This window comes from Gemmiger formicilis (genome assembly GCF_018784445.1).
Lineage (GTDB): Bacteria > Bacillota > Clostridia > Oscillospirales > Ruminococcaceae > Gemmiger.
Map to the genome: position 1 here is coordinate 1 of NZ_WQOH01000019.1, position 51,547 is coordinate 51,547.

Here is a 51,547-nt window from a genome sequence, read left to right on the forward strand (position 1 = left end):
CGGGGTCGCGGCGGGCGTCGCCGTCGGCGCGGGGGTCGGGGTCGCGGCGGGCGTCGCCGTCGGCGTAGGGGTCGGGGTCGCGGCAGCCGCGCCGTCCGGGGCGGTCTTGTCCTCGTCGGTCTGCTCACCCGGCAGGGTTTCGGCGGTGGGGTCGTTCCCTTGCTGCATCATTTCCACATTCTGCGCAGAAAGGGCGTCGTCGGTGCCCTCCGCGCAGACGGGCAGAGCCAAACCCGCCAGCAGGCACAGAGCGGCCAGCAATGCCGCCGCGCGCTGCAGTACAGAAAATTTCTTTGTCATCAGCCTGCCCTCCCTTGCCTGACAGAACTTATTATTCCACAGCCTGCTGTGGAATAGGAAAGGGACCGGCCCCTTTCCCGTTGCGCAACCGCTGGTGCGCAACCTCGTTAAAAATACGCAGCAGCCTTTTTTGCCGCTGCCTATCTGGTTTTTACATTTCTTATATAAAAATATAGCACTCTTGTTGCGAAATCGCAATATATCCAGCTTGATTTGCTTAATTTCGGCATTTTGCGAAAAGAGTCAGTCATATTTTTGTACACTTCGTCGGTTGGTCTTGTACAACTCGTGTCGAATCAGTTGCGCAGTTAGGCAAACTTGGCAGGTTTTGTCAGATTTATTGCGCGTTTGTTGCGCGAATGTTGCGCAAAATTTGTTTCGTGGCGGCTATCGGCGGGGAAAGCGGGCAAGTCAGGCACGGCGGCAAAGCCCCCTTCGGCCTTCGTTTTGCCTGGGATACGCAAAAAAGCGTGGGCGTTCTGATGGACAGAACCCCCACGCACTATAAACTATGGATTTACGCCTTCGTCGGCTTGACCTTCTCGGCAATAACGCAAATTGCCACGGTCAGCAGCATATCGGGCAGGGTGTAGCCTACCGGGGTGTCAACGCCCATCAGCAGGCGGTAGGCGATGAAGCCCACCAGCCAGATGACCAGATTGCGCGCGTCGGCGGCCACGGCAAAGCGATCGCGCTTTAAGATAAAGTGGTCGGCGATCTGCACCGCGATCATCGGCGCAAAGACCGAGCCGATCAGGTACAAAAAGCCCGTGATATCGTCCATCGGGAACAGAATGGCCCCCAGCGTGCCGATGACCGTCACGACGATGGCCGTTTTTTTGCCGTCCAGCTTGGCAGACAGGCTCTCGGCGGAAATGCCCGCGCTCCACGCATCCAAAAATGTCGTGGTAACGGTGGAAAACACCAGAATGACCAGCGCGGCAATGCCCAGCCCCGCCTTGACCATGATGACGGCAATGTCATACTCGCCGGTAAAAATCGCCGCACCCATGCCGATGACGTACATCCAGCAGGACACCGCGCCGTAGACCAGCACGCTGACCCAGGTGGCCTGGGTGGGCTTTTCGGCGTCGCGGGTGTAGTCGCTGATAAGCGGCAGCCAGGACAGCGGCATCGCCACGGCCAGCTCCACCGCCGCGCCGAAGGTCAGGCTCTCGCCGCCGACGCCGACCATGGCGTTGCCGGAGAAGAAGATGACCTTGCACAAAACCAGCGTCAAAATAAACAAAGCGGCCATCGTAATTTTGTTGATCCAGCCCAAATCGGTGATGCCTACGGCGATCCACAGCACGATCAGCGCCCCGATGACCAGGCACCACACCCAGCGGCCGATCGCAAAAATGCCGCCGACCGCCAGTGCGCCGTCGTAAATCATGATGGCCGTCCAGCCGACGAGCTGCAGGACGTTCAGGAACGCGAACAGCAGGCCGCCCTTCTGGCCGAAGCTCATCTTGACGGTCTCCATGGCGCTGCGGCCGGTGCGGCCGCCGATGAGGCCCGCCAGCAGCATCATGGCACAGCCGATGATGTGGCCGATGAGGATAGCCGCAAAGCCCTTTGCCATGCCCAGCGGTGCAAAGGACGTACCTGTGAGGATTTCTGCCAGCGAGACGCCCGCGCCGAACCAAATCAGGCCGTTTTGGAAAGTGGAAGTCTTTTTCATTCGGTGAACTCCCCTTTCAGCGCAAACATATGGTCCATCGGGCCGGAGCCGCGGCCCAGGTCCAGCATGGCAGCCAGTGCGCCGGAGATATAGGCCTTTGCGCGCTCGACCGAAGCGTCGAGGTCATAGCCTTTTGCCAGGTTGGACGCAATGGCGCTGGACAACGTGCAGCCGGTGCCGTGGGTGTTGGGGTTATCGATGCGCTTGCCGCGGAACCATTTGCCCGCGCCGCCGCGCCACAGCAGGTCGTCGGCGTCGTTGATCTGGTGGCCGCCCTTGCAGAGCACCGCACAGCCGTATTTTTCGCTGATGGTCTGCGCGGCCTTTTCCATATCGGCGGCGTTTTTGATCGGCATATCGGCCAGGATCTCGGCTTCGGGGATGTTGGGCGTCAGGACCTCAGCCATCGGCAGCAGGTTTGCGCACAGGGCGCTGACGGCGTCGTCCCGCAGGAGTTTGGAACCGGACGTTGCGACCATGACGGGGTCCACGACGATATGCTTTGCGCCGTACTGTTTCAGCTTGGCGGCGATCGTCTCGATGAGCTCCGCCGAGGAGACCATCCCGATCTTGACGGCGTCGGGGGTGATATCGGTGAACACCGCGTCGAGCTGTTCCGCCAGAAAATGCGGGGTCGATTCAAGGATGTCCGTCACGCCGGTAGTGTTCTGGGCGGTCAGGGCCGTGATCGCACTCATGGCGTAAACGCCGTTGGCGGTCATGGTCTTGATGTCTGCCTGGATACCGGCGCCTCCGCAGGAATCACTGCCTGCAATGGTCAATGCTGTTTTCATAATGATACTTCCTTCCTATATATACAGCAATGTTTTATTGCGCGATACAAGGTGGTGCCCCCGGTGTACCGCGTTTTTGTTAGGTGGCAGGGCGAGTTTACGAGGCCGAGAGGCTTTACCACCTCCCGGCAGCCTCCCCCAGCTCCTTCACATACAAATCTGCCGCAGCTTTCAGCCCGGCCTGGTCGCTTTCGCCGTCGGCGTCATAGACACCGACCGTGTAAAACCCTGCGGCTTTGGCGGTTTTCAGCGCGTAGAGGCTGTCCTCAAACACGGTCGTCTCCCCCGGTGCGCTGCCCAGGGCCTGCGCGGCCAGCAGGTAAATCGTCGGCTCGTGCTTGCTGACGCCGACCTCACCGGTGGTGAAGATCTGCGCAAAATAGCCGAGCAGCCCCAGCCGCTGCAAAGCGTGGGTCACATGCCCGCGCGGGCTGGAGGTCGCCGCCGCCATCGGGATGCCCTTTGCCGCCAGCGCGGCCAGCAGCGCCGCCGCGCCGGGTTTGGCGGGGACCTCGTTGTAGTAAAAATCGCGCAGCATCGTCTCAATGCCGGCTTCAATTTCGGCGGCGGACTGGGCCAGCGGGTAGTGGGTGTGCAGGTATTCCGCGCCCTGCTCCATGCTCATCGAGAACAAAATCTCGTTGAGGCCCGGCTCGGGCATCAGGCCCCGGCTGCGCAGATACCGCGCACCCAGGTCGTTCCAGATGCCCATGGAGTCGAGCAGCACGCCGTCCAAATCAAAAATTGCGCCCTTAGTCATGCAGCATTTTCTCCGTGGCAGCTTTCAGATCCTTCGATGCCTGCCCGATGTTTTTGGCCGCGTAGATGGCGCTGATGACCGCCACGCCGCAGATGCCGCTGCCCGCCAGCTTTTCAACGTTCTGCTGTGTAATACCGCCGATGGCAACGACTGGGATGGAGACAGCTTGGCAGATGGCTTTCAGCGTGTCGTAGCTCACGTCGTCGGCATCGTCCTTGGAGCCGGTCGGGAACACCGCGCCGACGCCAAGGTAGTCCGCGCCGTGCTTTTCGGCCAGGACGGCCTGTTCAACAGTCTGCGCAGACACGCCGAGGATCTTGTCGGGGCCGAGAATGGCGCGGACGTCCAGTGCCTCCATATCGCTCTGGCCGACGTGGACGCCGTCGGCGTTCATCTCGCGGGCAATTTCCACGTTGTCATTCACAAGGAACGGCACGCCGCGTTCGCGGCAAAGCGCCTGCAATTCCTTCGCTTCTTCGAGGAATTTTTCCTCTTCCAGCGTTTTCTCCCGCAGCTGCACCATCGTCACGCCGCCGTCCAGGCTCTCGCGCACAACATTGATGAGCCTGCGGCCGTCCAGCCAATGGCGGTCGGTGACGGCGTAGAGCAGCAGGTCCTTTTTATCGCAGTTCATACTTTGCGCCCCCGTCCAGCGTTGCGCCGTCCATGTTGTAGATGGCGTCGATAATGCGGTTGCGGTAGGTGGAGTTGCCGTCGCCGTCCTGCATACGGCTCCAGCCGATCTCGCCCGCCAGGCCCATGGCGCAGACGGCAGCGGCGGCGGCCTCAAGCCGGTTGTCGGGGTTGGCGACGACGAAAGCCGTCATCATGCCGGAGAGCTGGCAGCCCGTGCCGGTGATCTTGCCCATCTCGGGGCGGCCATTGCGGATGACATAGCAGGTCTTGCCGTCGCTGACCAGGTCGATTGCCCCGGTCACAGCAACGATGGCCCCGCTCTTGGCGGCGAAATCCTTGACAAATGCAACGGCATTGTCCAGGTTTGCATCGGTCACAGCGTCGGCCACGTCGGCGTCCACGCCCTTGGTCGTGCCGCTGCCCAGCGCCAGCGTCTTGATCTCGGAAATATTCCCGCGGATAACGGTGAACTTGACCTTTTCCATCAGCTCCACAGCCGTGTTGGTGCGCAGAGCCGACGCGCCCGCACCGACGGGATCCAGCAGCACGACATGGCCCAGGGCGTTGGCCTTGGCCCCGGCGCGGAACATCCCCGCGATGCTGCGCTGGTTCAGCGTGCCGATGTTGATGTTCAGCCCGCCGCAGATGGTGGTGATATCCTCGACATCCTCCGGCTCGTCGGACATGATGGGGCTGCCGCCGCAGGCCAGCAGGATATTCGCCACATCATTGACGGTGACATAATTCGTGATGTTATGCACCAATGGCACGTTCTTCCGTACATTTTCAATACAGGTACCCAGCATACAAAAAACACTCCTTGCAAGTAAAATGCGGATACGCCTGCAAAGACATATCCGCATAAAAACTCACAAAGAGTGGTCGTGCGCGTATCTCCCTACGTTGGCATTATCCAAATCAGGTTACGGGTCAGGGCGATACAGCCCACTCTCAGCCCGCTTGACGCAAGCTCCCCTTTTGTACAAAAATAGCATAGCACATTCCGCCGCACTTTGCAAGGGCCGTGCCTGTAAAAATAACGCGAGCCGCCCGCTGCGCATGGCAGCAGGCGGCCCGCTTGGGTTCACACTGCGGTTACACCTTCCGCAGTGCCGCTGAAATCGGGGTCGGGGTGTTCCTCATGGCTGCACAGAGCCAGGGTCGCACCGCCGGGGCGCAGCTTTAGCTGCAAACTCAGGCTGCCCAGTCGCTCGCCCAGCAGATGCACCCGGAAAAGGAGGGAGTCCGGAGCACGCCAGCCGGCGGCGATAACACAGGGCAGCGCGGGGTCGTCCCACAGATGGCTTTGCACCAATGCCCCCGTCCGGAAAGGCAGCGTGCAGGTCTTGCCGCCGTAGTGCAGCACCAGTGCGTTTTCTTGCAGCTGCAGGGCCGTCAGGCCGGGAGCGTTGAGGCCCATCTGCACCGTCGCACAGCAAAGCTCGGTGTCGGGGGCTGCCAAGTTTTCCACAATCGGCAGCTGCATGGTGGATAACTTTTTCGTCAGTTCGGCATAAGCCGCAGGGTTTGCGGGCAGCGCAGCATCGGCCACGCCGGGCAGCAAGCAGTTCCAGAAGGCATCCAGAATCGTCTGCACACCGCCCGCCAGGGGCTGGGTATCGGCCGTCGTCACAAGGAGCATATCCTGATCCGGCAGGCAGATGGCCAGCTGGCCGCCCATACCATACATAGACCATGCGTTATGGGTCAGCCGCCAGAACTGGTAGCCGTAGCCTTGGGCAAAATCCCAGCCGCCGCTGCCGCCGTTCTCGGCATTGTCGATTTGCCAGGCTGTGGCAGCCTGCAAATAGTCTTGGGGTAAAAGCTGTTGGCCATCCCACTGCCCACCCTGCGCAACAAGGCGGAGCAGCGCCAGCATATCCCGGGGGGTAGCCATCAGGCCGGACCCGCCCTGGCTTATGCCCATGGGATCCCGGATGCAATAGCTTTGCTCTGAAAAGCCGATGGCATCCAGTGCCTCACGGCGCAGCACATCCAGTAGGGGGCGGCCCATCCGCTTTTCCACCAGGGCGCACAACGTATGGCTGCTGCTGGTATCATAGCAGAAGAAACTGCCCGGCTCGTGGTCGGTCCGCGCGGTGAAGAACGACCCCACCCAATCCTGAGTGGGCCGCCGTTTGTAGGTTGTGCCGTTGTACGGCGTTGCCATGCGCAGCATATCCCGGATGGTCAGCCGTGCCAGCTCGGGGCTAGGGCCGCCCAGGGGGAGCTTTTCGGCAAAGTGATCCACGATATGGTCGTCCAAATCGAGATACCCTTTGGCGCACATAACGCCGACAGCCAGCGACACAAGGCTTTTCGTCTCGCTGTACATACGATGCAGCGTATCTTTTGTGAATGGTGCCGCGTACCCTTCGCAGATCAGCGCGTCATGCCGCATGACCAGCAGGCTGTGCAGCGCCACCCGACGCTGAGCCAGATAATCAAGCGTTTGGCTGAGGGCCGCACTGGACACGCCAACTTCCTCCGGCTTTGCTATGGAAAACTGCATACAGCTCACCCTGTTTTGCCCACACGGTTCTTCTCAAAGGCGATAAACGCCGGGTCGCCGGGCATGATGGGGTCGTATCCCTTGTTGAAAATCTCCACTTTGGGGAAGTCGTCGGTCAGCGCACCGGCCTGTTTGGCCTGCAGATACTCGGCATAGGCCATCATGCAGACGCCGACGCCCTTCTGCTCGTCGTGGACCACATCCTCGGACAGGTAGTATTCCACGGTGCCGTTTCGGCGCAGGTTGCCCGCCGGGCCCAAGCCCGCACCCTTGCAGATGCCGTGCAGCTCGACCTTACCGTCGTGGACGGTGAACTGCCGCAGCTCGATGCCGACCAAAATCTTCTCCCCTGCCGTACGGTATTTCGGCTCGGCCAGCACGCCTAGGCGCGCGCCCTTCAGCAGGCTGTACGCCACCATCAGGGAACCGCTGGTCTCCAGGTAGTTTCCCTTCACATCGGGCAGGGCAGGCAGCTGGTAGAACAGGCCACTGTCCGGCTCCTGCCAGCGCAGCATGCCGTCGATGGCCTCTTTCCAGAGGGCGGCCAGCTCCTTTTGCAGGTCGGCGCGGCTGTCGGGCAGCATGGCGTAGATATCCGCCATCGCCATCAAATACCAGCCGATGGCCCGTGTCCAGAAATTTTGGGACAGGCCGGTCTTGGGGTCAGCCCAGAACACATCCTTTGTCTCGTTCCAGGCGTGGTAGTATAGACCCGTCTTTCCGTCGTAGAGATACTTGCGTGCGTTGCGGAATTGCAGCATGATGTCATCCAGCGTGGCCGCATCGCCAAACCGCAGGGCGTAAGCCGCATGGAACGGCAGACCCATGTACAGACCATCGAGCCAGACCTGGTTGGGGTAGATGCCCTTGTGCCAGAAACTGCCGCAGGGGGTGCGCGGTTGGTGGCGCAGCTGTTCTTCCAGCGTTTCAATGGCCTTGCGGTAGCGCGACTCGCCGGTCTCGTCATACAGGGTATACAGCGCGCAGCCCGCCGGGATGTAGTCCAGGTTGTATTCCTCGGCCACATAGCGGCGAATGGTACCGTCCGGCTCGATGTATCGCTCCATAAAGCTGTTCAGCACATCAAAGTAAAACGCATCACCGGTCGCCTGGTACAGCGCACGCAGGCCGATCAGCACGCAGCCATCCTCGTAGTTCCACATATTCCGGTCTGTCTTGCGGAATTGCTCTGCGTAGGCCCGCAGGTATCGTTCGTATAACATAGTAGGCTCCTAAGTAGAAGTAATATCAATCCCCGGCCTTGTCCCAGTGCGCAAAGGAGAACTCGCCCCGGTAGTTGGAGGCACTGTACTCGGGGTATTTTTCCGGGTGATAGACCGGCCCATCGGGTGCGGGGCGGTCCTGGGTATAAATGTACATCTTGTGGGCATCCCACAGGATGATTTCATCCCGCGGGTCGCCGGTCAGGTTCAGCACCTCGGCGCACTGGTCGGGGTGGCCGTCGTCGGGGAAGAGCACGACCCGGTCGCCGTCACCGTCCAGCATGCCGCCGTACTTGACGTTGCCGTTGAGCAAAATCAGCTCGGTACCGTCGCCCTTCCAGTTGACAGGCGCCACAACATTGCCGTTGGAGGAAGGCTCCATGTGCCAAATCTCATGGCCCTTGCAGTCGTACAGGTAGATGATGCCCTGGTTTTCCCAGTAGGTGGTGGTGGCAATCTGCAGACCGCGCATATTCGGGCAGTAGTTGGCTACGCTGATGCGCTGGCCGTGGCCGTTGATATCCCGGGCCAGGATGTGACCGTGCTTGTCCACGATCATGAAACCCTCCCAGCCGGAGACAATAGCCAGCAGCTCCTCATCGATATCAGGGTCAAACTTGCCAATGACGATTTCATCCGTGTGATCGGTGTCGATGGGCAGCTCCCACTGCAATTTGCCGTCGCTGCTGATCATGTTGTAGCAGCTGAAAATTTCATCCTTGCCGTCGCCGTTGAAGTCGTAGGCATAGGGGAAGTGGCCGGTGTTGTTGTGGGTGAACTTCCACAGCAGGTTGAAGTTCTCGTCGTACACCCACAGGCGGGCGTAACGGTCCTTGATGAGGATATCGCTGGCATGCTCCTTGCCGGAGACGTTCACAATGCGGATAGCATCAACGTTCAGCCGGTCAAATGCGTGCTTCTGGAACTCGATGCCCAGAATCTCATCCGCCGGGTCGTCGTTGTAGGGCGTATCCATGCTGCGCAGCAGCTTACCGGTGCGGCCGTCCAGGATCATGACCTTGAAATCTCGGGCAAAAATGACCTCGTCGTAGCCATCATTGTTGATATCGTAGATTTGGAACGGCAGGTCGCAGGTCGTGTCCTGGTTCACCGCCAGGGTCGAAGGCTCACCCACCTGCCACAGCACCTCGCCGGTCTCGACATTGACGGCTGTCAGGCAGCTGATGTTGCAGTAGCGCTCCTTGAACACGCGCTTCTGGTGTTGTGCCATGACGAAGTACCAGTCGTCGCCGCCCATCAGATGGCCGAAGCGAATCTGTCGCGACGCTCCGAAGTCCTTGAGGTCGATGACCTTGTACAGCTTGGGGCGGGGGTAGTGGCTGCGCTTTTCGGCCAGGCGGGCCTGCTCGGCATCCTCGCACTCGACGATGCGGGCGGCCTCCTCCGGCGTGGTGGTGATGAGCACGTTCGTGTACTGGGTGGGCATAAAGGCCGCCAGCGCCACCTTGCCGTAGGTGTAGCGGTCGTCCTGCACAGTCAGCAGCTTTTCGCCGTTGATGGATCCGGTGAAGGTATTGCCCTTACAGGTCACGCGCATCGTGTAGTACTGGTCGCAGTTGTACTCGTAGGGGGCCTCGGCCAGCATCGTGCGCTCTTTTTTCTCGATGCGCCAGAACTGCACCTTGTTGTCATTCATAAAGAAGGCGTAGTGCATCAGCGACGTCTGGTAGCGGAACAGCACACCGGCTTCCTCGTCGCTGCAAAGGGTGCGCAGTGTGACAGTGAAGGTGTAGTCCTGCCAGCGCTCCTCGCCGGTAGCCAGCACCGGGCAGACGCCGTGGGTCAGCGGATTGCGCACGCGGGTCTGCTCCATGTAGTGTACGCCGTCGGTGGCGGTGACGAGCCAGCTGGGGCCGCGATAGTTGCAGTTTGCGATGGGGTCATACCACTGCCCTCGGTAACCTGGCAGCGGGCTGTAATGATACTCACCCATTGCGGAATGTTCGCGGTCAAAGGGCAGCGGACCGATCGGGAAAGACTGGAAATCATCCTGGAATAAAATAACGGTATCTGCCATGGCAACCTCCCTATTGATTTTCTCTAAAAAAGCCGCAAATAAAGGCTTTTTCATGCTCCTTTACTTGCGGCTGATGTTCAATTATGCCTGTGCTTCGTAGGCAGCCTGATACTCGTCGATCTTGGCGGCCCAACCGGAGACGCAATCCTGAGCGGTCATGTTGCCCATCAGAACGGCCTGGAAGTCAGCGGTCATATCGTCGGAGATGAAGGTGGAGAACTCAGTCAGCCAGTACGGGTTCTGGATCTGCTTGTAGTTTTCGTCCTCCAGGTAGCTGGCGTACAGCATCATCTCGGGGTCATTCTTGTACCAATCCTGCTCTTCAACGTCCTTGTTGCAGGGCACACGGCCGATAGCCTGGCACATGCCGCCCTCGCACTCGGCGTCCAGCAGCACGTTCATCAGCCAAACAGCACCGGAGTAGTCGTGGTCGTCGCCCTGGTTGGTGATGCAATAGACGTTGGGCTGCAGACCGGAAGCGAAGTAGTGGCCCTCATCGTTGGCCAGCACGCGGGCGGCTGCGAAGTTGCCCTCACCCAAGTTGGTCAGGTGGGTAGACTCGGAAGAAGAGTTGTGGATGATGTACATGGAGACGCCGGAACCGAACTCTGCAACGATCTGGGAGAAGTTGTTGTTGATGGAGTCGCCGGAGACTTCGTTGTTCTTGTAGAGGTTGGCGTAGGTGTCCAGGGCTTCGGCGAACTTGGCGTCGCCCAGGATGCACTTGCCGTTCTCGTCGAACCAGGAGCCGTCATAGCCCAGGCCGTCGGTGTAGGTCCACAGCCAGGCAACCAGGCTGTCGTAAGGACGCACGCCGCGCAGAGAGTAGAAGTAAGAGGAGTTTGCGGGGTCAGCATACTTCTCGCAGTCCTCCAGGAACTCCTTCTGGGTAGCGGGCGGAGCATCGATGCCCTTCTCCTTGAACTTGGCGGTATTGTACCAGGCAACCTCCTGGTTGTATGCATAGGGGATGCCGTACAGCGTGCCGCCGCCGATGTTGCGCATACTGTCTACCATGCTGCTGTCGATTTTGTCGAGGGTCTCGATCTGGTCGAGGTAATCATCCAGCGGCAGCAGGGAATCCTGTGCGGTGAAGGTCGCCACGTTGGAGAAGCCCAGGCTGACGACGTCGGGCATCGTATCGGTGGAGACAGCCATCTGGAACTTCTCCTGGAAGTCGGCGAAGGAGAAGCTGGTGTACTTGATCTCGTACTGGTCCTGCTCAGCGTTGATTTTGTCGAAATAATCCTCAAAATAAGCGTCGGTCACAGGGTCAGCGGAGTGATACCAATACTCCAGGGTCTGTTTCTCGCCGGTGGGGGCAGCCGCAGCGGTAGAGGTGCTTTCGGCAGTGCTCTCAGTCGAGGTCGAGGCGGCGGTGCTGGTGGCGGAGCTTCCGCCGCAGCCGGCCAGCAGGGTAGCGGCCATGGCAGCGCTCAGGACCGCAGCGGTGGTACGGGTTGCTTTCATTTGTGTTTTCCTCCTATAAATGAAATCTAATTCTACGCCTTATCCCTTGACCGCACCGGAGGTCGCGCCGCCGGAGAGGTGCTTCTGGATGAAGGCAAAAATTACAACAACGGGGATCAGTGCGATGACGCATCCGGCGGCGAGCTTGCCGTAGTCGGTGCCGTATTCGCCCTGGAAGACATTCAGCGCCAGGGGCAGGGTGTACTTGGCTTTATCGGTGATGAACGCGGTGGCGTAGACGTAAACGTTCCACGCATTGATGAATGCGTATGCACCGGTGGCGACGATGCTGGGCAGCATGACCGGGATCAGGACGCGGAACACCGCCCCCAGCAGGGTGCAGCCGTCCACTTGGGCGGCCTCTTCCAGTTCACGCGGGACTGAGCTGTAATAACCCATCATCATGAACATACAGAAGGGAAGGTTCGTGCAGGTGCAGATCAGCACCAGGCTCCACAGGCTGTTGATGAGGTGCAGCTTGACCATCGTCTGGAACAGGGGGATCATCAGGACGACGGCGGGCAGCATTTGGGTCGCCAGCATCAGCACGTAGATGAAGGTTTTGCCGTAGAAGCGGTAGCGGCTCATCGCGTAACCGGAGAGCAGGCTCAGCAGCGTGACCAGAACCGTGGTCAGTGCGGCGACGAAGGCGGTGTTGGCAACGTTGTTGCCAAAGCCCATCTTCTCAAACAGGTAGGAGTAGTTGCTCAGCGTGGGATTGTCGGGCCAGTATTTGATGGGCAGGCTCAAAACCTCAACGCTGTCTTTCAGAGAGGTGTTGACGATCCAGTAGAAGGGGAACAGCGTCCCGATCAGGAAGAGGATCAGCGGCAGATACAAAGTCAGGCAACGCCAACCCAGATCTTTTGCTTCACGTTTTGTCATGGGTTTGCCTCCTTAGTTGTCAGTCTGGCCCATTTTGCCAAATCGGATGTAGACGAACGCAACGACCATCATGATCAGCGTGGAGATAACTGCCAGCGCCGAGGCGTAGCCGTAATCATAGCTGCCGGTGAAGGTATTCATAATGTACAGCGCCAGCGTGGTGGTGCCGCGGTTCGGGCCGCCGTCCGTCAGGGAGACGATCAGGTCAACAGCGTTGAAGGTCCAAATCGCACGCAGCAGCGTGGTAAAGATGATGGTGTCTTTAATCATCGGCAGCGTAATGCGGAACAACGTGACCGCCGAGTTGGCACCGTCGATCTTGGCGGACTCGTACAGATCATCGGAGATACCGGACAGCGCCGACATATAGCTGATGGTGAAGAAGGGGATGCCGCGCCAGATGTTGGCAATGACGGCCGCGAGCATGGCGCTGCTGCCGTTGGAGAACCAGGAAATGTTCATTTCAATGATGCCCGCGCGGCGCAGCAGGTCATTGATGACGCCGTAGGTCTGGCCCAGCATCAGGTTCCAGATGATACCGACCATCAAACCGGCAACGGCCCAGGGCACCAGAGCCAGTGCGCGGATAACACCGCGGCCCTTGAACTTGCGGGTCAGCAGCCATGCCAGCCAGAAACCCAGCACGGTCTGGAACACGACGCTCAGAATCACGTAGACGGCGGTGTTGCCCAGCGTCTTTAAGAAGATCTGGTCTTTGGTGAAGACGGTCACAAAGTTTTCCAGGCCGATAAAGTGGCGGTCGTTGGGTTTCGTGACCTTGTAGGACTCTGTACTCATCATAAACACGTTGATGATGGGCCAGATCATAAAGCACATTACAAACGCCAGCATGGGTGCCAGCAGCAGGTACGGTGTTACCAAGCGCCGATAGTGCATCATTGAACCTTTTTTGCTCAACTGCAATTCCGCTCCGTTGTTTTTGCTCATGGCTTTCTCCTTAGTGTTATTCAGCCGCTTTCAGCACGACCTTCATCAGGTTGCCGCTGTTGTGGCGCAGGGCCTCAAAGGCCTCGCCCGCCTGGTCCAGCGGGTATTCGGCGCTGACCAGTGCCTCCACATCGACCTTGCCGCTTGCCAGGATGTCAATGACCTGCTCAAAGTCAGAGTTGTAAGCGTTGCGGCTGCCGAAAACGTTCAGTTCCTTTTTCAATAAGATAGAATGCACAAAGGTCGTCTCGCGCTTGCCGTTACCGATCAGGATGATCTTGCCGGCGAAGGCGGCCTGGTCGATGCAGGTCAGGAAGGTTTCGGGTGCGCCGCAGCACTCCACGCAGACGTCGAAACCGTCACCGTTCGTGACCTTCTGGTTCAGGTCCTTCAATGCCTCGGGGTCCTTGCCGTTGGCCACGCCGTCCGCGCCCATCTGGGTCGCTTTTTCCAGGCGGCCGTCCAGCAGGTCGGTCATGTAGACCTCGGCGCCGATGGCCTTGGCGCTGAGCATCGCAAACATACCGATAGGACCTGCGCCGACGATGAGGACTTTATCGCCCTTTTGCACATTACCGCGGGTGATGCCGTGGTGGCCGATGCAGAACGGCTCTACCAGCGCCAGCTGGCGTGCGGTCAGACCTTTGCCGGAGAAGATACGCTGAACCGGCATCGTGATGTACTCCTGGAAGGAGCCGTCGCGCTGGACGCCCATCGTTTGGTTGTCCGTACAGCAGTTTACGAAACCGCGACGGCAGGAGTAGCACTTGCCGCAGTTGAAGTAGGGGTTGCAGGTGACGATATCACCGGGCTTGAGGCCCTTGTCATTTTCGGGGATATCCACGATGCGGGCGCTGAACTCATGGCCCGGCACACGGGGGTAGGTGGTGAACGGCTGGTTTCCGGTGTAGCTTGCCAGGTCAGCGCCGCAGATACCGCAATACATAACCTGCAGCAGGGCCTCACCTACCTTGGGGGTGGGAACCTCTGCGTCCTGGCGTACACGAACCTTGAACGGCTCTTCAATCAATACCTGTTTCATATGGATTAGAACCTCCTCCACACTATTCACAGAAGTTGTTCTGCTTTGCCGATTTATTTTGTGCTTTTATCATATCAGCCTTTTTTGCGAAGTTCCAATACCAAAGCAGATATTGCCCCATAATGTCAATGTTATGGATTTTCTTGATTCTCTTTACAACGTCATTTTTTTATGTTACCATATTGTCATTCCACAAACTTTTGGGGGCTTTTTTGGTGAAAAATACCTTATCTGACCGTTTGAACTACTTAACTACCCTGGCCGAGGAGCAGAGTATTACCCGCGCGGCAGCGCGTCTGTTTATCTCCCAGCCTGCCCTGACGGCGTTTTTGAACCGCACCGAGGAGGAACTGGGCGTACGTCTGTTTGACCGCTCCACCACGCCCATCCGCATCACCAAGGCCGGGGCCTACTACCTGTCCGAGCTGGAAAAGATTTGTGTCATGCAGGACCGGCTGCACCAGGAGCTTTCGGATTTTTCCTCCCATGATCCGGAACTGCGGATCAACATCGGCATCGGGCGCAACCGCGGCAGCATCTGGCTTTCCTCTGTCATGCCGGAGTTGAACCGCCTCTACCCTGATATGCGGCTGACCATCTTTGAGGACCGCGACATCAATATGTTGGACAAGGTGCTCAACGGTGTGCTGGACATCGCCATCGTCGAGAGCTACGCCTACCATTCCTCGTTGCACTATCTGCGGCTGCCATCCGAGCAGTATATGTTCATCACCAGCTGCGAAAACCCACGGATGGCCGCCTACAGGGACGCCGTCTGCAGCCCGGAAGCGCCGCTGGATATCGACGCCGACTGGCTGGCGGACGATCTGTTCATCTGCCCCAGCGTCAAAGGCCGCATGAACCGCCAGACCCAGTGGATGTGCTCAACCTACAATTTCCAGCCCAAGCGCACGCTGTTTTTGGCCAGCGGCATGACCGCCTACCGCATGGCCGTGAGCGGCATGGGGCTGACCTTCCAGAATGCCGCCTACTCAACCTTTGTCAAGACGAAGGAGCGGCCGCTGTTTATCATGCCGGGCGGCAAGGCGACCCAGCACCACGTTTTTGCACTGTTCAAGGGTGAGCCAAGGCCCGGCCTGCAGCAAGATTTCATGCGGCTGCTGCACGACCGCATGAGCACCGCCATCTACGGCGAAGTCACCCCGATGGAGTATATGTAAGGTAAAATTTTGAACACATCCACCATCATTATATAAATTTTTCAGTAACAATTCAAAAGATTGCAAAAGAACTCCTCATTTTCAAGCCCGGGGACACCGGGTCAAAAATGGGGAGTTTTAATGATTTTTCCTTATGTCAGTGCTTATCCCGCAGGCAGAGCAACCCGGTCAGCGCCAGCATCCCGGCGTAAGGCAGGATATCGGCGGCCATACCGGCCGCCCAACCTCGCAGCGGTCAGGATGCCACTGTCCTTAAAATAGGTCACCAGCCAGCCGGTCACACTGTTTTCGGCGGCGTTCCGGCAGAAGAGCAGCGCCGTGAAGAACGCCCCCAAAAACAGGACGATACGTTCCTTCAGGGTCATATGCCGTTGGAAAAAGTTCATGCGGGGCGCTCCTTTCCGGTGAAATTTTCATGATTTTATTGCATCGCCTTGGCGAAATCTTGGCAAGACCGGTCAAAGCTTTTGCCGAAATACGCTTGCACCCTGCCACGCACCGTGCTATGATGGGGGAAAGTGCAACGCGCGAAAGGGAAATTCGTGCAGGAAAAGCTGCCCGCCGAAAAGCAGCACACCGCAAAATAAAGGAGCGAAGTATCCATGGAGAAAAAGCATGAAAATACCGTATGGGTCCCCCATGCCGAGACCCTGCCCGAGCCTGCAGGCCCCGGCGTGACCCGCCGCGTGCTGGCCTATAACAAAGGCCTGATGTGCGTGGAAAACACCTTTGAAAAAGGCGCAGTGGGTGCGCTGCACAGCCATCCCCACACCCAGATCACCTATGTCGTGTCGGGCCGTTTCCGCTTTACCATCGGCGACGAAGTGCGCGAAGTGACCGCCGGGGACACGATGCTGAAAACCGACGGCATCATCCACGGCTGCGAGGCCCTGGAGCCCGGCGTCCTGCTGGACATCTTCACCCCCATGCGGGAGGATTTCGTCTGACCACCCGCAAAAGTCAGCCAAAAAATAAAGGCCCAATCAAAACCGGGCATCTGACAGTAAAGCAGGAAATTTTCTAAGGCATCGCCTCGCTTTGTTGACGTGCGTGCCGCTGACAGGATATATCCTCCGACAAAGGGACCGCCAAGGCGGTCCCTTTGTCATTGGTGCTGCCATGGAACGATATAGGAAAACACCAACACCCCCAACGGGCTTTAGCTGCTCGTTGGGGGTGTTGATTCAGGTGGTTTTGGGTGTTGTTTTCAGGCAGAGCACTACTGCCAGCAAGCCGCTTAAAAGGCGGCCTGCCATCATCGGCAGTGCGTGTGCAGGGCTGAATTGCAGGGTAAATGCCAGAAAATCGCCGACGCTGTAAGCAGCTACCACGGCATAGGCCGTGTTCAGTGTGATGCCGCGTTCCTCCAACGTATCAAGGCTCAGCAATGTGGGGATGCAGTTGGCGGAGGTCACGACCAGACCGGTGATGGAGGCAGGCTCCAGCTGCAGCCGTGCGGCCAGCTTGGCCAGCGGTGCGGTCAACAGACGCTGCACAAAGGCGAAAAACGGCAGGATCCCGGCAAGAAACGCACCGATACTGCATATGACCGGGTAGATTTCCGCCAAGGGGGTCAACCCCTCCAGCAGCACAATACCGGTCGTTTCCTGCAAAACGGAGATGCAGAAGCCGAACAGGGTCAGACCGCGCACGGCCAGAGAGATGCCGTTGAAGATCGGACCGATCGCACTGCTGCCGGATTTGAAAAGCAGCAGCAACAGGGCTGCTACTGCCAGTACAGGCCAGGTGTTGTGCAGCAGAACTGACAGGGGGATGCCGCACAGCGCCCCGGTGAGCAGGCAGCCCACCGGCAGGACCAGAAAGCCGAGAAACAATCCGCGAACGGCGGCGGCTCGTTTGGTGCCTGTCAGCTGACCCAGCGCCAGCGGAATCGTACCGTTGATCGTGGAACCGAGAAAGGCCGCCACGATCAAACCGTTGTACAGCCCGGCAGCCGGTTCCTGTGCGATTTGTGCGGCCAGCACGGCACCGCCTGCATCGCAGCTCAAAAACAGCGAGGCAAACAGAGAAGGGTCACAGCCCACGGCGGAAAACACCGGCGTGATAACCGGGGCCAGATGGGTCCCCAGCCACGGTGCCAGCGCCATAAAGCCGGTCATAAGCAGCAGCAGATCCACAACAGCGGCAAAGCCCTGCCGGAAGGCGCTGCCTAACCCCAGCCGATCACCCAACAAGGTGTCCGCAGCACCCAGACAGAAAAATACAGCAGATATCCACGCCATCGCTCTTACGCGCGGCCCGGCGTGTCTTCACTGAAGGGGCTGTTGACATAGTTGGCGCTCTTGGAGGAAACGAACTTCTCCATCGCGCGCTGCAGCGGGTGCTTGTTCCAGCGGTCCAGGTCATTCGTCAGCTGGCAGGCGGTCATCTGGAAGAAGGGCAGCCAGCACAGCGGGGTGATTTCCTCTGGCACATCCATAGGCACATACATAACATTGTGCTCGTCCTTGTAGTCGGCGCAGCGCGTCAGCAGGAAAACATTATCCGTCACGATCTGGGTACCCTCAAAGATGCGGTGGATGCGCTCCGTGCCCTCGCCGCCGTCGATCAGAAATACGCTGTAACGGGGGGTCATCTGGATGTTGGGACCGTGGATGTACTCCTCGACCTCGTAGACGGCGGTGGGGATGCTGACGGTCTCACCGAATTTCAGCGCACCCTCGCTTGCGGTGCCAAGGTTGGCACCCACGCCGCAGACATAGGCGTTGGTCATGCCGGACAGCTGACGGTAATGCTCTTTAATAAAGGAAGGGGTCTGTGCCTGTACGGCGGCATTGATGTCTGCGGCCTTCAGCAGCTGCTGCTTGACAGCCTCGCCTTCGGCAGCGGTCTTGATGCCCAGGCGGACAGCAGCCTCCACGGCAAACAGCATAAAGAAGAGTGCCAGCGTGGTGACGCCGCGGGTGACATAGGCGACCGTTTCGCGCCCGACACCGTAGTTGGCGACAACATCGCACACCTTGCCCAGATCGCTGTTGACGTCGCCGGTCAGGCCGATGCAGCGGCGGCCCTTTGCCTCGATGACCTTGATGGCGTCCAGCGCGTTCAGGCTGTAGCCGCTTTGGCTGACAACAACGACCATATCCGTCTCGCCGAAATCATTCTCGCTGGATACAAAATGAAACGGGGTGACGATCTTGACCTCGCACTTCAGGTGGCGGCGGATAAACTGCCGTGCGCAGAGTGAGCCGTTGGAGGAAGAACCGCACGCAACGATCCAGATGTTCTTGTAGCCGCCGTTTACATACTCATCCACAAGGGGCTTTGTCAGTGCGGCGCTGTCGGCGACATTGTTGCGGATAAACTCCGGGCAGTCGGCAATGTAGTCCAGCATAGTCTTTTTGTGTTCCATAAAGCAGTCTCCTTCACATTTTGTCTAAATTTTTAACGCTCACTTTGTGTAAAACGTTAAAATCTTCGGGAAGTCCCCGAACTCTATTGACATTATACCACAATTTTGGTATATTGTCATTACAATATTACAAAGATTTTAGAAAAAATTTCTAAAAATTAAGAAAAAAATCTAAAAATCTTTGCAGCATATTACAAGGAGGAAAAACTTATGCCTGACATTTTGATGACAAGAATCGATAATCGCTTAGTACACGGGCAGGTCGGCGTGGCGTGGACCACCGCTTTACCGGGCGTCAACCTTATTGTTGTGGCAGATGATCTGGCTGCTGCCGACCCGCTGCAGCAAAGCCTGATGACCGCCACCGCGAAAAGTTCCGGCTGCGGCATCCGGTTCTTTACGCTGGACAAGACCATTGCAGTCATTCACAAGGCATCCGCCAGCCAGCACATCTTCCTGGTCGTGCGCAACCCGCAGAGCGCCCGTAAGCTGGTGGAGGGCGGCGTTCCCATTGATAAGCTGTGCATCGGCAATATGCATGTCGGCCCCGGCAAGGAAGTGACCGGCGATGTGCACGTTTATATGGATGAGAAGGATAAGGAAGACCTTCGCGCCATCCGTGCCAAGGGTGTGGATGTCTACATCCAGATCGCACCCGGCGACCACAAGCTGGACTTCGATAAGTAACCCATGGTTCCGGCTCTGCAGGCGGTCTGCAGAGCAAAAAATATATTTTATAAAGAGGAGAGAACATCTATGCAAATCACACTCGTGCAAGGTTTGCTGATTGCGCTGCTCGTTTTCATCTGCGCATTCGACAAACACATGGAAACCTTTATGTGGTTCCGCCCGCTGGTCGTAGCGTTCTTCACCGGCATCATCCTCGGTGATGTACAGCTCGGTATGCAGGCAGGTGCCGTTGCGGAGCTTTCCTACCTGGGTCTGCTGACCGTTGGCGGCACCGTGCCGCCGGATCCCCTGTTTGCCGGTCTGATGACCACCGTGCTGGCGTACACCACCGGCTGCGATGTCAACACTGCACTGGGTCTTGCGGTTCCGTTCGCGCTGATCGGCCAGTGGATCAACACCGGCACCAACACCTTCTACGCCGGCTTCCTGCCGAAGGTTGACAAATGCGCTGCCGCCGGTGACGAAAAAGGCATTGCCAAGGTAATGTATACCGGCTGGATCCTGTATGCCGCCATGTTTGCCCTTGCCGCGTTCCTGTCCACCTACGCATTGCAGAGCGGTATTTCCGCTTTTGTGGCAGCCTTCCCCCAATGGCTTGTCCACGGCTTTGAAGTTGCCGGTGGTCTGATGCCGGCTGTCGGCCTTGCCCTGCTGCTGGTCGTTATGCTCAAGAAGGAAAACGCAGCCTATCTGCTTGCTGGTTTTGTCATCATGGTCATTACCAACTGCCAGAACATCCTGCCCATTGCTGTTATTGCGGGCTGCATCGCTTATGTCAATTTCACCCGCGATCTGGAGACTGCCAAGCTGACGGCTGCATCCGCTGCAACTGCCGCCCAGGAAGGAGATTTTGAAGATGGCATCTAATAAGATTACCAAAAAAGACCTCAACGAAATGGCCGTCCGTTCTATGGCGGAGCAGTGCTGCTTCAGCTTTGAGCGTATGCAGGCCGTAGGCTTCTGCTACGGCATGACCAAGTGCTTCCGTAAGATCCACGGCGACAACAATGAGGAAATGGCCGCCGCGATGGAAAACAACCTCGACTTCATCAACACCGAGCCGCACATGGCCGCAATCCTGCAGGGCCTGATCGTCTCCATGGAGGAGGCAGGTCAGAATCGTGAGATGATCCACAGCCTGAAAACCGGTCTGTTCGGACCTTTGGCAGGTTTGGGCGACGCCATCTGGTGGTACACCGCCATGCCCATCATTGCCTCTATCTGCTGCTCTCTGGCAACGCAGAACAATGTTCTGGGCCCCATCTTCTACATCCTGTTCTGGGCACTGACCGCTATCTTCAGCCGCATCTGGTTCGTGCGTCTGGGCTACAATGCCGGTGTAAGCTCCATCAAGTTCATCGGCGATAACGCCGCTTATATCAGCAAGGCTGCCGGTATTCTGGGCGTTATGGTCGTCGGCGGACTGATCCCCAGCTATGTATCCTTTGCTTTCCCCGAAACGCTTGTCATCTCCAGCGTTTCCGTGCAGGGCATCTTTGATTCCATCATGCCCAACATTCTGCCGCTGGGCTTTGTGTTCCTGCTCTACTGGCTGTTCAAGAAGAAGAATGTCAACACCATGAAGCTGATCCTGCTGGTCATTGCTTTGTCGGTTGCACTGTCCTTCCTGGGCATCATGTAAGTTTTACTGCGGCGGCTCGCGACGGTTCAGCATTCCCCCACGAGCCGCCTTTTTTACAGACTATATTGTTATGACATAATTACAAATGGAGGCTATTGTACCTATGAGCATGGTAAATTTTGACGAAAATCAGATCATTGCCAACGGCGCCAAGATCTACGATCAGCGCGCCAAGATCGAGGCAATCGCGGATTCGATTGTGGATAACGGGTTTGACCTGCTGCTGTTCACCAGCAGCGGCGGTTCTCAGGCGATGCTGGATCCGTTCGCCTTCTACATCCGCCATATGTCCCGTCTGCCGGTCGAAAATGTACTGTCCGCCAACCTGTTGACCGGTGACTGCAACCGCATCACCGATAAGACCGTGGCGTTCCTGACCTCGAAGTCCGGCGACACCGCCGAGACCGTAAAGGCAGCCAACTGGCTGAAAGAGCAGGGCGTGCGCCTGTTTGCCGCCGTCGGCAAGGAGAACTCCACGCTGGAATCCATCTGCGATGACACCATCGTCTACGGCGAGGGCCGCCCGCAGGAGTTGGTGTTCTACCTTCTGATCGGCCGTATCCTGTACCGCAGCGGAAACTTTGATGCCTATCCCCGCTTTGCGGATGAGCTGAAAAACCTTGCCTTTGCGCTGGCACAGGTACGCAAGCAGGCAGATGCCAAGTGCCTGAAATATGCGCAGGATTACTGCAAGGAGCCGTATAACATCTGGATCGGCAGCGGCGATCTGTGGCCCACTGCGTACAGCTACAGCATGTGCGTGCTGGAGGAAAGCCAGTGGATCCGCACCAAGAGCGTTTCCAGCCCGGAATTTTTCCACGGCACGCTGGAGCTGCTGGAGGACGATGTCTGCACCACGCTGCTGCTGACCGAGGGCCCCACCCGTGCGCAGGACGAGCGCGTAAAGGAGTTTGCCGCCCGCCATACCAAAAAGCTGACCTGCTTTGATACGAAGGAGTATGCACTGCCCGGCATCAGCGATGAGTTCCGCCCGCTGCTCAGCCCCGTTGTCATGGCGGCCGTTCTGCAGCGCATCAGCAAGAACATTGAGGTCATCACGGATCATTCTCTGGATATCCGCCGCTATTACAGAAAAGAGAGCTATTGAGTATGAAACTGATTGCATTAGGGGATAACGTAATAGACTATTACCACAATACACAGGAGTGCTTCCCCGGCGGCAATGCGGTAAACGTCGCAGTTCATGCGGCGCGGCTGGGGGCACAGGCCGAGTATCTCGGCTCCCTTGGCGATGACAAGATGGCACATATTGTGGAGAAAGCACTCCGGGAAAACGGCGTGGACATCAGCCATTGCCCTGTTTTACCGGGGCGCACCACCAAGGTGTGCAGCTATGATGTGGTCAACGGGGAGCGCAGCTTTATCGAGGTGATTACCGGGGAAAGCTGGACCGGCCCGCTGCAGATCGGTGCGCAGGAGCTGGACGAGCTGAAAACCGCCGATCTGATCGTCAGCAGCTGCAACGCCAAAATGCCCGAACAGATGGCGGCTGTGCAGGCGCTGCCCGCTGTGTTCGCCTATGACTTCGGCGAAAAGGAGAAGTACCGCACCGATGCCTACTATGACGAGGTTTGCCACGGCATAGATCTGGCGATGCTTTCCTGCAAGCCGATGGACAAGGCTGCTTTTGCGGAATTGTGCGCGCCGCTGCATCGTCGCGGCGTGGTGCATGTTCTGGCCACAATGGGCGCAGCCGGGCAAATGTTGTCTGTACAAGGGAAAATTGTGGAAAAGACTACCCAAATGGTAGAGGCAAGTGATACAATGGGGGCCGGAGATTCTTTCCTTGCTGCCTTCCTCTGCTCGCTGTATACTGCGGGGTGGCAAAAGGCAAAGCCCATGCCGGAGCAGGCGCTTCTGGCTGCACTGGCTGCCGGGCAGCAGGTCTCGGCACGCAACTGTATGGCACAGGGCGGCTTTGGCTGTAAAGCGGAAATCTCCCCAGACGGCACCGAATAACAAAAAGGAGATTCCCTATCATGATCGAACTGAACGGAATACAGCTTGACAAAACCAGCGCAGTCCCACTGTACGAACAGCTGCGTAAGGCATTGCTGGAGGCTATCACCAGCGGGAAGCTGTCGGCAGGGACAAAATTGCCGACGGAGGAGGAGCTGTGCGCCCAGTTCGGCATTTCACGCCCTGTTGCACGGCAGGCTTACAATATGCTGATCGAAGACGGCTTCGTGGAACGTATGCGGGGGCGCGGCACCTTTGTGCGCAGCCCTGATACCCGCGGACGCTTTCTGAACAAGCAGCTGAGCTTTGCTGCCGAGATGGGGGTTTTGAATCTGGAGCACCGTACCGAGGTGCTGCGTGCAGAGTGGGTAAGCTATACCCCGGAGCTTTTTGCACGGCTCAAGCTCGAACGCGGGGATCGCTGCTACCATCTTGTGCGTATGCGCTACGCCAACGGAAAGCCCTTTGTTCTCGTGGAAAACTATGTGCCGGAATCTGTGTTTCCCGGTATTGATGCCTACGACATCGCCCAGCGCTCGCTGTACGATGTCTTTGAAACCGTCTATCACGAGAAGATCGTTAAATCGCGCCGTGTGCTGATGGCGCAGACCGCCAACGTCGAGTTTGCCAACCTGTTCGGCGTACACCGCGGTTCCCCCGTGCTGTATGTCGAAAACGTGGTCATGGACCAAAACGACCGTCCGATCGACCTCAGCAAAGAGTATCTGGACGGCGTTACCCAGAAATTTGAATTTGAAGTTGTCAACCAATAAGCCGGGTCTGTGCGCCCGATTTTGCTAAAGGAGTGTAGTTTGCTATGGTAGGTGTAGTTGTGACCGGGCATGGCGGCTTTGCCGCCGGTATGGCTGCCAATGTAAAAATGCTGGCAGGCAGTGATGCGGAACTAAAGGCCGTGGATTTTGCCGACGGCATGGATGTGGAAGTGTTTGAAAAGCAGCTGGCAGAGGCAATCGACAGCTATGCAGACTGCGAGGCCGTTCTGGTGCTGGCAGACATTGCCGGCGGTACGCCGTACAACCGCGCAGCGGGGCTTTCCATGACTCGCCCCAAGGTGCGTGTGATCTCCGGGCTGAACAGCAGTATGCTGATGGATCTGTGCATGCGCAACATCACCGGTGACGAATGCCCCGATGTGGATGCACTGGCCGCCGACATTATGCAGACCGGGCACGAGAACATCGGCAAGTTTGTGCTGGAGGTTCCTGCCCAGCCGCAGGAGGACGAGGACGGTATCTGAAGGGAGAAACGCCATGAAGCCGATCAAGGCAGTCATCTTTGATATGGACGGCGTGCTGATCGACAGTGAACCGGTCTACCTGCACCATCAGTATGCACATCTGAAGCCGTCCTACCCGTGGATCACCCTGGAAAGTATGTACCCGTTGGTGGGCATTTCCGGGCAGGAATATATGCCTTTTATGGCCAAGCTTTGCCGCCGTACCGACAATGCCGCATTCCGGCAGGAAATGGACGCCATGAACGCCGGCTGCCAGGTGTATTACCCGGATATTCTGCGCAAAGAGGTTCGCCCGCTGCTGCATGAATTAAAGCAAATGGGGCTGCAGGTAGCCCTTGCAAGCAGCAGCAGCCGGGAATGTATTGAGCAGGTCCTGACACAGTGCAAAATCCGGGAGTTGTTTGACTGTATCGTCAGCGGTCACGAATTTACCCACAGCAAGCCGGATCCTGAAATTTACCGTTTCACCATGGACAAGCTGAAACGCAGGCCGGAGGAGTGCCTGATCGTGGAGGACTCCACCTACGGTGTGCAGGCAGGTACGGCGGCGGGCGGCGTTGTGGCTGCCCTGCGTGACGAAAGATTCCCGTTTGACCAGCGTGCGGCGCAGCTGCATATCGACAGCCTTGCCGAGCTGCCTGCGCTGGCGGCGTGCGGCGGAAAAAGGATACGCGCAGCCTTCTTTGATGTGGACGGCACCCTGATTACCGTGGGCGGGCATCGGATGCCGCCCAGTGTAGCCCCGGCACTGCAGGCTTTACAGCGCAGCGGCGTGCAGGTATTTCTGTGTACCGGCCGCCATGCGTTGGAAATCGCGGAAGAAAACATGCTGCCCGGGATCACGGTTGACGGTGCTGTTTATATGAACGGCCAGCTCTGTGAGCTGCAGGGTCAGATCGTGCGGGAAACGCCCATTCCCGCCGGGGATTTGTCGGCCTTGAAGCAGTTTTTGCAGAAAAAGAACTGCAGCTGCATCTTTCTTGAAAAAGACAGGATGTACGCCAACTGCGTGGACTCCCGCATGGAGATTGAGCAGGCAAAAATCGGCACCGCCGTGCCGGCTGTGCGTGACATCTCCGATTTGGAAAACCGCCGCATATATCAGGTCATCCCCTTCGTGAACGAGGAGGAGGAAGAAGAACTGCTGCGGCAGATGCCCCACTGCCGGACAAAGCGCTGGGGGGATGCTGTGGTGGATCTGATGAGCCGAACCGGCGGCAAGGAAAACGGTATCCGTGCCCTGTGTGCGGCAATCGGTATCACCCCGGAGGAAACCATTGCCTTTGGAGATGCCGAAAACGATTTGGAAATGCTGCAGCTAGCCGGTATCGGCGTGGCAATGGGCAATGCCCTGCCGCAGGTGCGCGCCTGTGCCGATATGGTCACAGACACCGTGGAAAATGACGGCATCGCCCATGCACTCCGAAAATTAAAACTGATTGGATAAATGCAAAACGAGGAGCGCTTTCCCGCAAGAGAAGCTCCTCGTTTTCCAAAAAAGGGGCAGTGTTCTATGATGAAAGAAAAAGCGCAGACCCTTGTAACGGATCAGCTGTATAATCTGGTCGCAGGGTTTCTGTATGCCCTGAGCATCTGCTATTTTGCCAAGGGCGCCGACTTTGCACCCGGCGGGCTGTCGGGTCTGGCCTTGTTGGGCAACTATCTGTGGGGGTTCCCCATCGGCATCACAACGCTGGTGCTGAATGTGCCCCTGGTTCTGCTTGGTTTCCGCTTTGTGGGACGCGCCTTTCTGGGAAAAACGGTCATCAGTATGCTGTGGTGTACCTTTTTTCAGGATGTTGTCTTTGCAGACCAGCCCGGCTACGGCGGCGATCCGCTGCTGGCGGCACTGTTTGCGGGTATCACATGGGGCGGCGCGTTGGCGCTTTTGTATATGCGGGGTTCGTCCAGCGGCGGCACCGATTTTTTGACGATGTCGATCAAGGTGCTGCGCCCGCATCTGTCGGTTGGTGTTGTGACCGGTGCGATAGACCTTGTGGTCATCCTGTTGGGGTGGCCTGTGTTTGGTTCTGTCGATGCCGTTTTGTACGGTCTTGTCACAACGGCGGTCACATCGCTGGTTATCGATAAAATCATGTACGGCAGCAATGCCGGCAAAATGCTGACGATCATCACTACCAAGGGGCAGGAAATTGCGGACGAAATTTCCCGCCAATGTGAGCGCGGCTCAACGATGGTCAAAGCGGTGGGCACATACACCGGCACGGAGCGGCAGATGCTGCTCTGCGTCTGTGCCAGACCGCAGGTGTACCGCATCCGGGTGGCGGCTTACCGCATTGACCCCGGCTGTATGGTCATGGTGACAGAAACCGGCGAGGTCTACGGCGAAGGCTTCATCGACCCCGGCAAGACAGCATCGTTTTTGTAAAGGCTGCTGCCGCACACGAAAAGAAAGGAAAGATTTGTTATGAATCCTATTACGCCTGCCGAACTGGCAGCTTATTTTGACCACACCCAGCTGCGCGCTTATGCGCAGCGCAAGGATTTTGAAAAGCTCTGTGCAGAGGCTCGTGAGTACGGCTTTGCCATGGTGGCCATCAACCCGGCTCCGGTTTCTCTGTGCAAGGAACTGTTGGCGGGAACATCGGTCCATGTAGGGGCAGCGATTGGTTTCCCCTTGGGGCAGAGTACGCCCCAGGTCAAGAAATATGAAGCCGTAGATGCGATCGCCAATGGCGCGGATGAAATAGATTATGTCATCAACATTACGCAGCTGAAAGAGAAAAACTACGATTTCATTGAGCATGAGATGGCCGGCATTGTAGAAGAATGCCGCCGTGCAGGGGCGATCTCGAAGGTGATCTTTGAGAACTGCTACCTGACCGAGGAGGAAAAGCGTGCACTGTGTTCCATCGCGCGGGAGGTCCGCCCGGATTTCATAAAGACGTCTACGGGCTTTGGCACCGGCGGCGCAACCTTTGAGGATGTGGCGCTGATGAAAAAATGCGTCGGCGATGAGGTAAAGATCAAGGCGGCCGGCGGCATCCGCACTTTGGATACCGCTTTGCGTATGATCGAGCTTGGCGTATCCCGCATCGGCTCCACAGCCAGCGTCAGCATTGTAGAAGAACTGAAACACCGGTTATAAAAAGCGCCGGGGATGATCGGAACGGTCTGAACTGCAGAAAGCAAATAAGCACCACTAAGTTTAACTTGGTGGTGCTTATTGTTTTATTGGCTTTCTTTTTTGGTTTTATAACATTCTGTAATGTGATCCGGCAGCGTCATATTTTTCAGGTGATACCGCGTAAGTACTTTGCAGCAATCGTCAAGGCCTGGAACAGCCGGTTTCCCAGCTGAAACAGGAACATTTCTAACTCCCAGAACCAGAAAAGCCCCGGCCTTTTCTGGCCGAGGCTTGATGGTTGCGGAGCAGAATGTGATCTGTTCGCTTCCGCTGACAGGGAGGGCAATCCATAGCTTAGGGTTCCACCCGCACCGTCAGGCGGGAGGCGTGCAATCCACCGTGGTATACCCGGTTATGGGCCACCACGGTCCGGGCGGAAGCAAAACCTTCCCGGGTGTTGCTGTTGGGGAAGATGAAATTCTTGGCGCTAGAGGTGACGGTCACCCGGATGCGGTGGCCTTTCCGGAAGCAATTGGACAACTTGGTGGTGCGGATCTTCAGGCAGACGATCTCACCTTCCTGCAAAAACTCCGACCGGGCAAAGCCATTACGGTATCGGGCGCTGAGCAGGCCATCCGCCAGTTTGATGGACCGGCCGTTCTCATCCACGTCGGTAACACGCACCACAAAGTCGGTATCCGGCGCGTCAGAAGAAATATACAACTCCGCCGTCATATCACCGGTCAGAACCAGATTTTCCTTCAGCACAGGGGAGGTGTAGCACAGCAGGTCCTGACGCAGTTCCTCCCGGGTGTAGTCCTCTGGCACTTCGATCTCGTTCTCCGACATATCGATGATGTGCTGGGACGGATTTTCGGGGTCATAGGCGTAACCGTCGCAGTTTTCCCGCTCCGGCTTGGCAAAAGTCAACCGCCCGTCCCCGGCAGAGGTGTTGGCATGGCCATCACTATCCAGATACAGGTGGGTGACCCGGGTCTCGGGCACTGGCCAGTTTTCGGCGGTCTTCCATACCTCCTGGCCCAGGGTGTAGTATTCTACCGGGGCAGTCTGGTCGATGCCGTTGTCCACTTCCTTGAGGTGATGCTCAAACCATCGGAAATACAGCCAGTCCAGATCAAAGCGCAGCGCCTGGCTGCCGAAGGATACCCCGTGCATGTCGTACTTACTATTGCCGCTGTGCTGCCAGGGTCCCAGAATGACCTTGCGTATGCCCCGAGGGAAGTTATGGACCAGTTCCAGGGCTTCGGTGGTACCCATGCCGTTGTCGTCAAACCAGCCGGACTGAATCAGCGCCGGGATCTGCGCCCCGACGGAGCGTTCCTGCCAGTTGGACATACGCCAGAAATCGTTGTAGTCACTGGGTTCCAGCCATCGTGTGATGAAGGGCACATCGTACCCCAGAGCCTTTTTCGGCAGGTCGGTCAGGGGGCGGATGTTCAGCACTTTCTCCCAGTCATCGCGTTCCATCAGCTCAGGGTGGAAGGTTTTCTGAGACACCGCAAAGGCCCAAGCCAGCATACCCGAGGTGAAAGACCCACCCCGGCGGGGCAGATCCACAAAGGAGCTGCCCGCGCAGACTACGCTGATCAGAGCTTTCAGGTGGGGGTTGCCGCTAGCAGCTGCCGCCCACTGTACATAGCCCAGGTAGGACCCGCCCACCATACCGATGCGTCCGCTGCACCATGGCTGGGCGGCGATCCAGTTCAGAGTATCGTCGCCGTCCTCCACCTCGTGGTAGTTGGGCAGCCATTCGCCTTCACTGGCGTTTCGGCCGCGCACATCCTGTACTACCACCGCGTAGCCGCGCTGGACGTAACGGTAGTATACCTCACAGCCGTCCTCTTTGCCGTAGGGGGTGCGTACCAGCACTGCGGGCACCGGGGTACTGCAGTTTTTAGGCAGGTATACGTCGGTGGAAAGATGTACCCCGTCCCGCATGGGCACTGGGAAGGTCTGCGCATGTTCTACCGGGAACAACTGTTCCTCCGGCCAGGTCGAGCGCCACAGGCGCAGGATGGTCTCCTCCTCGGCACCGGGTTCCACCAGCACCGTGACCATCTCCCGGGCAGGGCAGGTGACGGCGATCAGCCGCCCTTCTTTCATCTGTTTGTTGTTGGGGAATTTTACATCCCGCTGCAGGTAGCTGCAGCCGTCTTCGCTGGTGTAGCGCTCGCCGCACAGGGAAACTTCCCCGGTGCCATGCAGCCCCGTCTCGTAATGGGACAGGTTCTGCCCTAGGGCGGCAAAGTCTATCTTCACAAAGAAACGGTAAAAACCCCGGTCCTGTTCAGTCAGGTCCTGCCAGTCCAGCAGCACGCCGGTATGCACGTCCAGTTTCTGGATCTGGGGTGTGCCGTCGCCCAGCCGCAGTCTGCCGTACAGGATGCCTGAAACATATAAGTCAAAATTACGCATTTCCGTTTCTCCCGTTTTCCGTTTAGGCGCCGATGAAAGCACGGATGGCATAGGCTACACCGATGCCCACATAGTTGCCCAGGGCACCGGCCAGTACGCCCATGAGCAAGCCGATGTTGATAAGGATCTTCCACTGGGCGCTGGAGGCGATGAGGGCGGCGGTGGGGCCATCTGAGATACAGCCCACGATGGACAGCAGCACATACTCAAAACGGACTTTCAGCAGCCGGGTGATGAGCAGGTGCAGCAGAATGGAACAGGCGATGACACAGAAGCAGAACAGGGTGATGTAGAAGGTAGATCCGAAGAACTGCTTCAGGTCCACCGCAAAGCCGATGGTCACCAGGAACAGCACCGCTATGAAAAGGCCCAGGTCAAAGTTGCCGCGCAGCTTGCGGACGGCCGGCACCTGTGCCAGGATGATGGAGAAGGTGGTGATGAGCAGGATGCGGCCTGCACTGCGGAACCCTTCTCCGAATACCATCGAGGAGATGCTGGTGGCAGCCCACACGGTGCCAAAGCCGATGGCCAGCAACCAGGCGATTTCCTGGATGGACCATTCCTTGGAGGTCATCAGTTCCTCGTGGTTGCCATCCCCCAGCAGCTCCGACTCGCTCATATCATAGGGCCACAGCTTTTTCAGCCATTTGGAACTCTTGTACAGGGCGGGGGTAGCAAACATCAGGATCAGCGTGGGGATGCCCACCACATAGTCGGCGGCATTGGCCGAGGCGATGGTGTTCTTGCTGGCATCCAGGCCTACAGCGATGGCGGTCAGGTTGGAACTGCCGCCGGTGTAGGTGCCCACGAACATACCGGCCACCTTCCAGCCCTCGTCGATTTTGTTGGCGAACAGTACGCCGAACACCAAAGCTGCCACGCAGACGCTGAATATGGCCGAGGCCAACGCAATGACCGGTTCCTTGGATAATTTGCGCATCTGTTTCAGGTCCAGGCTCAGCAGGCAGATGGAAACGGACAACGGCACACAGTAGCCGCTGATGGCATCATAGGTAGGGCTGGAGGTAGGCACGATCCGCAGGTTGGACATCACGATGCCCATGACGATAACCGTCAGGGCCGGGCCCAGTGTTTTGAACACCTTGAACCGCTGCAGCCAGAATCCCAGTGCAACCGTGGCGACCATAATGAACAGGAGCGCGCCTTCGGAGGAAAAAATCGTATTCGCCATAATATACCTTTCTATACCTCTCTGCGGGGTCCCGCTTAAAAATCAATATCGATGCCAAGGCCCGGTTTGTCGGACAGGGTGTAGACGCCGCCATTCACGGCAAAACCGCCGGGCATACCCATCTCGGGGTCAACGGCGTACATAAAGCTGTCGCAGTCCGCCTCGGTGATGTTCTGCTTGGCGGCAACCAGACTAACACCGGCAGCAATGGCCACCTTGGTCTCCAGCATGCAGCCCACCATGCACTGTACATGGTTTGCCTCAGCAATGGCGTTGATCTTTTCCGCCGGGTACAGGCCGCCGCACTTCATCAGTTTGATGTTGATAATGTCTGCAGCATCGATCTTGCAGGCCTTTGCTGCGTCGATGGGGGTGTGGACCGACTCATCCAGCATGACCTTCAAGTCCACCTTGGAACGCACAAAGCGCATACCGTCCAGATCCCAGCTGGGCAGGCACTGTTCCACCGCTTCCACGCCCAACTCTTCAAAGGCTTTCAGGGTGCGCACCGCATCGCTGACCGTGTAACCCTGGTTGGCGTCCACACGCAGGCGGATATTGGGGCCCACCGCCTGACGGATCAGGGTCAATGCCCGGATATCCTCGATCGGGTTGATGCCGGCCTTGATTTTCAGAATGGTGAAGCCATCCTTTTCCACCCGTTCCCGGGCTTCGGCGGCCATGGCTTCCGGTGTGTCAATGCCCACCGTCATGTCAGTGACGATCTGGTTCACGCTGCCGCCCAGCACCTTGTACAGAGGCTGACCCATCAGTTTGCCCTTGATATCGTACAGGGCAATATCCACCGCGGCCTTTGCCGAGGTGTTGCCTGACAGCAGGCGGTCCATCATCCTATGGATGCCCTCAACATCCAGCGGATCCATGCCGATCAATCCGGTGCGGAACAGTTTCAGCGCTTCCAGAACGGTGGCTGCGCTCTCGCCGGTCACCGGTTCAAAGGGCGCGGCCTCACCGATGCCCCACAGACCTTCGTCGGTGGAGATCTTCACCAGCACATTCAGCGAATGATCCTGTACCGCAAAAGCAATACGGAAGGGCTTTTTCATGGGGATACGGATGGTTTCTACCTTTACGTCTGTGATTTTCATAGGGTTCCTCCTGCACAATAATTTTTAAAATTTTAACAATTTTTTATAAATTTTACTATTTCTAAAATTTTTGTCAAGAGCTTTTCTGTTTTTTTCACATTTTTCAGAACATTTTGTAGGATAAGCAAGAAATTGTCTGGTTTTCTTTGTAAAAAATTTTATAAATATCGAATATTTTCTTGCTTATTTACGTACAGGGCATTTTGTGATATACTGTAAATAAATCTTTTTACGAAAAAGCGGGAGGTCTTATGCTGGGCGAACAGGTTCGAAATATTCGGAAAAAGCGGGGAATCACCCTCAAGGAACTGGCCGAAAAGACTGGTTTGTCCATCGGGTATATCTCCCAAATCGAGCGCAATCTCACCGACCCGTCCCTGTCCACCCTGCGCAAACTCAGCGCCGCTCTGGACATCCCCACCTATCTGTTTATGGGAGGTGAGAGCGGCACTGGCCTGACAACCCGTCAGGCGGATATGATGATCCTCTCCCAGCCCAATTCCAATATACGGTATCATCTGCTTACGCCCATGCCCAACGGAGATTTTGTACCTCAGTCGTTGGTCATACGCTTTGAGCTGGAACCCCACTGCAAGGACGGCGACCTGCCGGTGATCCATCCCAGTGAGGAAATTCTGCTGCTGGAACAGGGGCAGCTGGATGTACTGGTGGAGTCCGAGACTACCCGCCTGAACGCCGGAGACACCACTGTGGTGCAGTCCAACCTGCCCCACATCGTTTCCAACCCCGGGGATACCACAGCGGTGGGGCTGGCTGTGTTCACCCCTGCCATTTGGTTTCCCAACAACCGGCGCAGTTTTAACCGCGGTGGCGAAACCTGAATCTTCGCACCGGCTTGGCGCAGCAGCGCGTTTTCCGGGAAGGTTTTTCACAGACAAACGGGCACGGACGAGCAATGCTCGCCCCTACAAGAGTTTTTTTGCAGCCTGAAAAAAAATTGCAAGCCGGCGATCTGCTGGCTTGCAATTTTTTTATCCCCCGCAGAGGGTCTTTTTCGCCGTTCCCTGTCTTTTACTGCCCGGCCAGCGCAATCTGCTCGCGGGTGATGGGCAGCTCATAGAACCGCTTGTGGGTGGCGTGGTAGATCGCATCGGCCACGGCGGGCAGCGGGGTGTTGATGACCACCTCGCCGATGCTCTTGGCACCGAAGGGGCCGGTGCCCTCGTAGCTGCTCTCAAATACGACATGGATATGCCCGATGTCGTTGCGCGCCGGGATCTTGTACTGCATCAGCGAGTTTTCCTGCGGCATGCCGCGGTCATCGTAGGTGACATTCTCGGTCAGCGCCATACCGATGCCCTGCAGGATGCCGCCCTCGGCCTGCACCCGCGCAAGGTTCGGGTTGACCGGTGTGCCGCAGTCAACGGCCGCCTCATAGCGGATGACCTGCGCCTCGCCGGTTTCCAGATCGACCTCGACCTCGGCCGCGCCCACCATGAACGGCGGGGGCGAGATCTCCGAGCTGTGGGTCACGACTGCCTCCAGCGCCGTATTGCTGCCGCACTGGGAGGCTGCGGCGATCTGCGCCAGCGTGGCGCGCTGCGTGCCGTCCTCGCTTGTCACGGCATCGCCCGCAAAGACGACCGCACGCTCATCAAGGCCCAGCAGCCCCGCGCCGACCTGACAGATCTTCTGCTTGAGCTGCTCGGCGCACTGCTCAACCGCCTTGCCGGTGACATAGGTCGTGCTGGATGCGTAGGAGCCGGAATCGTAGGGCGAGGAATCGGTGTCCGCGCCGAGGACCGTCACATTGTCGAGCGGGCAGTCCAGCACCTCGGCGGCAATCTGCGCCAGAATCGTGTCGCAGCCGGTGCCCATGTCGGCCGCACCAATCGAGAGGGTATAGAACCCGTCATCGTTGATCTTCAGGCTGGCGCTGCCCACATCCACACTCGTGATGCCGGAGCCCTGCATCGCCATGCCCATGCCCACGGCGCGCACCTTGCCGTTGCCCATATCGCGCACAGGGTATTTTTCGTCCCAGCCGATGTTGTCATGCACGGCCTGCAGGCAGCGGTCCAGCGCGCAGCTGGTGTTGACCTGCCCGTAGTAGGCGGGCATCACATCGCCCTCATGGACGATGTTGCGCTGGCGGATCACAAACGGGTCGATGCCCAGCTTGTCGGCCAGCTCATTGACGGCGGACTCCACCGCAAACAGGCCCTGGGTCGCACCGTAGCCGCGGTAAGCGCCCGCGGACATGTGGTTCGTGTAGACGACATCGCTGACAAAGCGGAACGCTTCGGCCTTGCCGTAGAGCGGGATGGATTTGTGGCCGGACAGGCCCACCGTTGTAGGGCCATGCTCGCCGTAAGCACCGGTGTTGGACAGGGTGTAGAGGTCGATGCCCCTGACGATGCCGTCCTTTGTCGCACCAAGGCGGACATGCAGCTCCATCTCATGGCGCGGGGTGGAGGCGATCTGGCTCTCGTACCGGCTGAAGATGATCTTGCTGGGCTTTTTGGTTTTCCATGTCACAAAGGCGGGGTAGACCTCGCAGACCGAGGTCTGCTTGGCGCCGAAGCCGCCGCCGATGCGGGGCTTGGCCACCCGGATCATCGACTTGGGGATGTGCAGCGCATTGGCCAGGATCCGGCGGCAGTGGAAAACGATCTGGGTCGAGCTGAGGACATTCAGCCGCCCGTAGGCATCTATGCTGCAGTAGGTGCGGAAGGTCTCCATCATGGCCTGCTGGCAGGCGCGGGTGTGGTATGTATGGTCGATGACGACATCGCACCCCGCCAGCACCGCCTCAATATCGCCCGCCCCGCTCTCATCGTGGGCGCAGAGGTTGCGCTTGTTGTCGGCCCCGACCGGTGCCAGCGACTCCCAGTTTTCCTCCGGGTGGACAAGGACGGGGTTGTCCAGTGCCGTGTGGTAGTCCAGCACGGCGGGCAGGACCTCATACTGGACCTTGATAAGCTTCATCGCCTTATCGACGCATTTTTCATCCTTGCCGGCCAAAATTGCGACAACATCCCCCGCAAAGCGGACATGGCGGTCGATGACAAGCCGGTCATAGGGGCTCGGCTCGGGGTAGGTCTGGCCCGCCTGGGTGTAGCGGCGGCCCTGCTGGTCCACATCCTTCCATGTGTAGATCGCCTCGATGCCCGGCACCAGCAGGGCGCGGCTCGTGTCGATCTCCTGCACGATGGCGTTGGCATGGGGGGAGCGCAGCAGCTTGACGATCAGGCAGTCCTGCGGGATGACATCATCCATGTAGACGGGCTGGCCGGTCACAAGCTGCATGGCGTCCTTTTTGCGCATGGACTGGTTCACGGTTTTCATTGGGCAGCCTCCTTCCCCTTTTTCCACGCTAAAAAGTTCAAAATGCCCCGCAGCTGGCCCTCATAGCCGGAGCAGCGGCAGAGGTTGCCGGCCAGATACTCCTTGATTTCGTCCTCGCCGGGGTCGGGGTTTTCCCGGAAAAGCGCCAGCGCGTTCATAATAAAGCCCGGGTTGCAGAAGCCGCACTGCTCCGCACCCTGATCGGCGATAAAGGCGCCGAACTCGGCAGCCTCCTCCTGCAGCCCCTCCAGCGTGGTGACGCTGCGGCCGTTGACCCGCGCCGCCAGCACCGAGCAGGACAGCACCGGCTTTTCATCGAGAAAAACCGTGCAAAGGCCGCAGTTGGCGGTCTCGCAGCCGCGCTTGACGCTCTTGCAGCCGAGGCTGCGCACAAGGTCCAGCAGCACGGTGTCAGCCGCGATTTCGGCGGTGACTTTTTTATGATTTAAGGTAAATGTGATCTGCATGGTATACCTCCGTCAATTTTCCAGCGCGGCCACGGCACGCCGGACCAGCACACCGGTCAGGTGGGTGCGGTACTCGGCACTGCCGCGCAGGTTGCTGCCGGTCTTGACGGCTGCCTGCACGGCGGCGGGCAGCTGCGCCGGGTCGCAGTCCGGCGTGACAAGCACGGCCTTCATCGGGCGCGCGCCGATGGCAAAGCGGTACTGCCCCTGCGCCGTGCGGGCGGCCGCACAGGTCAGGATCGGGAAATCGGTCTGGGTCGCGCGCACCGACTGGTACTGCACCTTCAGCCCCGGCGTCTTGCGCAGGCAGATGTGGGTCAGAATATCGCGGTCATAGGGCATCGCAGCAAACTGCGCCAGCGGCATCCGGCCCGCCCTGTACAGCTCGACCTCGCAGTCCAGCGCCAAAAACAGCGTCAGCACATCGGAAAAGCCGAACCGGCCATAGATGCTGCCGCCCACCGTGGCGCAGTTGCGGAACTGCACGCCGACAATGTGGCGCACAGCCTCCCGCACAGCCCCCGCGGTGTAGGCGTTCAGGGCGGCGTTCGTTTCCAGATCGCGCAGCGTTGCCATAGCGCCGATGATGATCTCGGTGTCAGTCTCCTCGATCGTATCCAGCCCCAAGGCCGACAGGTCGATGGCCGTGCCGACATTGATCTTTTCCATCTTGAGCCAGAGCATACCGCCCAGCACGCGGTTGGGCTTTTTCTGGTTCAGCTGCCATGCCTCCTCCAGCGTGGCGGGGCGGGCATATTCGCGTATCGTCATCATGGGTCAATCTCCGTTTTTTCTGTTTTGGGCGAAAAAATCACACTTTTCGTGGATAGGTACTTTTATTCTACCATAAAATCTGGTATAATACCGTTGTTGTTTTAAAAATACAACGATATTTTTTATTGTATGAGGGAAGAAGATCCATGAAAATGACCAAAATGACCGCCCTGCTGCTGGCCGCCGCCATGGCGCTGACCGCCTGCGGCAGTACCGCCGCCGTAAGCAGCGAGGCCGCCGCCTCCGCCACCGCTGCACCCGAGGTCACCGCCAGCCCCGAGGAGGCTGCCGTTGAACCCGCCGCCGAGACCGCCGTCACCTACCCGCTGACCGTCACTGACCAGCTGGGCCGCGAGGTCACCATCGAGACCGAGCCCAAGACGCTGGCCAGCGGCTACTACATCTCCACCAGCCTGCTCATCGCCCTCGGCGTGCAGGACGAGCTGGTCGGCGTCGAGGCCAAGGCCGACAAGCGCACGATCTACAGCCTCTCCGCCCCCGAGCTGCAGAGCCTGCCCAGCATCGGCACCGCCAAGGAGTTTGACCTTGAGGGCTGCGCCGCGCTGACCCCCGACCTTGTCATCGTGCCCGCCAAGCTGAAAGATTCCATTCCCCAGATGGAGGAGCTGGGCCTGACCGTGCTGGCCGTCAAGCCGGAGGATCAGGACAAGCTGTACGGCGCCATCGACCTGCTGGCTCAGGCCACCAACACCGTTGCCCGCGGTGAGGAGCTGAAGTCCGCGATCGAGGACAACCTGCTCAGCCTGCACGAGGCCATCGGCGATGCCGAGGCCCCCACCGTCTACATGGCCGGCAACAGCTCTGTGCTGCAGACCGCCGGCCCCGCCATGTACCAGAACTATATGATCGAGAACGCCGGCGGTCTCAACGCTGCCGCCAGTGTTGAGGACACCTACTGGGCCGATGTCTCCTATGAGCAGGTGCTGGACTGGGACCCCGACTACATCATTCTGGCGTCCGATGCCGACTATGATGTCGATTCCGTCCTGAACGATGCCGCATTGGCCGACTGCACCGCCGTCAGGGAGGGCCATGTCTACCAGCTGCCCCACGCCATCGAGGCTGTGGACTCCCCCGTGCCCGGCAGCTTCCTGGGCAGCGTCTATCTGGGCAGCGTGCTGCATCCCGAGCAGGTGAGCGAGCAGTTCTACCATGACTGCGCCGATGCATTCTACACGACCTACTACGGCTTCACCCCTGCCTCCTATGAATAACCGCAAGCGCACGGCGCTGTGCCTTCTGGGCGCAGCGCTCTGCGTTTTTATGACTTTTGGTGCGGCCCTTGCGCTGGGCCGCTACCCCATAACACCGGCGGCGCTGCTGGCCGGCGATGCCATGGCAGTGCGCACCTTCACCGTGCTGCGGCTGCCCCGCGCCGTTATGGCGCTGATCGGCGGCTTTGGGCTGGGGGCGGCCGGCTTTGTCTACCAGACCGTATTCCGCAACCCGCTGGCAAGCCCCGACATCATCGGCGTCTCCTCGGGGGCCAGTGTCGGCGCGGCGTTCGCCATCCTGTTCGTTTCGTCAGGGGCGCTGTCCACCACGGTCTGTGCCTTTGCGGGCGGGCTGGCGGCGGTGTTCCTCTCGCTGGGGCTGGCCGCTGCCGCGCCGGGGCGCAGCAAAATGTCGCTGGTGCTGGCGGGCATCGCCGTCCACGCGCTGGCCCAGACGCTGCTGATGCTGCTCAAGCTAACCGCCGACCCCGAGAAGGAGCTGGCCAGCATCGAGTATTGGATCATGGGCAGTCTGGCCGCCGTGACCCGCAGCCGGGTGTGGTTCCCGGTGCCGGTCGTGCTGGTCTGCTGCGCGGCGATCTTTGCGCTGCACCGGCAGGCGCTGCTGCTCTCGATCGAGGAGGGCGAGGCCCGGCTGCTCGGCGTGCGGGTGGGTGCGATGCGCCTGCTGCTGCTGACGCTTGCCACCATGACGGTCGCTGCCGTTGTCAGCGTGACGGGGCTTATCAGCTTTGTCGGGCTGCTGGCCCCCCACAGCGCCCGGCTGCTGGCGGGGCACAACCGGCACTCGGCCTGCCTGCTGAGCGGGCTGCTGGGCAGCGCCCTGCTGCTGGCAGCCGACACGCTGGCCAAGACGGCAGCCTCCACCGAGCTGCCGGTCAGCATCTTTACCTCGCTGCTGGGCGTGCCGTTTCTGCTTTATCTGATCCTGCGGCCAGGGAGGGATGCGTCATGATGCCACAAACCACGCCCCCGCCCGTGGGGCTTTGCGTGCAGGACCTCACCGTACGGTACGGCACAGCGGCCGTGCTGCAAGGGGTCAGCTTTTCTGTCCCTGTGTCCGGGCAGCTGATCGGGCTGCTGGGGGTGAACGGCAGCGGCAAGACCACGCTGCTCAAGGCGGCCGCCGGGCTGCTGCCCCACACCGGGCAGTGCCTTCTGGACGGCGTCCCGCTGGAGAGTCTGTCCACCCGCAGGCTTGCGCAGACCGTAAGCTATATCCCGCAGCAGAGCGGCATCTCGGTCTCGCTCTCGGCGCGCGAGGTCGTGCTTATGGGCTTCAACCCGCGGCTGGGGGTCCTGCAAAGCCCCACCGCCGCCATGCGCGCCGCTGCGGACGAGGCCCTGCGCACCGTAGGTCTGGCCGACAAGGCCGGGCAGGACTACCTGACGCTGAGCGGCGGCGAGAAGCAGCTCTGTATTCTGGCGCGCACGATTGCCGAGGATGCGCCGCTGCTCTTGCTGGACGAGCCGGACAGTGCGCTTGACCTTGCGAACCGCAGCCGGATGACCGCGCTGCTGGCGCAGCTGGTCCACACCGGCGGCAAGACCGCGCTGGTCTGCCTGCACGACCCCGCGCTGGCGCTGGACAGCTGTGATATACTGGTGGTATTGCAGGGCGGCGGGGTCGCGGCGGTGCTGCACCCCAAAACCGACCCGCCTGCCGTGCTGCAGGCAGCCCTTGCCGCCGTGTATGGCCCGCTGGAGCTGCTGCCCGTTACCGACTGCCGGGGCCGACGCCGTCTGGCCCTGCTGCCGCTGTGAGGTGATACCATGAAACCTGCTTTGCGCGTGATGCTCTGCGATGATGCAGGCGAACGCTTTTTTGGCGAGGGGCCCTGCCGCCTGCTCCACCTGATCGAGGAGACCGGCTCGCTGCGCAGCGCAGCGGCGCAGATGGGGCTTTCCTACTCCAAGGCGCTGCGGCTTGTGCAGCACGCCGAAAAAGAACTGGGCTTTGCCCTGACCTGCAAGACCATCGGCGGGCGGGGCGGCGGCGGCAGCACCCTGACCGCCGAGGCCCGCCAATTTTTAGAAAGGTATGAGGCCTACCGTGATGCCTGTGTACAGACCAGCCGCGAGCTCTATTCTGCGTTCTTTCCTAGCCAGCGGTAAGCGCCACTTGCTGCTGACCGGCGGGCGCGGCAGCGGCAAAACAACGCTGCTGCGCGCACTTATGCCATCCCTCTGCCCCGATGCCCCGATGCTTCTCACCGCTGCCGTCCCGGGCAGATGGGTCGAGATGCGCGATACAGCCGCCGGGGCAGCGGCGGTCATCGGCCGGTTTGATGCCGCCCTGCCCCCCGGTGAAAACCGGATGCGCCCCGTGCCGGCCGGCTTTGCCGCCGTGGGGCTGCCCGCCCTGCAGCGGATGGCGGCGGCCGGCGGCTGGGCCGTGCTGGACGAGCTTGGCTATCTGGAGAGCGGCTGCGCGGATTTTCAACAAAGCGTGCTGGATATGTTGAAGGTCTGCCGCGTTCTCGCGGTGATCCGCAAGCAGGACACCCCGTTCCTGCGCGCGCTCTGCGCCGACCCGGACGCCTTTGTGTACGATCTGGACTGCCCTGTGCCGCCGCTGGGCTGCATCGTCATGGCCTCGGGGCTGGGGCGGCGGTTCGGCGGCAACAAGCTGATGGCCGAGCTGAACGGCCGGCCGCTGGCTGCCCATGCGCTGGCGCTGGCCGCCGCGCCGGTGTTTGCCGGGCGCATTGCCGTGACCCGCTCGGCCGAGGTCGAGGCCCTCTGCCGTGCAGGGGGCTTCCCCGTGCTGCGCCATGCCGAGCCACGCCGCAGCGATACGGTGCGCCTTGGCCTGACCGCGCTGCTGGCGCAGCAGCCCGACCTGCAGGGGTGTGTGTTTCTGCCGGGGGACCAGCCCTGCCTGACCCGCCAGACGCTGGAGGCGCTGGCGATCGGTGCCGCGCCGGACACGATCCGGCGGCCGGCCGCACCCGACGGCACACCGGGCAGCCCTGTGCTGTTCGGCCGGGATTATTTTGCTGCCCTCCTTCACCTGCCGGAGGGCAGCGGCGGCAGCGCCGTGCTGCGCGCCCACCCGCAGGCGATCCGCCTGCTGCCCACCCCCGCCGCCGAGCTGCGGGACATCGACACCCGCAGCGACCTAGAGGCGCTGCGCGGGGGCAAGGGGTAAATGCCGCATTTTTGCTTTATCGCCCGCCGTTTTTCCACAAAGGAGCGCCCCGGATGTTGAAACTCTCAGCATCCGGGGCGCTTCTTTATTCTTATTCTTTTTCCGGCAGGGGGATCACCGTGTTGTCCCGCTCGGTATAGCTGCCGCCGCCCATGCGGGGGCGGACAAAGGGGACGCCGCCACGGACATAGAAGGTGTTCTCCTCTATCCGTGCGTCCGGGTTTTCGGAGGGGCTGATCGTGCCGCCCAGATCGTCATAGCTGACATTGCGGCGGAAGGTGTTGTGAATAGCCTCCTGCAGGCAGAACATCACGCAGCCGCCCTCGTTCATGCGGCTGCAATTGTACTCATACACCGTGCCGTCGCCGGAGTCGGCATCGTAGGCCATGCCGTCCTGATTGAGCCGCGTGTCAACGGCTTCGTTGCAGCGCAGCAGCGCATCCTTGCACTTCCACGGCCAGATGGCGGCGGCCACCTTGCCCATGCGATTGCCCGGCTCCCGATAAACACGGTCGTTCATCTCGCAGGCGACGGAGTCTGCCGTGTTGTGCTCGACCAGCGGGCGCAGGGCGTACATGACCGTCAGGCCGTCGCCGCCCGCCGCTTTCACGTAGTTATCACGGAGAACGACATTCTCGTGACCGTACTGCAGAAAGGTTTTTTCTGCCAGCTCGGCACCCTGGAACTGCGCATGGGCGTAGGTATACCCCACCGCGATCCCCCAGCGGCTGACGCGGGCCACATAGCAGCCCTCGACCAGCACATCGGCAAAGCGTGCCGCGCCGGTGGCGGTCTCATCTGCGGGCTGCAAGGCGGTCATGTAAATGCCGCCGTTGTTCATGTGCTTGTCGTACACGTTGCCGTGTACATCATGGATCAGCAGGTTTTGCAGTGTGATGCCGCAGCGCGTGCCCCTGTCCTTCGCAACCACAGCCACGCCGGTGCGCTCCAGCTTATCCGGCTGGGAATATTGCTCGCCGATGACAGCGTCGGCGCAGTTCGTCAGTTCCAGATCACGCACCGTGACATAGGCTGCATCATACAGCAGCACGGCGGAGGATACATACCCGCGGTACACATGGGTGGGTGCGTCCAGTGCGCAGCCATAGTCCTGATACCAAAGCCCCTGCCCGTCGGCGTCAATGCGCGGCGCGGGCCCCTCGCCATAGGCGGCAATCGTGATGGGGCTGTCTTTTTTGCCGCAGCAGCGCAGGTGCAGGAACTGCTTTTCAAACACGCTGCCGCATTTCAGCAGCACCGTGTCACCGGGGGCCAGGGCCAGCCGGTTGACGGCAAACAGTGTGGCCAGCGGTTTTTCCGGCGTCAGGCCGTCGTTGGTGTCACGGCCTGTCTGCGGGTCCACGTAATAGGTCTTGCACAAGGCTGTCGTACACCTCCTCCCGCATCCGCTTTTCGATGATTTGCTTTACTTCCTCATAGGGGAAGCTGTCGCCGGCGTACCGCGTGAACAGATCCGGATTCGCGTCATACCAGGCGCGGGTCTGTGCATCGGTGAAATCCGGGCAGATACCCAGCGCACGGATCTTTTCGCACGGCTCCGCGAAATCCAGCTTGAAGCGGGTCAGCTCATATTGCAGGTAGGCAGGGGCAGAGAAGCGCCGCGTGCCGTACACGGGCTTGCCGTCCTGCTCCGCTCTTTCCGCCTGCGCGTTTTTGGCTGCCCGGCGGCGTTCCAGCGCCTCGGGGCTGTCGTCGTCGATCAGCCCCCAGCGCTTTGCCAGCGTCAGGCAGGCTTTGGCGTGACGCCACTGCTCCGGCGTCAGGCAGTAGGTTCGTTCGTCCATCACTTGACTGCACCCGTGATGCCGTTGGCAAAGCTCTTCTGCAGGCAGAGGAAGATGATTGCGGTGGGCAGCGTGCAGATCAGAACGCCCAGCATCAGCATACCGTAGTCCACACTGTAGCCGCTCTTGAGGTTTGCGACCAGCATCGGCATTGTGATGGATGCGTTGCTTTGGAATACGACCTTCGGCCAGAGGTAGCTGTTCCATGCGTTCATAAACGTGACAGTCATCGCCGCGCCGTAGGTAGAGCGCATGATGGGGACAAACATCCGAAAGAAGATGCCGATCTCGCTCAAACCGTCGAGACGCGCCGCTTCAATAATGTCATTGGGGAAGGAACGCGATGCCTGCCGGAACAGCATGATCATAAACGGTGTCGAGATGGACGGCAGCACGAACGCCGCCCAGCTGTTGACAAGCCCCCAGTGGGACATCATCTTGAACAGGGGGATCATAATGGCCACGAACGGCAGCATCATCGCCAGCAGCAGAACGCTCATCAGCGCGTCCTTCGCCTTATCGTGGTAAATTTCAAAGCCGTAGCCCGCGATTGAGCAGACCAGCAGCGTGATGAGTGTCATCAGGATGGCGTTGCGGAAGGAGTTTGCCATGGCCAGCCCCAGATTCTGGTTGGCAACCAACGACTTGAAGTTTTCTACCAGATAGGTGCCGGGGATCAGCTTGCCGCGCACAACATCAATGCTGGTGTTCGTCGCGCCGCACAGCATATAGTACAGCGGGAACACAGACAGGAAGCTGGCCAAAATCAGCACAGCGTGCGCCAGAATCTTTTTACCCTTAGTCACGCTTATCACCTACTTTCATCTGGATGGCAGACAGCACTGCCACGACCACAAGGATAAACACCGACAGCGCCGCCGCATAGTTGAACTTGGGCGTCTCGACAAACGAGATGTTATAAATATAGTGGGTCAGTGTCATGGTCGCCTTGCCGGGACCGCCCGCTGTCAGGTTGACGGACTCATCAAACAGCTGCAGCGTGCCGGAGGTGGACATGATGGCAGTCAGCAGGATGGTGGGCTTCAGCAGGGGGATCGTCAGGTGAACAAACTGCTGGAGCGGGGAAGCGCCGTCGATGCGGGCCGCCTCGTAGATCGAGTAGTCGATGTTTTGCAAACCGGCAAGATAAAAGACCATGTTGTAGCCGGTCCAGCGCCAGACCAGCGCAATAACGATGACCCAGCGTGCCGCCCATGCGTTCTGGAACCAATCCACTGTGGGGATGCCCACGGTGGACAGCACCCGGTTGACCAGACCATCGTTGGCAAACAGGGATTTGAAAATCATCGAGTAGGAGACAAGCGACGTGGCGCAGGGCAGGAAAATCATCGTGCGGTAGATGCCCTTGCCCTTGATGTTCGGGCTGTTGAGCAGCTGCGCCAGGATCAATGCCAGGATCAGCATAATGGGCACCTGGATCACAAAATAGAAAATCGTGTTAAACAGGCACTGCTGGAACGTGGCATCCTTTAAAATGCGCACGTAGTTGGCAAAGCCCGCAGGCTGTACAGCGCTGCCGGTGCCTTTCTGGAACGAAAGGATCAGCGCCTGCACCATGGGGTAAAAGCAGAATACAAATATCAGGAGTGCTGCCGGCAGCAGGAAGGCCCAACCCGTCAGGCTGCGCTTCTGCTCCATATTCAGTCCTTTTTTCTTCATCGTAGTGTCTCCTATTTTGCCACAAAAGCAAGGGCGCGGCTTGCAGCGGACGTATCAGATGCAAACCGTGCCCTTGGCAAATTCTCAGTTGTAACCGGACACAGTGTGTGTCATGTTTTGCTTAGCCAGCGATGTTGAACTCCACGGTATCCTGGGCGTTCTGCATCTCGCTGTCAATGTCGGCGTTGTTCTGGACGACGTTGGTGACGGCATCGGTCAGGGCGCTGCGCACATCAGAGTAGTAAGCGCCGCAGTCGAATGCGGGGACCTTGCCTGCAAACTCAACGATGTCCTTGTAAACGGTCTGGCCGCCGTAGAACTCGGAGGGCTGGTTGTAGACGTCGCTCTCGGCAGCGGGCAGGTAGCTGGAGATCGCACCGGCGTTGGGCAGCAGATCGTCATACAGCTCGACGCTGGAACCGAAGGTGCTCTTCAGGAAGTCGAAGGCCAGCTCGGTGTTCTTGCAGTTGGAGGAAACGGCCCAGCTTGCGCCGCCGCAGTTTGCGTAGTTGGTGGCACCGTCGATGCCGTCCAGCTTGGGCATATTCACGATAGCCCACTTGCCGGACTGATCCGCGGCAGCCTGCACGCTGGACATGATCCAGCAGCCGTTGATGACGCCGGCAGCCTTGCCGTCATTCATGGAAGCAATGTACTGGTCCCAGTCGGTGTACTCGGCCAGAATGCCCTTGTCGACCATGTCCTTGTAGACGGTCAGGGACTCTTTCAGCGCGGCATTGTCGGCGATCTTGACCTCGCCGTCCACCACGGGGGAGGCACCGGCAGACTGCATCATCTCGATGATCAGCTCGGAACCGCCGGAGGAGGTCAGCATCGGCACGCCGTTGGCGTCCACGACCTTCTGCGCCTTCTCCTCGAACTCGCTCCAGGTCAGATCCTTGAAGTCGTCGACGGTCAGACCGGCATTCTCGATCATATCGGAACGAACCGCCATGACGGAAGCGCCGTTGTCGAAGGGCAGACCGTAGTGGTGGCCATCGACGGTAGAATCAGCCAGCTTGCCGCCGGAGAACTTGTCCCAATCCAAGCCGGAGTCGGTCAGGTCGGTGTAGATACCGGGGAAGTTGGCGACCATCTTGTGGTAGGAGTAGTCCTGCATCAGGAAAAGATCAGGCAGGGTGCTGTAATCCTCGCTGGTGGCAGCGGTGATGAGCTTGGTCTCGATGTCGCTGTAGACGTTTTCTTCAATGTTCAGCTTGAAGTTGGGGTGGTCCTTCTGGTAGATGGCCTCCGCCTGCTTCAGGGCGTAGATGTTGAAGTTGGGGTCCCATGCCCATACGGTCAGGGTCTCGTCACCGTCAGCGGTGGTGTCGGCGGCAGTGGATTCTGCGGTGGATTCGGCAGGGGTGCTCTCGGCGGTAGAGGTGGTTTCGCTGCTGGCGGCACCGCCGCAGCCGACCAGCAGGGATGCTGCCATAGCTGCCGCCATAAGGGCTGCTGCATTCTTCTTTTTCATGGGGGTTTCCTCCTTAAAAATGTTTCTCCATTCTTTGGCTGTATAACGTATGTCCCACGGCGGGGCATAAATTATCGGGTGTTATTCGGCATCGTCTACCCAGCGCATCTCGCGCGGGGCCAGCGTCAGGCTGTCGATCAGATGCCCCTTGATGTACAGGTCTGTCTTTTCCTCGGCATCTGCGTTGTTGATGACCGCGATGCGCTTCGTTTCGGGGAATACCGTGACCTCGGTATCGACGTTGGTCACGTAGTAGTGCTTCATCTCCTCCGGCATACCGGCGGCGTAGTAGATGGCGCGCAGCAAAATGCGGCAGTTCTGCGGGGAGTAGGGCAGCCCGGCAAAGTAGACGCTGTGGCCCTTGCCGTACTCGTTCACAACAAGCTGGCTATACTCGCCGTCCTGCGCCAGGATCTGGTAGTGCTTGCCCTGCGCGTAGATGCGGCTCGTGCCCTCGCCGAAATCAACGGCGGTGTCAATATCCTCCAGGATAAAGTGGTGCGGGTCGCAGGTGTTGTATTTGTCGGTGCTTAACGAGAAGCCCATCTCGCGGTCCACGCCCATCACGTCGGACAGCTGGAAGTAACGCCCCTGATGCTGGCAGGCGGTGGGCTCGCCCACGCCGATGAAGCCGCCGCCCTCGTCCACAAATTTGCGGATGGCGGTCACGACCTTTTCGTCGATCCAGTTCTCGGCACCGCTGAAGGCTGTGTACGCATCACCGACGTTGATGATGACGCCGATGTCCTTGGAGATGCCGCTGCGAATGTCATCGAAGTCGATGAACTCCACGTCAAACGGCATGCCGCTCAGGCATTCGAGAACACCCTCGGCGGAGTAGGTCTCGCGGTGGTAAATGGAGTGATGCACCTGATTGCTCATCCACTTGCGCAGACCGCCCCAGCAGTTGAGGATGGCCACCTTGAACGGGGCAACGTAGGACTTTGTGCCCTGCATATTTTCGTGGATCTGGCGGAACTCGCCGACCACATTCTGGATTTCGTCGATAAAGCCGGGCCAGTTGCTGGCAAGCTTGAGGTAGCCGCCGTAGCCGATGCGGTCCAGCGGGCTGCGCAAAATCGCGCGGCGTGCCTTCATCCAGTTGGTGCGGGCCTCGCCGATCGGGTCGCCGCCCTCGGTGAACACATCGGGGAAGAAGTAGGGCAGCAGACGACCTTCGGTGTACCTGACGCCCTTGATGTCGGAGATCATCCGCAGCGTAACGCCGCTGCCGACCGAGCCGACCACGGCGTCCAGCCCGATCGAGGCAAAATACTTGCCGTAGGGCTCTGTGCCGATCCAGTGGTCGCCAAGGAACATCATCGCTTCCTTGCCGTAGGAGTGGACGATGTCGACCATCTCTTTGGCAAGAGCGCAGACCTCCTGCTGCTGGAACTCGATGAAGTCGCGGAACTCCTTACTCGGAACGCGGAACATCGTGTTGTGGTAGCCCTGATCCACAATGAACTCGGGGCGGAACTTGTACCCTGCCCACTTTTCAAATTTTTCCAGAATGTAGGGGCTGACGCTGGCGCTGTAGCCAAACCATTCGACGAATTTCTCGCGCTTCTGGTCGTCAAAGGTCAGCGTGAACTGGTGAAAGAAGGTCGTGAACCGCACCACATCAATGTGGGGGTTGGCCTCGCACCAGCGGCGCAGCTTTTCTTTTACATAGGCCTGCGTCTTGGGCTGGCGCACATCGTAGGTCAGCTGGTGCGGCGTGTCCTTCCAGTCGTTGGTCAGGAAGTTGTACATGTGTACGGGGTCCCAGATCAGGAACGCCAGAAAGCTGACGGTGTACTCGTGATAGGGGACGGTTTCAATCTCAACCTCGCCCGACGGTTCATCGAAGAACCATTTGTCGGTGGGTACGACCTCGCCCGTCGTGCGGTCAACGACCTCCCACCAGCGCTTGGGGTCATCCAGCGTGTTGACTTTCAACTGCTGGGTGTGGAAGCCGTCCATCAGATGAATGCGCAGCGTCGTGCCGCGCGCCGTGTGGCGGTCACTGATAAGATACTCCTGCTGGACCTCGTCGGGGTTTGCCTCCGCCCAGGCGTTGTCCTTGCGGGTCGTATAATAGGTAGCGTACTTTTTGGCGGGGTCCGTCAGCAGCTCCTTCGGCATTTCGGTGCCGTCGCAGTCGCGCAGGGCATCCGCGCCCAACAGATTCTTCAGCCGCAGGGTCTCCGCAACCACATCTGCGTCTGTGGGAAGTGTCAATCTTCCGGTCTGCTCCATCTTCATAATCCCTTCTCTGTCCGTTTTGTCTGCCACGGCAGGCATCGTTTCATTGACATCATCATACTTGTTTCTGCCCTCTTTGAACAGTAGGTATATTGTTGCGCATTTGTACTATCTTGCTTTCTTTTCGAATGTCGGCGGCAACATCAGAAAATAAAGAAAAAGCTGCACAAAAAGTAAGACTTTTCTTTGTGCAGCTTGCCAGTTTTGGGCCTGTTTGCAGCGAAATGTGCCGATATTCTGTTTTGCATCGTGATTTTTTATGGAAAGCTCTTGCCATGCACCCCAAATGCGTATATAATAAGGACGGAACCGGAAACGGCCCATGACTTTTTATTTTTTCGTTCTTGCTTGATTATGTAACGATATTGCTCCAAATACTTTGGATTTTTGTAAATATTTTGTCATTCGGAGGCGCACCGCCTATGAACACACGGTATGAATTCAATATGGACGTTCCCCCGCGTGAGGCCATCCGCCTGCTGTACGTGAGCAAGAGCCGCTTTGGTGGGGACTGGAACTCGGTGCCGCATACCCACTCCTGCACCGAAGTGTTCTACTGCGTGGATGGACGCGGTCAGTTCAACGTCGAAGGCAAAATGCTGGACGTTGCCCCGGACGACATGGTCATTGTGAACCCCCGCACCCTGCACACCGAGTTGAGCTACCGGGCAAACCCGCTGGAATATATTGTGCTGGGCATCGAAGGCATTGAAATTTTGTTTGAGCAGAAGGATCGCGGCTACACGATGCTGAAATGCAGCTCCGTACGGGAGGAGCTGCTGAGCCTGATGAAGATGCTGCTGCGGGAGATCGATGCCCGAGAGGACGGCTGCGAAATGGTCTGCCAGGACCTGACCGAGGTGCTGCTAGTCAAAATCGTGCGCATGGCATCGGTTTCGCTGCGCCTCACTGCGCCGCCCTCCGAGAGCAAGGAATGTGCCGCCGCAAAGCGCTATATCGATGAAAATTATAGTGAAAGCATTACCCTGGACAAGCTTGCGGAGATTGCCCACGTTAACAAATATTATCTGTCCCACTCGTTCAAGAACGAGTATAATGTCTCCCCTATCGACTACCTGATGAAGCGCCGCATCACCGAGGCAAAAGCCTTACTGACCAGCACCGATTTCAGCCTGACCCAAATTGCCGAGCAGATTGGCTTCGGCTCACTGCCCTATTTTTCCAAATGCTTCCGCAAGGTCGAAGGCACCAGCCCCAACGAGTACCGCAAAAGTGCCAAACAGAAACCCGCACAAGGCAGCCAGTGAATTTGTCTGACCGCTCCTATTTTTACCTGCCAACTCCGCAAAATTTATCCACAAAAAGCGCCCGGACGGTTGAAAAATTCAGCCGTCCGGGCGCAGTCGTTTTGCCGTTTTGGGGTCAAAGTCACCAGCTTGTTACCACTTTTGCCATGATGTAGAAAAAAGCTCGTTGAAACTTGTCGTTTCAACGAGCTTTTTTGGCTGAGGAGACAGGACTTGAACCTGCGACCTCCGGGTTATGAGAAATCTAAAACTTGTGCGTTACAGTGCTGTTTTGTTGGGTTTGGTGGTGTTTTGTACCAAGGCTCGAAATAGATTTTGTTCCATGTGTACAAAGGAGTGCTGCATCGTGCTGACCCGTTCCAACCCCTTTTGGGGGCAGTTTTGGGGGCAAATCTGCAAGACAGATTCTCATACGCACCAATCAAATAAACGCGCAGCTTTGGTTCCATTGAGAAATGTGGATACCAATATCACTGGGTTCACGCAAGTGAAAAGCCCAGCAAACTAATATATAAGTTTTACTCCCTAGCAAGAAGTTGTATGCAAACCCAACCCGCAACATTCCCGCACACCGCCCCCGTCGCCGCGAGAAACGCCCCGGTTTTGGGGAGTTCGCAGCCTATCGGCGCCGGTGTACCGTCCCGTCAAATACCGCCCCAAATTCCCCGTTTCCCGGGGATTTTTTATTTTACCACAAAGGCATTTACCTGAACGGGATTTCCCTGTACAGGTAAATCCTGCACAAATAAATAACTAACTAAATAAATTACTAAGATACTATCGTATCCTATCCGTAAAACTACAAAAAACGGATTTTTTCCACTGGAATCTTGCCGTAACGCGTACAACTTAACACCGGAGAGTACAACTTACGATTGCACTGTGATTTTTGTCTCTGGTATAATTAAATCAACACGGCTTCCCCGCTTGAATCGCCGCGTCAATCGCGCGGGCAGCCTCTTTGCCGGCACCCATGGCCAGAATGACCGTGGCAGCACCGGTAACGGCATCGCCGCCGACGTAGACCATCGGGCGGCTGGTCAGGCCGTCGGGGCCGTTGGTGATCAGGCAGCCGTGCTTGTCGGCGTCCAGACCCGGCGTGGTGGAGCGGATCAGCGGGTTGGGGCTGGTGCCCAGCGCCATGATCATCGTATCAACGTCCAGAACGAACTCGCTGCCCTCCTTGACGATGGGGCGGCGGCGGCCGGAGGCGTCCGGCTCACCCAGCTCCATCTCCACGCAGGTCATACCCTTGACCCAGCCGTTCTCGTTGCCCAGCACCTCGGTGGGGTTCGTCAGCGTCTTAAAGACGATGCCTTCCTCCTCGGCGTGCTCGACCTCCTCCTTACGGGCAGGCAGCTCGGCCATGCCGCGGCGGTAGACGATGTACACATTCTCGGCACCCAGACGCTTGGCGCAGCGGGCGGCGTCCATGGCAACGTTGCCGCCGCCAACAACGGCGACAGACTTGCTCTTCATGATGGGCGTGCGGGAATTCTCCTTGTACGCCTTCATCAAATTGACGCGGGTCAGGTACTCGTTGGCAGAGTAAACGCCGTTCAGGCTTTCGCCGGGGATGCCCATAAAGCGGGGCAGACCGGCGCCGGAGGCAACATAGACGTCCTCGAAGCCGTAGTCATTCATCAGCTCGTCGATGGTCAGGACTTTACCGATGACCATATTGGTTTCAATGTCAACGCCCAGCTCCTTCAGGCCCTCGACCTCGTGCTGGACGATGTTCTTGGGCAGACGGAACTCGGGGATGCCGTACATCAACACGCCGCCCGCAACATGCAGGGCTTCGTAGACGGTGACCTTGTAGCCCAGCTTGGCCAGATCGCCCGCGACGGTCAGGCCGGACGGGCCCGCGCC

At 58.7% G+C, this 51,547-nt stretch carries 49 protein-coding genes; 20 read left to right on the top strand and 29 right to left on the bottom strand.

Features of this window, described 5'->3' with window-relative positions; all coding sequences use genetic code 11:
- The 13 genes from GPK89_RS07800 to GPK89_RS07860 form a co-directional block, all read right to left on the bottom strand.
- The coding region (locus GPK89_RS07800; RefSeq protein WP_215692319.1) for a hypothetical protein at positions 1-300 on the bottom strand (300 nt) is incomplete at its 3' end.
- A gap of 517 nt (positions 301-817) precedes the next feature.
- Positions 818-1,984, bottom strand: a complete 1,167-nt coding sequence (gene cytX, locus GPK89_RS07805; RefSeq protein ID WP_215692320.1) for a putative hydroxymethylpyrimidine transporter CytX — start codon at positions 1,982-1,984, stop codon at positions 818-820.
- Positions 1,981-2,778 carry a bifunctional hydroxymethylpyrimidine kinase/phosphomethylpyrimidine kinase gene (gene thiD, locus GPK89_RS07810; protein ID WP_215692321.1) on the bottom strand — a complete coding sequence of 266 codons (798 nt, stop codon included), beginning with the start codon at positions 2,776-2,778 and terminating at the stop codon, positions 1,981-1,983. The genes cytX and thiD overlap by 4 nt, the downstream gene beginning before the upstream one ends.
- Before the next feature lie 115 nt (positions 2,779-2,893).
- The gene (locus tag GPK89_RS07815; RefSeq protein WP_215692322.1) at positions 2,894-3,538 is read right to left on the bottom strand and encodes an HAD family hydrolase; all 645 of its coding nucleotides are present in this window, start codon (positions 3,536-3,538) and stop codon (positions 2,894-2,896) included.
- On the bottom strand, positions 3,531-4,172 hold the full coding sequence (gene thiE, locus GPK89_RS07820) for a thiamine phosphate synthase (RefSeq protein WP_215692323.1): 642 nt from the start codon (positions 4,170-4,172) through the stop codon (positions 3,531-3,533). The genes GPK89_RS07815 and thiE overlap by 8 nt, the downstream gene beginning before the upstream one ends.
- Positions 4,159-4,980, bottom strand: a complete 822-nt coding sequence (gene thiM / locus GPK89_RS07825) for a hydroxyethylthiazole kinase (protein WP_215692324.1) — start codon at positions 4,978-4,980, stop codon at positions 4,159-4,161. The genes thiE and thiM overlap by 14 nt, the downstream gene beginning before the upstream one ends.
- 278 nt (positions 4,981-5,258) lie before the next feature.
- On the bottom strand, positions 5,259-6,686 hold the full coding sequence (locus tag GPK89_RS07830) for a serine hydrolase domain-containing protein (protein WP_215692325.1): 1,428 nt from the start codon (positions 6,684-6,686) through the stop codon (positions 5,259-5,261).
- 5 nt (positions 6,687-6,691) lie between these two features.
- Positions 6,692-7,909, bottom strand: a complete 1,218-nt coding sequence (locus GPK89_RS07835) for a glycoside hydrolase family 88/105 protein (protein ID WP_215692326.1) — start codon at positions 7,907-7,909, stop codon at positions 6,692-6,694.
- 25 nt (positions 7,910-7,934) lie between these two features.
- Positions 7,935-9,947: a family 16 glycoside hydrolase gene (locus GPK89_RS07840; protein WP_215692327.1), complete on the bottom strand. Its 2,013-nt coding sequence runs from the start codon at positions 9,945-9,947 to the stop codon at positions 7,935-7,937.
- An 81-nt stretch (positions 9,948-10,028) separates the two neighbouring features.
- Entirely contained in the window at positions 10,029-11,417 is a 1,389-nt protein-coding gene (locus tag GPK89_RS07845) for an ABC transporter substrate-binding protein (protein WP_215692328.1), read from the bottom strand.
- Between the two features lie 39 nt (positions 11,418-11,456).
- Entirely contained in the window at positions 11,457-12,302 is an 846-nt protein-coding gene (locus GPK89_RS07850) for a carbohydrate ABC transporter permease (protein WP_215692329.1), read from the bottom strand.
- A 12-nt stretch (positions 12,303-12,314) separates the two neighbouring features.
- On the bottom strand, positions 12,315-13,250 hold the full coding sequence (locus GPK89_RS07855; RefSeq protein WP_252261560.1) for a carbohydrate ABC transporter permease: 936 nt from the start codon (positions 13,248-13,250) through the stop codon (positions 12,315-12,317).
- Between the two features lie 16 nt (positions 13,251-13,266).
- Positions 13,267-14,292, bottom strand: a complete 1,026-nt coding sequence (locus GPK89_RS07860; RefSeq protein ID WP_215692330.1) for a zinc-binding alcohol dehydrogenase family protein — start codon at positions 14,290-14,292, stop codon at positions 13,267-13,269.
- A 215-nt stretch (positions 14,293-14,507) separates the two neighbouring features.
- Between GPK89_RS07860 and GPK89_RS07865 the strand changes: the two genes are divergently transcribed.
- Positions 14,508-15,473: a LysR family transcriptional regulator gene (locus GPK89_RS07865; protein ID WP_215692331.1), complete on the top strand. Its 966-nt coding sequence runs from the start codon at positions 14,508-14,510 to the stop codon at positions 15,471-15,473.
- 143 nt (positions 15,474-15,616) lie between these two features.
- Here the strand turns inward: GPK89_RS07865 and GPK89_RS07870 are convergent, their stop codons facing one another.
- A complete protein-coding gene (locus GPK89_RS07870) occupies positions 15,617-15,859 on the bottom strand; it encodes a hypothetical protein (protein ID WP_215692365.1) in 243 nt (80 codons plus the stop codon).
- Positions 15,860-15,888: 29 nt separating this feature from the next.
- Between GPK89_RS07870 and GPK89_RS07875 the strand changes: the two genes are divergently transcribed.
- Positions 15,889-16,092: a hypothetical protein gene (locus GPK89_RS07875; RefSeq protein ID WP_215692332.1), complete on the top strand. Its 204-nt coding sequence runs from the start codon at positions 15,889-15,891 to the stop codon at positions 16,090-16,092.
- Entirely contained in the window at positions 16,076-16,420 is a 345-nt protein-coding gene (locus tag GPK89_RS07880) for a cupin domain-containing protein (RefSeq protein ID WP_215692333.1), read from the top strand. The genes GPK89_RS07875 and GPK89_RS07880 overlap by 17 nt, the downstream gene beginning before the upstream one ends.
- A 237-nt stretch (positions 16,421-16,657) precedes the next feature.
- Here the strand turns inward: GPK89_RS07880 and eutH are convergent, their stop codons facing one another.
- Together eutH and GPK89_RS07890 are read right to left on the bottom strand one after the other, a co-directional pair.
- Complete coding sequence (gene eutH, locus GPK89_RS07885; protein ID WP_215692334.1) at positions 16,658-17,716, bottom strand: ethanolamine utilization protein EutH; 1,059 nt, start codon at positions 17,714-17,716, stop codon at positions 16,658-16,660.
- Positions 17,717-17,721: 5 nt separating this feature from the next.
- Positions 17,722-18,846, bottom strand: a complete 1,125-nt coding sequence (locus GPK89_RS07890) for an SIS domain-containing protein (protein WP_215692335.1) — start codon at positions 18,844-18,846, stop codon at positions 17,722-17,724.
- Between the two features lie 210 nt (positions 18,847-19,056).
- Here GPK89_RS07890 and agaB point away from each other — a divergent pair, with 210 nt between their 5' ends.
- The 10 genes from agaB to deoC all read left to right on the top strand — a co-directional run bounded on the left by agaB (position 19,057) and on the right by deoC (position 27,525).
- The gene (gene agaB / locus GPK89_RS07895; protein WP_215692336.1) at positions 19,057-19,533 is read left to right on the top strand and encodes a PTS galactosamine transporter subunit IIB; all 477 of its coding nucleotides are present in this window, start codon (positions 19,057-19,059) and stop codon (positions 19,531-19,533) included.
- Positions 19,534-19,602: 69 nt separating this feature from the next.
- Positions 19,603-20,403, top strand: a complete 801-nt coding sequence (locus tag GPK89_RS07900) for a PTS mannose/fructose/sorbose/N-acetylgalactosamine transporter subunit IIC (RefSeq protein WP_215692337.1) — start codon at positions 19,603-19,605, stop codon at positions 20,401-20,403.
- On the top strand, positions 20,393-21,178 hold the full coding sequence (locus GPK89_RS07905) for a PTS system mannose/fructose/sorbose family transporter subunit IID (RefSeq protein WP_252261562.1): 786 nt from the start codon (positions 20,393-20,395) through the stop codon (positions 21,176-21,178). Before GPK89_RS07900 ends, GPK89_RS07905 begins: the two co-directional genes overlap by 11 nt.
- 103 nt (positions 21,179-21,281) lie before the next feature.
- Positions 21,282-22,286 carry an SIS domain-containing protein gene (locus GPK89_RS07910; RefSeq protein ID WP_252261564.1) on the top strand — a complete coding sequence of 335 codons (1,005 nt, stop codon included), beginning with the start codon at positions 21,282-21,284 and terminating at the stop codon, positions 22,284-22,286.
- Between the two features lie 2 nt (positions 22,287-22,288).
- The gene (locus GPK89_RS07915) at positions 22,289-23,158 is read left to right on the top strand and encodes a PfkB family carbohydrate kinase (RefSeq protein WP_215692339.1); all 870 of its coding nucleotides are present in this window, start codon (positions 22,289-22,291) and stop codon (positions 23,156-23,158) included.
- Between the two features lie 20 nt (positions 23,159-23,178).
- Positions 23,179-23,931, top strand: coding sequence for a GntR family transcriptional regulator (locus tag GPK89_RS07920; RefSeq protein WP_215692340.1), 753 nt, complete (start codon positions 23,179-23,181; stop codon positions 23,929-23,931).
- Positions 23,932-23,975: 44 nt separating this feature from the next.
- Positions 23,976-24,416, top strand: coding sequence for a PTS sugar transporter subunit IIA (locus GPK89_RS07925; RefSeq protein ID WP_215692341.1), 441 nt, complete (start codon positions 23,976-23,978; stop codon positions 24,414-24,416).
- Positions 24,417-24,429: 13 nt separating this feature from the next.
- Positions 24,430-25,863 carry an HAD family hydrolase gene (locus GPK89_RS07930; RefSeq protein WP_215692342.1) on the top strand — a complete coding sequence of 478 codons (1,434 nt, stop codon included), beginning with the start codon at positions 24,430-24,432 and terminating at the stop codon, positions 25,861-25,863.
- A gap of 66 nt (positions 25,864-25,929) precedes the next feature.
- Complete coding sequence (locus GPK89_RS07935) at positions 25,930-26,805, top strand: YitT family protein (RefSeq protein ID WP_308133092.1); 876 nt, start codon at positions 25,930-25,932, stop codon at positions 26,803-26,805.
- 39 nt (positions 26,806-26,844) lie between these two features.
- On the top strand, positions 26,845-27,525 hold the full coding sequence (deoC, locus tag GPK89_RS07940) for a deoxyribose-phosphate aldolase (RefSeq protein WP_215692343.1): 681 nt from the start codon (positions 26,845-26,847) through the stop codon (positions 27,523-27,525).
- A 333-nt stretch (positions 27,526-27,858) separates the two neighbouring features.
- Here the strand turns inward: deoC and GPK89_RS07945 are convergent, their stop codons facing one another.
- From GPK89_RS07945 to GPK89_RS07955, 3 genes are read right to left on the bottom strand one after another with little or no spacing between them, the layout of a single operon-like run.
- A complete protein-coding gene (locus GPK89_RS07945; protein WP_215692344.1) occupies positions 27,859-29,940 on the bottom strand; it encodes a CocE/NonD family hydrolase in 2,082 nt (693 codons plus the stop codon).
- 22 nt (positions 29,941-29,962) lie between these two features.
- A complete protein-coding gene (locus GPK89_RS07950) occupies positions 29,963-31,132 on the bottom strand; it encodes a DUF819 domain-containing protein (RefSeq protein WP_215692345.1) in 1,170 nt (389 codons plus the stop codon).
- A gap of 35 nt (positions 31,133-31,167) precedes the next feature.
- Positions 31,168-32,241 (bottom strand): mandelate racemase/muconate lactonizing enzyme family protein, encoded by a 1,074-nt coding sequence (locus GPK89_RS07955; RefSeq protein WP_215692346.1) that lies wholly within the window; start codon positions 32,239-32,241, stop codon positions 31,168-31,170.
- A 251-nt stretch (positions 32,242-32,492) separates the two neighbouring features.
- Between GPK89_RS07955 and GPK89_RS07960 the strand changes: the two genes are divergently transcribed.
- On the top strand, positions 32,493-33,083 hold the full coding sequence (locus GPK89_RS07960; RefSeq protein ID WP_215692347.1) for a helix-turn-helix domain-containing protein: 591 nt from the start codon (positions 32,493-32,495) through the stop codon (positions 33,081-33,083).
- A gap of 190 nt (positions 33,084-33,273) precedes the next feature.
- Here GPK89_RS07960 and GPK89_RS07965 read toward each other — a convergent pair whose 3' ends face one another.
- The 3 genes from GPK89_RS07965 to GPK89_RS07975 are packed head-to-tail and all read right to left on the bottom strand — an operon-like array spanning position 33,274 to position 36,791.
- Positions 33,274-35,550, bottom strand: a complete 2,277-nt coding sequence (locus tag GPK89_RS07965; protein WP_215692348.1) for a xanthine dehydrogenase family protein molybdopterin-binding subunit — start codon at positions 35,548-35,550, stop codon at positions 33,274-33,276.
- On the bottom strand, positions 35,547-36,017 hold the full coding sequence (locus GPK89_RS07970) for a (2Fe-2S)-binding protein (RefSeq protein ID WP_078784779.1): 471 nt from the start codon (positions 36,015-36,017) through the stop codon (positions 35,547-35,549). Before GPK89_RS07970 ends, GPK89_RS07965 begins: the two co-directional genes overlap by 4 nt.
- 12 nt (positions 36,018-36,029) lie before the next feature.
- Positions 36,030-36,791: an FAD binding domain-containing protein gene (locus GPK89_RS07975; RefSeq protein WP_215692349.1), complete on the bottom strand. Its 762-nt coding sequence runs from the start codon at positions 36,789-36,791 to the stop codon at positions 36,030-36,032.
- A gap of 146 nt (positions 36,792-36,937) precedes the next feature.
- Between GPK89_RS07975 and GPK89_RS07980 the strand changes: the two genes are divergently transcribed.
- From GPK89_RS07980 to GPK89_RS16240, 5 genes are read left to right on the top strand one after another with little or no spacing between them, the layout of a single operon-like run.
- Positions 36,938-38,026, top strand: a complete 1,089-nt coding sequence (locus tag GPK89_RS07980; protein ID WP_215692350.1) for an ABC transporter substrate-binding protein — start codon at positions 36,938-36,940, stop codon at positions 38,024-38,026.
- Positions 38,019-39,002, top strand: coding sequence for a FecCD family ABC transporter permease (locus tag GPK89_RS07985; protein ID WP_215692351.1), 984 nt, complete (start codon positions 38,019-38,021; stop codon positions 39,000-39,002). The genes GPK89_RS07980 and GPK89_RS07985 overlap by 8 nt, the downstream gene beginning before the upstream one ends.
- Entirely contained in the window at positions 38,999-39,811 is an 813-nt protein-coding gene (locus GPK89_RS07990) for an ABC transporter ATP-binding protein (RefSeq protein WP_215692352.1), read from the top strand. The genes GPK89_RS07985 and GPK89_RS07990 overlap by 4 nt, the downstream gene beginning before the upstream one ends.
- A gap of 9 nt (positions 39,812-39,820) precedes the next feature.
- Positions 39,821-40,162 (top strand): winged helix-turn-helix domain-containing protein, encoded by a 342-nt coding sequence (locus GPK89_RS07995; RefSeq protein WP_215692353.1) that lies wholly within the window; start codon positions 39,821-39,823, stop codon positions 40,160-40,162.
- Positions 40,104-41,198: an NTP transferase domain-containing protein gene (locus GPK89_RS16240; RefSeq protein WP_252261565.1), complete on the top strand. Its 1,095-nt coding sequence runs from the start codon at positions 40,104-40,106 to the stop codon at positions 41,196-41,198. Before GPK89_RS07995 ends, GPK89_RS16240 begins: the two co-directional genes overlap by 59 nt.
- Positions 41,199-41,289: 91 nt before the next feature.
- Here GPK89_RS16240 and GPK89_RS08005 read toward each other — a convergent pair whose 3' ends face one another.
- From GPK89_RS08005 to gnpA, 6 genes are all read right to left on the bottom strand, one after another.
- Positions 41,290-42,579, bottom strand: coding sequence for a polyhydroxyalkanoate depolymerase (locus tag GPK89_RS08005; RefSeq protein ID WP_215692354.1), 1,290 nt, complete (start codon positions 42,577-42,579; stop codon positions 41,290-41,292).
- Positions 42,539-43,003: a hypothetical protein gene (locus tag GPK89_RS08010; RefSeq protein WP_215692355.1), complete on the bottom strand. Its 465-nt coding sequence runs from the start codon at positions 43,001-43,003 to the stop codon at positions 42,539-42,541. The genes GPK89_RS08005 and GPK89_RS08010 overlap by 41 nt, the downstream gene beginning before the upstream one ends.
- Positions 43,003-43,809: a carbohydrate ABC transporter permease gene (locus tag GPK89_RS08015; protein ID WP_200805180.1), complete on the bottom strand. Its 807-nt coding sequence runs from the start codon at positions 43,807-43,809 to the stop codon at positions 43,003-43,005. The genes GPK89_RS08010 and GPK89_RS08015 overlap by 1 nt, the downstream gene beginning before the upstream one ends.
- Positions 43,802-44,683 (bottom strand): carbohydrate ABC transporter permease, encoded by an 882-nt coding sequence (locus GPK89_RS08020; RefSeq protein ID WP_215692356.1) that lies wholly within the window; start codon positions 44,681-44,683, stop codon positions 43,802-43,804. The genes GPK89_RS08015 and GPK89_RS08020 overlap by 8 nt, the downstream gene beginning before the upstream one ends.
- 121 nt (positions 44,684-44,804) lie before the next feature.
- Entirely contained in the window at positions 44,805-46,160 is a 1,356-nt protein-coding gene (locus GPK89_RS08025) for an ABC transporter substrate-binding protein (RefSeq protein ID WP_215692357.1), read from the bottom strand.
- Positions 46,161-46,241: 81 nt separating this feature from the next.
- Positions 46,242-48,407 (bottom strand): 1,3-beta-galactosyl-N-acetylhexosamine phosphorylase, encoded by a 2,166-nt coding sequence (gene gnpA, locus GPK89_RS08030; protein ID WP_215692358.1) that lies wholly within the window; start codon positions 48,405-48,407, stop codon positions 46,242-46,244.
- A 422-nt stretch (positions 48,408-48,829) separates the two neighbouring features.
- On the opposite strand from gnpA, the gene GPK89_RS08035 reads away from it, so the two are divergent.
- Positions 48,830-49,675, top strand: coding sequence for a helix-turn-helix domain-containing protein (locus GPK89_RS08035; protein ID WP_215692359.1), 846 nt, complete (start codon positions 48,830-48,832; stop codon positions 49,673-49,675).
- A 909-nt stretch (positions 49,676-50,584) separates the two neighbouring features.
- Here GPK89_RS08035 and GPK89_RS08040 read toward each other — a convergent pair.
- Positions 50,585-51,547: FAD-dependent oxidoreductase (locus tag GPK89_RS08040; RefSeq protein WP_215692360.1), on the bottom strand; the 963-nt coding region annotated here is incomplete at its 5' end.

Bases quoted from the DNA above. Each gene is read 5' to 3' on its own strand.
- GPK89_RS07995 (WP_215692353.1), top strand. From the start codon at position 39,821: ATGAAACCTGCTTTGCGCGTGATGCTCTGCGATGATGCAGGCGAACGC.
- GPK89_RS08035 (WP_215692359.1), top strand. From the start codon at position 48,830: ATGAACACACGGTATGAATTCAATATGGACGTTCCCCCGCGTGAGGCC.
- GPK89_RS07880 (WP_215692333.1), top strand. From the start codon at position 16,076: ATGGAGAAAAAGCATGAAAATACCGTATGGGTCCCCCATGCCGAGACC.
- GPK89_RS07870 (WP_215692365.1), bottom strand. From the start codon at position 15,859: ATGAACTTTTTCCAACGGCATATGACCCTGAAGGAACGTATCGTCCTG.
- GPK89_RS08010 (WP_215692355.1), bottom strand. From the start codon at position 43,003: ATGGACGAACGAACCTACTGCCTGACGCCGGAGCAGTGGCGTCACGCC.
- GPK89_RS07835 (WP_215692326.1), bottom strand. From the start codon at position 7,909: ATGTTATACGAACGATACCTGCGGGCCTACGCAGAGCAATTCCGCAAG.
- GPK89_RS07855 (WP_252261560.1), bottom strand. From the start codon at position 13,250: ATGAGCAAAAACAACGGAGCGGAATTGCAGTTGAGCAAAAAAGGTTCA.
- GPK89_RS07845 (WP_215692328.1), bottom strand. From the start codon at position 11,417: ATGAAAGCAACCCGTACCACCGCTGCGGTCCTGAGCGCTGCCATGGCC.
- GPK89_RS07840 (WP_215692327.1), bottom strand. From the start codon at position 9,947: ATGGCAGATACCGTTATTTTATTCCAGGATGATTTCCAGTCTTTCCCG.
- GPK89_RS07930 (WP_215692342.1), top strand. From the start codon at position 24,430: ATGAAGCCGATCAAGGCAGTCATCTTTGATATGGACGGCGTGCTGATC.
- GPK89_RS07965 (WP_215692348.1), bottom strand. From the start codon at position 35,550: ATGAAAACCGTGAACCAGTCCATGCGCAAAAAGGACGCCATGCAGCTT.
- GPK89_RS07960 (WP_215692347.1), top strand. From the start codon at position 32,493: ATGCTGGGCGAACAGGTTCGAAATATTCGGAAAAAGCGGGGAATCACC.
- thiE (WP_215692323.1), bottom strand. From the start codon at position 4,172: ATGAACTGCGATAAAAAGGACCTGCTGCTCTACGCCGTCACCGACCGC.
- cytX (WP_215692320.1), bottom strand. From the start codon at position 1,984: ATGAAAAAGACTTCCACTTTCCAAAACGGCCTGATTTGGTTCGGCGCG.
- GPK89_RS07990 (WP_215692352.1), top strand. From the start codon at position 38,999: ATGATGCCACAAACCACGCCCCCGCCCGTGGGGCTTTGCGTGCAGGAC.
- thiD (WP_215692321.1), bottom strand. From the start codon at position 2,778: ATGAAAACAGCATTGACCATTGCAGGCAGTGATTCCTGCGGAGGCGCC.
- GPK89_RS07910 (WP_252261564.1), top strand. From the start codon at position 21,282: ATGAGCATGGTAAATTTTGACGAAAATCAGATCATTGCCAACGGCGCC.
- eutH (WP_215692334.1), bottom strand. From the start codon at position 17,716: ATGGCGTGGATATCTGCTGTATTTTTCTGTCTGGGTGCTGCGGACACC.
- GPK89_RS07900 (WP_215692337.1), top strand. From the start codon at position 19,603: ATGCAAATCACACTCGTGCAAGGTTTGCTGATTGCGCTGCTCGTTTTC.
- GPK89_RS07860 (WP_215692330.1), bottom strand. From the start codon at position 14,292: ATGAAACAGGTATTGATTGAAGAGCCGTTCAAGGTTCGTGTACGCCAG.
- GPK89_RS07850 (WP_215692329.1), bottom strand. From the start codon at position 12,302: ATGACAAAACGTGAAGCAAAAGATCTGGGTTGGCGTTGCCTGACTTTG.
- GPK89_RS07975 (WP_215692349.1), bottom strand. From the start codon at position 36,791: ATGATGACGATACGCGAATATGCCCGCCCCGCCACGCTGGAGGAGGCA.
- GPK89_RS07970 (WP_078784779.1), bottom strand. From the start codon at position 36,017: ATGCAGATCACATTTACCTTAAATCATAAAAAAGTCACCGCCGAAATC.
- GPK89_RS07905 (WP_252261562.1), top strand. From the start codon at position 20,393: ATGGCATCTAATAAGATTACCAAAAAAGACCTCAACGAAATGGCCGTC.
- GPK89_RS07915 (WP_215692339.1), top strand. From the start codon at position 22,289: ATGAAACTGATTGCATTAGGGGATAACGTAATAGACTATTACCACAAT.
- GPK89_RS08020 (WP_215692356.1), bottom strand. From the start codon at position 44,683: ATGAAGAAAAAAGGACTGAATATGGAGCAGAAGCGCAGCCTGACGGGT.
- GPK89_RS08025 (WP_215692357.1), bottom strand. From the start codon at position 46,160: ATGAAAAAGAAGAATGCAGCAGCCCTTATGGCGGCAGCTATGGCAGCA.
- GPK89_RS07890 (WP_215692335.1), bottom strand. From the start codon at position 18,846: ATGGAACACAAAAAGACTATGCTGGACTACATTGCCGACTGCCCGGAG.
- GPK89_RS07925 (WP_215692341.1), top strand. From the start codon at position 23,976: ATGGTAGGTGTAGTTGTGACCGGGCATGGCGGCTTTGCCGCCGGTATG.
- GPK89_RS07935 (WP_308133092.1), top strand. From the start codon at position 25,930: ATGATGAAAGAAAAAGCGCAGACCCTTGTAACGGATCAGCTGTATAAT.
- GPK89_RS07920 (WP_215692340.1), top strand. From the start codon at position 23,179: ATGATCGAACTGAACGGAATACAGCTTGACAAAACCAGCGCAGTCCCA.
- GPK89_RS07985 (WP_215692351.1), top strand. From the start codon at position 38,019: ATGAATAACCGCAAGCGCACGGCGCTGTGCCTTCTGGGCGCAGCGCTC.
- GPK89_RS07830 (WP_215692325.1), bottom strand. From the start codon at position 6,686: ATGCAGTTTTCCATAGCAAAGCCGGAGGAAGTTGGCGTGTCCAGTGCG.
- GPK89_RS07955 (WP_215692346.1), bottom strand. From the start codon at position 32,241: ATGAAAATCACAGACGTAAAGGTAGAAACCATCCGTATCCCCATGAAA.
- gnpA (WP_215692358.1), bottom strand. From the start codon at position 48,407: ATGAAGATGGAGCAGACCGGAAGATTGACACTTCCCACAGACGCAGAT.
- deoC (WP_215692343.1), top strand. From the start codon at position 26,845: ATGAATCCTATTACGCCTGCCGAACTGGCAGCTTATTTTGACCACACC.
- GPK89_RS07950 (WP_215692345.1), bottom strand. From the start codon at position 31,132: ATGGCGAATACGATTTTTTCCTCCGAAGGCGCGCTCCTGTTCATTATG.
- GPK89_RS07815 (WP_215692322.1), bottom strand. From the start codon at position 3,538: ATGACTAAGGGCGCAATTTTTGATTTGGACGGCGTGCTGCTCGACTCC.
- GPK89_RS07945 (WP_215692344.1), bottom strand. From the start codon at position 29,940: ATGCGTAATTTTGACTTATATGTTTCAGGCATCCTGTACGGCAGACTG.
- GPK89_RS07875 (WP_215692332.1), top strand. From the start codon at position 15,889: ATGATTTTATTGCATCGCCTTGGCGAAATCTTGGCAAGACCGGTCAAA.
- GPK89_RS16240 (WP_252261565.1), top strand. From the start codon at position 40,104: ATGCCTGTGTACAGACCAGCCGCGAGCTCTATTCTGCGTTCTTTCCTA.
- agaB (WP_215692336.1), top strand. From the start codon at position 19,057: ATGCCTGACATTTTGATGACAAGAATCGATAATCGCTTAGTACACGGG.
- GPK89_RS07980 (WP_215692350.1), top strand. From the start codon at position 36,938: ATGAAAATGACCAAAATGACCGCCCTGCTGCTGGCCGCCGCCATGGCG.
- thiM (WP_215692324.1), bottom strand. From the start codon at position 4,980: ATGCTGGGTACCTGTATTGAAAATGTACGGAAGAACGTGCCATTGGTG.